The following is a 57,671-nucleotide window of genomic DNA, read 5'->3' as shown; positions in this document are numbered from 1 at the left end:
TTATAAAGATAAACTAGTGGGTATGTCTTTTGATAATTTAGTTTTAAATGAAGTAAATTTTCATGATATGATGAAGGAAAAAAAGTCCATAGTACTAGAAGCTAATGTAGGTAAATTTGTTTTACAAACCAAATATGCAGTTATAAAAAAATTAAATAATGTATATGGAATAATCATGCTTATAAAGGATTTAACAGATATAAAAGAAAAGGAAAAGGAGCTTATTTTAAAAGCTGTTGCAATTAGAGAAATACATCACAGAGTTAAAAATAATCTTCAGACAATAGCAAGTATACTCAGACTTCAGTCCAGAAGAATAGATAATGCTGAGGCTAAAAGAGCCTTTGATGAGAGTATAAATAGAATTTTGAGTATAGCTACAACTCATGAGGTTTTATCTCAGAAGGGTATAGATGATGCGGATATAAAAACAATATTGTCTAAAATAAAAGATAATGCCATTAGAAATTCAATACAATGTAATAAAAAAATAAGTATAGAACTCGGTGGAGATAATTTAAAGATAAATTCAGATAAAGCCACATCTATTGCAATAGTTGTCAATGAATTTATAGAGAATTCACTTAAACACGCTTTTGATGATAAAGATGAAGGAGATATTCAGATAACTATAAACACCGGCCAGACCTATTCAAGTATTTCAGTTAGTGATAGTGGAAGAGGATTTGACATGAAGCTTTTAGAAAATGAAACCTTAGGACTCAATATTGTAAGGAGTATAGTAAAAGATAAATTGAATGGGAATATAAATATTCAATCAAATGAAAATGGTACAAAATCTGTATTTTATTTTAAAAATTAATAATAATACGCAGCAAAATTATTAATTTTTAACAAAAATGCTCTTTACATTGATAAATTATTATGATACACTATGAAGCATGGAAGTAATGCAACGGAGCGTTATTTTTGAAAGTTAATGTTAAAAATCTGTCTTTTTATTTATTAAAAATTTAATAAAAATGTTGCTGAGCAATGGAGCTTAGATATATGAACAAGTATATCTAGGCTCATTTTTATTTTACTGAGATTATCAAAAAAAGGAGGGAAGTGTATAGGTTGAAGGAGGAAATATTAAGTGTTGGAATAGATATTGGGACTACTACAACTCAGTTAATATTCAGTAAGATAACTGTAAATAATATAGCTGGCCCTTTTTCTATACCAAATGTAAAAATAACAGATAAAAAAATTATCTATAAAAGTAAAATATATTTTACGCCATTATTTTCTTCAGGAAAAATAAATTTGGAGGAAATTAAAAAAATAATAGATAATGAATACAAAAAGGCATGTATAGCTAAGGAAGATGTAGCTACAGGTGCTATCATAATTACTGGAGAAACTGCAAGAAAAGAAAATGCTGAGCAGGTTTTAAGTGCACTTTCAGAATTTTCAGGAGATTTTGTTGTAGCTACAGCTGGAGTTGATCTAGAATCTATATTAGCAGGCTATGGATCAGGAGCAGCAGAATTTTCTAAAAATACTGCATCGAAGGTTATTAATTTTGATATAGGGGGTGGAACTACAAATACAGTTTTATTTGAAGCTGGTGAAGTTGTAGATGCTTTTGCCCTTGATATTGGAGGAAGATTAATAAAATTTGATAAGGATTGTAAAATAACCTACATATCTGAAAAAATTTTAGCACTTATAAAAAATTTAAAGTTAAATTTAAAAATTGGTTATGTTCCACAGATCCATCAGTTAAAAATACTCACCAATGTCTTTGCAGATATACTGGTTAAGATTGCAAAGAATGAAGAATTAAATAAAGACATAGAGGAACTTTTTATAGGACATAAGAATAAAAAGTTGAAAGCTGAGAATTTTATGCTTTCTGGTGGAGTCTCTGAATTTGTATATAGTGATAAAATCATAAATCAGTGGAAACAGATTGTGCAATATGGTGATATTGGACCCCTTTTAGGATGTTCTATAAGAGATAATTTTAAGAAAAATAGATTTAAAATAAGTGAGCCTAAGGAAAAAATAAGAGCTACTGTAATTGGCGTAGGAAGTTACTCTATGGACATAAGCGGGAGTACAGTAGTTTTTGATAATGAAATATTGCAAATGAAGAATATACCAATTATCAAGTTGTCAGAAGACAGCAGAGGAATTATTAATGATGATATTATAAATAAAATTAATTTATATGAAGGTTTAAATGTAGCACTTGCCTTTAAAGGTCCCAAGTCACCATCCTATGAGGATATAAAAATCATTGCTGAAAGTATTTTAGATGCAGTAAAAAATAGAAATAATCCAGTTATTATTATAATAGAAAATGATTTTGCCAAGGCCCTTGGGCAAAGAATTAAAAATATTTTGAAAGATTCTAAAAAATTAATTTGCATAGATGGAATTAAAGTAGAAAATGGAGATTATGTGGATATAGGTAAACCCATATCCAGTGTAGTCCCTGTTGTTATAAAGACATTAATATTTAAAAATTAAAATAATTATTTTTAGGAGGAATTATTATGGTTAATAAATTAAAAAAAACTTTATCACCTTTTCAACTTTGGGCGATTATAGTGGGAATGGTTATATCGGGAATGTATTTTGGATGGAATAATGCAATGTCATTTACAAGTCCCGTTGGTTTTATAATTGCCACATTGATAGTAACTGTATTTTATGGAAGCTTTATGTTTAGCTATGCAGAACTGGCTACTGCAATGCCAAAGGCAGACGGCTCTTCGGAGTTTGCGGCGAGGACAATGGGTAGATTTGGAGGATTTTTTGCAGGATTTTCATGTATAATGGAATTTTTGTTTGCCACTCCAGCTATAGCAATATCCATTGGTGCCTATGTTAATTTTATTATACCGTCTATACCAGTAACTTTAGCAGGACTTGTTTTTTATGCCATATTTGTTGCCATAAATTGTTTTGGAGTAAAGACAGCAGCTATAATTGAAACTGTTGTTACAGTTATAGCAATTATAGGACTTATAATCTTTTCTGGTGCTAGTATTGGACATGTAGATTTTACGAGAATATTTGGGGGAGATATATACAAAGGCGGTTTTTCAGGAATTTTCAATGCTATTCCCTTTGCAATATGGTTTTATCTTGCTGCTGAAGGAGGCGCAATGTCTGCAGAAGAATGTAAAAATCCTAAAAAGGACATACCAAAGGGATTTATATTTGCAGTACTTACCCTTATGATTCTAGCTTTAATCACTTTTGTTTGTACAGCTGGAGTACTTGATAATAAAACTTTAGGGGTTACAAATTCACCTCTTCCAGATACTTTGAATGTTATATTTGGAAAGGGAAACATATTATCTAAATTGATGAGCTTTATAGGACTATTTGGTCTTATAGCAAGTCTTCATGGAATTATTATAGGATATTCAAGACAGATATTTGCAATGTCAAGATCAAGATATTTACCTGAATTTCTATCAAAGGTCAATTCAAAGGGTGCACCTGTGGCAGCCATAATAATACCAAGTCTTATAGGAATGGTTTTTGTGCTTTTAAACAATACTGCAACAATAATAGTAATATCAAGTTTTGGTGCCATTGCTCTTCATGCAATAAGTATGGTTGCATTTTTTCTTTTAAGAAAGAAAGAACCGGATATGGAGAGGCCTTATAAAGTGTCGATAGCATTACCTCTTATAGCATTAATACTTAATTGCATATTTTTAGTGACTACAATATATTCTAATACTTCAACAATATCCTGGGTAATTGTAGCTTTCGTAGCAGCTTTTATCTACTACTTTATATATTCAAAGTTAACGGCATCAGTATCAGTTCAGGAGGAACAGGAAAAGGCAATTTAATATAATTAAGTTAGACAGGTGATTTTTATGAATTTAAAGACAACATTATTTAGTACAGTTTATGAATTTAAAGATATAAAAGACTTGCTTGCCAAGGCTAATGAGGAGAAATCAGGAGATGTACTGGCAGGAATTGCTGCTAGGAGTACTGCTGAAAGAGTGGCAGCAAAAATTGTGTTAGCAGATATTACTTTGGAGGAACTTAGAAATAATCCTGTAGTGCCTTATGAAAAAGATGAAGTTACAAAAGTAATTCAGGATTCTGTTGATGAGAAGCAGTATGACAAAATCAAATCTCTTACAGTAGGAGAATTTAGAGATTTGATACTTTCAAAGAGTGAAGATGAAATAAAATCTATAAGAGATGGATTGACTTCAGAAATTATAGCAGCAGTAACTAAGCTTATGACTAATATGGATTTGGTATACGGAGCACAAAAATTTTGTAATACTGCTACCTGTAATACTACTATAGGTAAAAGGGGGACTTTATCAGCAAGACTTCAGCCTAATAATCCCACAGATGATATAGATGGAATAATGGCTTCTGTAATGGAAGGAATAAGTTATGGAGTTGGAGATGCTGTGATTGGTCTTAATCCTGTAGTAGATACTATAGAAAGTGTTTCTAAAATACTAAATAAATTTAATGAGTTTACAACTAAATGGAAAATACCAACACAAAATTGTGTACTTGCCCATATAACAACCCAGATGGAAGCTCTTAAAAAGGGTGTACCAATAGATATTATGTTTCAAAGTCTGGCAGGTTCTGAAATTTCAAATAGAGCCTTTGGAATAAATGTAAACTTATTGGATGAAGCTTATGAACTTATGAAATTAAATAAAAGTTCTAAAGGAGATAATTTTATGTATTTCGAAACAGGGCAGGGGTCAGAACTCTCTTCAGAAGGGCATAATGGTGCTGATCAGCTTGTGATGGAAGCAAGATGCTATGGACTTGCCAAAAGGTATAATCCCTTTCTTGTTAATACAGTTGTTGGATTCATTGGACCGGAATATTTATACGATGGAAGGCAGGTTATAAGGGCAGGACTTGAAGATCATTTCATGGGAAAGCTAACAGGGTTATCTATGGGGGTTGATACCTGTTATACAAATCATATGAAGGCAGATCAAAATGATCTGGAGAATTTAGCTATGCTTCTTTCCATGGCAAATTGTAATTATTTTATGGGAATTCCCTGTGGTGATGATGTAATGCTTATGTATCAATCTTCAAGTTATCATGATATAGCAACTTTAAGGGAAATAACTGAAAAAAGAGCTATAGATAAATTTGAAAAGAGAATGGAAGAGTTAGGAATAATGGAAGAGGGAAGGCTTACAGAAAGAGCTGGAGATCCTTCTATATTTAGATAGTGTGGTGAGTTAATTGAAAAATGACATAATAAGTATAGATAACCCTTTGGATAGGGAAATGTGCATGAGAATTAAGGAAACTACTCCAGCAAGAGTATGTGTTGGAAAAGCTGGAACCAGACTTAAAACAGATACATTACTGAAATTCAGGGCAGATCATGCCGTAGCTATGGATGCCGTTTGGTCAGCTGTAGATGAAAAATCAATTGATGAACTTAATTTTTTGAAAATACAAACTGTAGTAACGGATAAAGAAGAATATATAACAAGGCCTGATTTTGGAAGGAAATTTTCTAAAGATACTATTGAATATATCAAAAAAAATTGTATACATTCTCCAGAGGTGCAGATTATAGCAGGAGATGGACTCAGCTCTACTGCTATTAATGCAAATTTAAGAGATATATATTCAATTATTTTAGATGGATTAGAAGCTAAAGGCTATAAAGTTGGTACACCTATATTTATAAAATTTGCCAGAGTTGCAACCATGGATAGGATAGGTGAAGCGTTAAATGCAAAGATTACTATAATACTTATAGGAGAAAGACCTGGACTTGCTACTGGTGAAAGTATGAGTTGCTATATGGCCTATGAATCCAGTACCAAAAAGCCGGAATCACAGAGAACTGTAATATCCAATATTCATAGAAATGGTATGCCGCCGGTGGAAGCTGGAGCACAAATAGTAGATTTAATACAAGTAATGCTGAAAGAAAAGAAAAGTGGAGTTGATTTGAAGATATAAAATAATTTCTAGGAGTACAAATGGGAATAACTCCTTTTAACCTTGGGGAAAGTAAAAGGGAAAGGAGTTGATTTTATGCCTACAAAATCAGAGAGAAAGTCTAGAAATGACAACAAAACTCAAAATCCAAAGACAGCGAATCCAATAACCATGGATACAGACACAAATATGAGAAAACCCGTTAGAGGGTTGCCAAACAAGTAGAATTTATTTGATTTCTATTATATGAATTGTTATTAATGTGAAGAAAAAATAAATTTATTAAACAGGACAGAGCAATTTTTATGTGCTCTGTCCTGTTTAGTGTTACTTGTGCAATTTAAGCTTATTGAGATCAAATTCAGAGTAATCTGACTAACCTATTGATTTTTTACAAAAATATTTAAAAAAACTGTTGATAAGCAAATAAAAAATAAAGATAATACATATAGAGGAAAAATTAATAAAATTTATCAAAGAGAAAAATAGTTATATAAAATAAAAGGAGAAAAGAAATGAATAATAGAACTAAAAAATGCCCTTATTGTACTAAAGATATTCCTATAGATACTAAAATTTGTCCTCGCTGTGGAATGAAACAGAAAAGAAGTTTTAATTTTAGTAACTTTAGAATTATTTTATCTATAATACCTATAGGTATATCTGTATTTTTTGCTTTACACAACATGGGGGTTTTTAAAGGAAAATCGGAAAACATCAGTAGTAATAGCTATAATTATGATAATAATAAAAATTATGATAATAACGATAAAGTTGAAAATAGAAAATATACTATGGAAAAATTTATGGAAATAAAAATGGGAATGACCTATGATAAGGTACAGAAGATACTTGGTGAGGGAGAAGAAGAATCCTCTTCGGGACATTTTAGTAATGAAGCAGCTGATTATAAATGGGAAAATTCTGATGAAACAGGTATATATATAAGTTTTTTAAATAATAAAGTAATAGATAAATCGCAGGTTGATTTGGAGTCAAAAAATGCAAAGGTAACAAAAAACATGTACGATAGATTAAAGACTAATATGACTTATAGTGAAGTTAAATCAATACTTGGTAAAGGTGAATTAAGCTATGAATCTATGGAAGAAGATTACAGTGCTGAAACTTATATATGGACAAATGAAGATGAAAGTTATTTGAATGTTAACTTTATAGATGGAAAATTGGAATCCAAAAAGCAGTATGATTTAAAATAGGAATTAAATAATAGAATTTACTTCACTAACCAAGGGAAAGGGAAAAATAAATTTTATCTTTGATGGATATGATATTTGTCATAATGAGAAAGAGATAATTGATAAAATAGGATATAATAAAAATGCCGATATTGACTATACATCTGCTTCTATTTTCTGTTCGAAAGGAGAGGCTTTTTTAATAAAGGGAGATGAGGCGGAAAGCTATATGCATTGTTTGTAGATGGCATTTTTTACTAGTTTCAAATAATGATTAAATTAAAATATTTTACTATTTAAACAAAATAGGAAGGGTGAATAAATTTGGCTGAAAAAACTATTGTAGAAAAATTAAAATTAGATAAGTATAATTCTATTGCGATAATTAATTTACCAGAGCTGAAAAATGAATATTTTCATAGTTTACAAAAATATGATTCCACTTTTAATAAGGATAAATATGATCTGATTTTTGCTTTTGTATTCAATATTAATGGCTTAAAAGAAATTATTGATGAAGTCATTAATGAAAATAGATTAAATAGTAATGGATATTTATATATTGCATATCCTAAAAAGGGCAATAAAATATACTCAGATTTTATTCATAGAGATGAAATTCTTCCTAGTTTAAATGTAGATGACAAGGGAGATGGATATATTGGAGATAGTAATGTAAAGTTTGCGCGAATGGTAAGCTTAGATGAAACATTTACTATTGTGGGGGTAAAAGAGGCTGGTTCTAGCAAAAGAAAGACTTCAACTGCCAGCAGCCAATATGTAGATGACTATATTAAATATATACCTGAAATTGAAGATTATCTTTCTGGTGATACCATTTTGTCTGAGTTTTATAAAAATTTAACTTCTGGATATAAAAAAGATTGGGCAAGATATGTCTATAGTGCTAAACAGGAAGCAACCAGAAAAAAGCGTTTGTCTGAAATGGAAATGATACTCAGTAAAGGATTTAAGACAAAAGAACTTTATCGAAAATGGCTTTCAGCTAATAGCTAGAGGCAATATTCAATCTCTTATTTTCTTAAGCTATGATGATAATATACTGCGCAGGTAATAAAAGCAGCTAAAATTTTTGCAATAAGATCTGTAGCAGTATCTTGAAATCCACCTGTTATCATATTAGTTTTAAATAAACAATCTGCTGTAAATTCAAACATCTCCCATAATGTACCCAAGGCTATTGAAAAGCTAAATGAAAATACTCCATTGAAAAGAATAAGCCGCTGCTTTGTAATTCCCTGCTTCTTTTTTATAATTCCCTGTATTATATATAAGGCTATTATAACTGCGTACATACCGAATATGCTGTGAAGAAATATATCCCACCACCAAAATATATCATAGAATCTCTTGATTTCACCTAAATATTGTGCAGAAAAAATAAATAACAAACTTACCAAGTTAAAGCTGGGAGGTAGCATTATATTCTTTATATTAGAGATATATGTAATTATAAAAGGAAGTATAAGACAGACTGCAGCCAGCAGAGATAGGTATAAAATCTTCCATTGCCTTGATAAAATAGCAGTTATAACTGTGGTGGTAAGAATTAGTTCAAATAATGCGGCTATTACAATTACTGATTTATTATTATTTTTATTAAGCATAAAAATATTATCCTTTCTATGGATTTATAGTTATTAACCATTAGTATATACATGATAAATTTATTGTTGTTTATAGTAATTATTTTCTGTATATTTGAAATTTATATGCATTATCTGTGGAATACATATGATAATATAAAAGAAAAAAGAAAATTAATAATTTGAAGAGCTACATGATTAGCTTTTCATTATTAATTGATGAAATTTCATATTGCATAATTTTAAATTTCAAATTCTATATACAGTATACATTTGAAATCAAAGACCCCATATATAGATGTATGAGTGAAAATAAATTAATTATGCAATTTAATAGGTTAACAATAATGATATAAATATTTATGAAGGTATAAAATTTTTTTATAGAATGCAGGAGGTATTAAAAATGCAGCAGTATTTTCTTGGATTTGATGCTGGTACTCAAAGTGTTAAGGTTGCCATATATGATGAACATATGAATTGTGTAGCTGAAGCAGCCAATAAAACCACTTTAAAATATCCCCATACTGGCTGGGTGGAAATGGATGCAGAGGAATATCTATATCTTACTAAAAAGGGAATGAAGGAATGTGCACTTCAGTTACGAAATAAAAAAATACCTTTAAACTCAGTTAAATCTATTATGGGTGACGGCATTATATGCGGTATAGTTGGGATTGATGAGAGTGGAGAAGCTATTACACCATATATAAATTATTTGGATTCTAGAACTGAGGAAGATGTTAAAGTCATTAACAATTTAAATCTATCCCTATGGCAGAAAGAAACGGGAAATGCTGAGGCAAGCTGCATGTTTCCAGCTATGCATGCAAGATGGATTTTAGCTAATGATGAAAATTTTAAAAAATCAGGCAAAAAGTTTGTACATAATGCTGCCTATATTTTGTCAAGACTTGCAGGATTAAATAGTGAGGATGCTTTTATTGATTGGGGAACTATGTCTGGCTGGGGACTTGGATATCGTGTTTATGATAAAGAATGGTCATATGAGCAACTTGAAATCTTAGGTATAGATAAAGGTTATATGCCTAAAATTGTGAAACCTTGGGATATAATTGGAGGTTTATCAATAGAGTCTGCCAGAGAAACTGGTTTTCCAGAAGGTATTCCTATTTGTGCTGGTGCTGGCGACACTATGCAGTCTATGCTTGGTAATGGAGTAATTGATGCAAATAGAGCAGTAGATGTGGCTGGGACTTGTGCCATGTTTTGTGTTTCTACCAGTGGGATCGTACCGGAACTCAGCAGAAGAGGAAGTGGACTTATTTTTAACTCTGGAACTCTTGAAAATACATACTTTTACTGGGGATTTGTAAGGACTGGAGGATTATCTTTAAGATGGTTTAAGGATAACCTTTGCAAGAAATCAGAGGATGATAACTATTATGAAAGATTAAGCAGAGAAGCGAGAAAAGTTTCTCCAGGATGTAATGGCGTATTTTTTCTGCCTTATTTAACAGATACCCATGGAGAGTATTCAAATCTTAAGGGAAGTTTTATAAATATGACTTTAGATACAGACCAATATGTTTTGTGGAGGGCTATTTTGGAATCGATTGCCTATGAGTATTTGGAGATTACTGATGTCTATAGAGGTGCAGGTATTGATATTAATACTATTACCATAGCAGAAGGCGGAAGTAAAGATGATCTGTGGAATCAGATTAAAGCGGATATAATAGGCACTGAAGTTATGACACTTCAGGTGTCGAGGGGAGCTGTAATGACAAATTGTATTGTAGGTTCTTATGCGGTAGGTAATATTAAAGATTTAAAAAAGTCATTAATCGGTATTGTGAAAATTCATAATGAATACATGCCTAATCTATATAATACTGAATTTTACAGACAGCAGCGTAAATTTCAAAAAGATATTTTAAAGACAATGAAATAATATTTTACAGTTTAATTAATTTGTCTTGTGATTTAACTGAGTAACATTGCTTTTATTTAAATACCATGCTACAATAAATCTGTAAAGTACAAATCTAATAAATAAATGAAAGGGTAAAGGTATTTGCAGCCATGAGAATGTAATTCACTTATAAGGATCATTTAATAAATAATTAAAACTTTAAATTTACAGATTAAGTTTTTGTGTTTAATTTTATTAAAACCTATGAGTGGATAGTTTATCATTGCTTTTATAATATCTTTATTACTGGCTAAAAGTATTTATTTTTACTTGCGGTTTGCTGCAGGTTTATTTGTGTATTCCATTGTGTAAATACACTTTTAATTGTACTTTTATAGTAATATTTATCCTGCGTACCCCATGTATCTTAAAAATAATATAAGGGCGTAAGGTTTGCAGGAATTAATCTAGCTTTAGCAAATATGTTATTTTGGCTAAATGAGATTAATTGATATTTAAGGATGCTATCCTCTCTAGGTTTAAGGAGGGGATTTTTTGTTGTTAATGGAATGTAAAAGTATAAAAAAGTATTTTGGAGACAGGTTAATACTTGATATAAAAGATCTTAAGATATATTCTGAGGATAGAATTGGTCTTGTAGGTATTAATGGTGAAGGTAAAACTACACTTATAAATATACTTGCTGGAATAGACAATGAATACGAAGGAACCGTTAAAAGCTATGGTAAATTCAGCTTAATAGGACAGCTTGATAAAGAGATTCAGGGAAGTATAGATAGTGAGGCTGCCAAAGCCTTTGGTGCTAATATAAAATGGGATAGTAATTTAAGCGGAGGGGAAAAGACTAGATTTAAGCTTGCTAAGGGATTTTATGAAAACAGTAATATGATAATAGCTGATGAGCCTACCAGTAATTTAGATATTGAAGGTATAGAAATTCTTGAAGAAAAATTTAGAAAGTATAGAGGAGCTTTTATAATTGTATCTCATGATAGAGAATTTCTTGATAGATTGTGCAACAAGATAATTGATTTAAATAAGGGAAAAATTAAAGAATATAGAGGTAACTACAGAAGTTATAGAGAACAGAAAGATCAGGAATATAACAGAGAAGTCTTTGAATATGAACAATATATAAAGGAGAAAGGTAGAATTGAGGGAGCTATTGAAAATGTGAAAAGGAAGGGGGACTCTATAAAAAGGACTCCAAAACGTATGGGAAATTCCGAGGCAAGACTTCATAGAATGGGTGGACAGAAGGCAAAAGCCAATCTTAATAAAACCACAAAGAATATGGAGAAAAGATTAGAGCATATAAATATAAAGGGAAAACCTCCTGAGACAAAAAGGATAAAACTAGATGTACCAGAAGAAAATAAACTTCATAGTAATATAGTTATCTGTGGAAATAACATAAATAAAGCCTTCAAAAATAAAATTATATTTAAAGATGCAGAATTTACTATATATAATAATTCTAAAAATGCTCTTATAGGACCCAATGGATGCGGAAAAAGTACTCTTTTAAAGATGATTATAAATGGAGAGGTTTCAATAAAAAAATCAAAAGCTCTTAAAATAGGGTATTATAGTCAGAGTCTTGATATTGTAGAGGAGGAACTGAGTATACTTGAAAATGTAACTAAAAATAGCATATATGATGAAAACTTTGTTAGAATTACCTTGGCAAGGCTTTTATTTAAAGATAAAGATGTATATAAAAAGGTTAAAGTTCTAAGCGGAGGAGAAAGGGTTAAAGTTTGTTTTGCAAAGCTTATACTTAGTGATATAAATTTACTTATACTGGATGAACCCACTAATTATTTGGATGTAGATTCTCTTGAAATTGTTGAAAAGGTACTAAAGGACTATTCTGGCACTATCCTATTGGTTTCTCATGACAGAAGATTTATAAATGCCATAGCAGATAATATTCTATACATTGAAAATCATGAGATTGAAGCTTCAAGGGGAACCTATGAAGAATATATGGAGAAAAAGAATAATCCTGTAATTCACAGAGAAGAAGAGATAAAAAAACAAGTACTCGTGCTTGAAAATCGTCTTTCAGAAGTTATAGGTAAGCTTTCTGCTCCTTCTAAAAAGGATGATGTTAAAGCTCTTGATAAGGAATATTACAAAATATTAAAAGATTTAAAGGATTTAAAATTAAAATTTAAAAATATATAGCTGAAGTAAAGGGTGCGTAATTGCACCCTTTACTCCTTTTACAAAAGATAAAACTATAATTATTTGTATAATAATTTATCCTATACAGTGCTAATTATTTTAAATTTGAAATAAGCTAAAAGTTAAAATGATAATAAAATATTGTTAAAAACATGTTGACAGATAATAATGAAAATGTTATCATAAGCTCATAAAATGAATAAAGGGATTGTAACTGTTAGGCAGGCAAAACCCAAGTTAAGATAAATTTGTATTTATTTTAATTTGGGTGTTTTATTATGTGAATAATAAATTTGCTAGTTATTATTGATATATTTAAATAATTCTATTAAGTTATATTTATAATAGATAATAGCATTTTATCCGATGACTACCATCCGTAATACTTCCAACGCACTTTGCACAGTGGGAAATAACGGATGCTACGTACCTGGATAACGATTTACCCTAAAGGACAACGATTTCTAAGTATCGAAAATACCGATACTAAGAACTCTGTTAGTAAGTTTCAGATGGGAAAAGATTCCACCTGAAACAAAGAACTCTGTTTATATCACATAACGTTGGGGTGATTACTATGATAATTAAAAAAATATTGAATAACAATGTAGTTACAACTTTAGATAAGAATACAAAGCTTGAAAAAGTGGTTATGGGAAGAGGAATTGCTTTTCAAAAGAAGACAGGAGATATTATTTCTAATTCAAAAATTGAAAAAGTCTTTATTCTGGAAAATACAATTGAAAATGAAAAGTTTCAAAAGTTAATAAATGAAATTCCCTTGGAATATGTAAAATTATCTGAAGCTATAATAAGCTACGGTAAAGAAAAATTAAATACGGAATTTTATGATCATATTTATATAGCACTTACAGATCATATAGCCTTTGCCATTAAAAGATTTAAGGAAGGGATTAATCTTAAAAATCATTTACTTTGGGAAATTCAAAGGATTCATAAAAAAGAATATGAAGTTGGTCTATGGGCGATTAAACTGATTGAAAAAGAACTCGATATCAAAATGAATATAGATGAAGCTGGTTATATTGCATTGCATTTAATTGATGCTTCTCTTAATGAAAGCATGGATAATACCATGAATATAACTACAATTGTTCAGCAAATATTGAATATAATAAAATACTTTTTTACCATAGAATTTAATGAAGAAGATATTTCCTATGATAGGTTGATAACACATTTGAAGTATTTTGCTCAAAGGGTAATTTCAAATAAAACTTTATCTCAGGATCAGGACGAATTTTTAGAAATAGTAAGGGAAAATTATAAACAACCTCATAATTGTGCATTGAAAATAAAGAAATTTGTTGAAAAAAATTATCATTATAAAATAAATGATGGTGAAGTAGTCTATCTTACTCTCCATATACAGAGAGTTATTTCTAGTATAGAGCACAATTAAAAGATAAAATTTAATATCTGGGATTGTTACTGGTTATGCAGGCAAAACCTAAATTGAAGTATATACAATAGGTATACTTTTCAATTTAGGTTTTTTTATTTTATAAATTTAAAGTATTGATTATGTCGGAATTTTTAATAAGCATAAATTTTGTAAGAGAAATAAATTAAAACTATAAAAAAAGATAACATTATTTTTAGTAAAAATAGTATTCTGGCATAGAAAATATACAAGGAGGATTAAATAATGGATTATAGCAAAGTAGCTAAAGAGATCTTAAAGTATTTAGGGGGTGAAGGCAACGTAGCAAGTGCAGCACATTGTGCCACAAGATTGAGAGTTATTTTAAAAGATGAAAAAAAGGCAGACGTAAAAAAGATTGAAAAAATTGATGCAGTTAAAGGGGTATTTAATAGCTCAGGGCAACTTCAAATTATAATTGGTCAGGGAACAGTAAATAAAGTTTATAATGCATTTACAGAGGGAACTTCCATTCAGCAAGCCAGCTTAAGTGATACTAAAAAAGCAGGAGCAAAAAATATGAATGTCTTTGCAAAATTTGCAAGAATGCTGTCAAATATATTTGTTCCAATTATTCCGGCAATAGTTGCCAGTGGCCTTTTGATGGGATTACTAGGTATGTTTCAGACTTTTCATTGGATAGATGATAAAAGTGGAATATATATATTGTTAAATATGTTTTCAAATGCAGCCTTTGTATTTTTACCAGTTTTAATTGCTTTTAGTGCCGCTAGAGAATTTGATACCAATCCATTTTTGGCAGCAGCATTGGGAGCTATAATGATACATCCAGATCTGCAAAATGCATGGACCCTTGGTGAGGGAATTAAAACAACTATTTCTGTGTTTGGACTTAATGTTGGCATGGTAGGTTATCAGGGAACAGTTCTTCCAATATTGATTGCAGTTTGGGTAATGAGTCGTATAGAAAAGATTTTAAGAAAGATTATTCCAGATGTACTGGATATTTTACTTACACCATTTTTTACATTAATGATTAGTGCATTTTTTTCATTATTAGTAATAGGGCCTGCAGGAAGATTACTTGGAGATGGAATTTCTTTTGGGCTTCAAACATTATATAATACAGCAGGAGTATTTGCAGGAATATTGTTTGGAGGCTGTTATTCATTAATTGTTATTACTGGGATACAGCATAGTTTTCATGCCATAGAGGCGGCTCTGATTGCAAATCCTGAGATTCATAAAAACTTTCTGCTTCCAATTTGGTCAATGGCCAATGTAGCTCAAGGTGGTGCTGCTCTTGCAGTCTACTTTAAGACAAAAAATAAGAAGATAAAAGCAATTGCTTCTCCAGCTGCTCTATCAGCTTTGCTTGGAATAACTGAACCGGCAATCTTTGGAGTTAATTTAAGATTTGTAAGACCTTTTGTAGCAGCAGCTATAGGCGGTGCTATAGGCGGCGGTTATATTGTATTAACTAAAGTTGCAATGAATGGTATTGGGGTAACTGGTATACCAGGAACGGCAATTGTACAGCAGGGTTCTATAATTCACTACTTAATAGGTTTGGTTTTAGCCTTTGCAGGTGCTTTTATCATCGCATTTATTATTGGCATAAAAGAAGAAGAGAATGAAAATACTGAAGAAGTTGAAGAATTAGATGATTTGGAAATTAATGAGGCAGATGCAAGTGTTCTTTGTAATTTAGTATCACCCAGTAATGGAAATGCAATGTCCCTTAAAAAGGTACCAGATAAGACTTTTGCTGAAGAATTATTGGGAAAGGGTATAGCAGTGGATCCGGAAGATGGTGTTGTAGTTGCACCTGTAGATGGAAGTATAACACTGATGTTTGATACAAAACATGCTGTTGCTATTAAAACCAGTGATGGAGTTGAAGTGCTTATTCACATAGGTATAGACACTGTTAAGATGAATGGTAAAGGGTTTAATGCATTAGTTAAAACTGGTGATGTGGTTAAGAAAGGGCAGAAATTAGTGGAATTCGATCTGGATTTAGTAAAGGAGGAAGCTGAATCTCCAATAATTATGATTATTGTCACAAATTCTGATTCAATGAAATTTGTTAAATCACTGAAATATGGTAAAGTAAAACAAGGTGATGGATTAGCGGTAGTCGGGGTAGAATAAACTTACAGAGCTGCTTGGTGAGTTAATATAAAATGAATTAAAAATAATAGAAATTTGATGGTGATGGTTATATGAATAAAAATGAAGAATTAATGAAATTGGCATATAAGGCAATTTCAGATGGGAAAGAAAGAGTTAATAGTGATTATCACAGATTGAAGTACCATTTAATGCCTCCAGTAGGTTTTATGAATGATCCCAATGGATTTATTAACATAAATGGAGAGTATCATCTCTTTTATCAGCTTAATCCTCTTTTCCCTAAAGGTAAAAAAGTATATTGGGGACATGTAAAGAGTATTGATCTGGTTAATTGGCAGCAGCTTCCCATAGCACTTTCACCAGGGGATTGGTATGACAAAGATGGATGCTATTCAGGCAGTGCAGTTGATTACAATGGTAAATTTACTTTGATATATACTGGGAATGTCAAAAATAGCTGTGGAAATAGAGAAACCTATCAGTGCATTGCACAAACTGAGGATAATATAAACTTTATAAAAAGCAGTGATAATCCAGTTATAAACAATCAGCCAGAGGGATATACGAGACATTTTAGAGACCCTAAAGTTTGGAAACATGATGGAGTATGGTATATGGTAATAGGAGCTCAAACAGTAAAAGAACAGGGGACTGCAATACTTTATAGTTCTTATAACTTATTTGATTGGAATTTGATAGGGGAAGTAGCAGGATCAAATATAGAAGATTTGAGCTTTTTAGGCTATATGTGGGAATGTCCTAACTTACTAAACATAAAGGGAAAGGATGTATTGATCTTTTGTCCTCAGGGAGTTGAAAAGCAGGGTGATCTGTATAATAATATATATCAATGTGGCTATCTTGTAGGAAATTTGGACTACAAAACTGGAAAATTAAATTATAAAAATTTTATGGAATTAGATAGAGGATTTGAATTCTATGCTCCTCAGTTCATGGAGGATGATAGAGGAAGAAAGCTTTTGATAGGATGGATAGGACTGCCGGATGAAGATGAAGCTCCTACCGTTAAAAATGGCTGGCTTCACTGCCTTTCAATGGTAAGAGAACTAGATATGAAAGATGATAGAATAATTCAAAAACCAGCAGAGGAAATGAAACTTTTAAGAAAAAATGAGATATCCTATAGAAATGTTGAAATAAAAAATGAACAGGTTGATTTTAATAACATAAATGGTGATAGTTATGAATTATTATGTGACTTTTCCTGGAGTGCTGTTTCAGAATTTGGGATAAAGCTGAGATGCAATGAAACTTTAAGTGAAGAAACTGTAATTTATTATGATGTCAAAAGTGAAAAATTAATTTTGGATAGAGATAAAAGTGGATTAAGCTTAAAGGGAGTTAGAAAATGTGATGTTAAAAATCATGGTAATTTAAAGCTTCACATATTTATGGATACCTCTTCCATTGAGATCTTTGTAAATGATGGGGAAGAAGTTTTTACAGCCAGAATATATCCTAATAGGGATAGCAGAGATATAATTTTTTATTCAAAAAATGGTGATGTAAAGTTTGATGTTAAGTACTGGGAACTATGATAATCTATAATAAAAATCTCATAATATTTTCTACGCTGTGAGTATTAAAATTTATAGTTTTTAAAATCACAAGTTATATTTACATAATATTGCTTGTGATTTTTTATATTTTTGTTCGGAACATATGTTTGTATATTTTTTATTGTCAATAATATAGTTAGGCTATGATAAGGATTATGAAGATGGTAAAATAGTACTAAAGCAAATAGGTTAAAAGGAAGTAGGGGAAACAAATGAGAATTTTACATACAGCGGATTGGCATCTAGGTAAAAATTTAGAGGGCTGCAGTCGCATGGATGAGCAGGATGCCTTTCTCAATGACTTTGTTGAAATAGTAAAATCTAATGACATCGACTTAATAATTATTGCAGGAGATATTTATGATAATGCTAATCCCCCTGCAAGAGCAGAGAGAATGTTTTATAACACATTAAAAAAATTATCTGCTAAGGGTGAAAGATTAACTTTGGTGATATCAGGTAATCATGATAACCCTGATAGACTTATAGCAGCAGGACCTTTAGCAAGAGATCATGGAATTATAATGGTGGGTACTCCAAAATCTGTTGTTCCAACAGGAGAATATGGCAGTCATAAGGTTGTTAATTCTGGAGAAGGCTTTATTGAAGTTGGGATAAAAGGGGAAAGGGCTGTAATTTTAACAGTTCCTTACCCCAGCGAAAAGAGATTAAATGAAGTATTGTATGGGGCAATGGACGAGGAAAAGGAAAAATTGGATTCTTACAGTGACAGAGTAAAAACTTTATTTGAAAGTTTAAGTGAAAATTATAGAGAAGATACTGTAAATATAGCAGTATCTCATCTATTTGCCATGGGAAGTGAAGAAGCAGGCTCCGAGAGAAGTATTCAGCTGGGAGGTAGTTTTATTGTAGATGGAAGCTGTTTTCCTGAAAAAGCTCAGTATATTGCACTAGGACACGTACATAAGCCTCAGATAGTACCTGGCACGGATAGAAGAGCAAGATATGCTGGGTCCCCCATACATTACAATAAGAAAGAAATCAATTTTACGAAAAAATGTTTTATTATAGATGTAAAAGCGGGAGAAAACTGCCATATTGAAGAGATTGAATTTAAAGTATATAAACCTATAGAGCTCTGGAAATGTAAAAGCATTGAGGAAGCCATTGAGAAATGTATAGAAAATAAAGATAGAAATTGCTGGGTTTATCTTGAGATAACAACGGACAGATATATAAGAGAAGATGAAATAAAGTTGATGAAAAATAATAAAAAAGATATTTTGGAAATCATGCCTAAAATATTAGAGGGAAATAATGATGAGTTGAATATAAATAGTTTTTCAGAAAAATCTTTTGAAGACATTTTTAGGGAATTCTACTTTAAGGAAAGAAAAGTTGAACCACAGCCGGAAGTGGTAGATTTATTGTTATCTATTATAAGGGAAGGGGAAGAGGAAAATGAGACCAATTAAACTTAAGATAAAGGGGCTTAATAGCTTTATAGACAGTCAAGATATTGATTTTCAAAAATTGACGGATAAAGGTTTATTTGGAATATTTGGTCCTACAGGTAGTGGTAAATCTACAATACTGGATGGCATTACTTTAGCATTATACGGAGAAGTTGCAAGAAAGAGTTCAAATTATATGAATACCAATTGCAGCAGTCTGAACGTCAGTTTTGAATTTCAAATTTCCTCAGTAGAAATAAAAAGATATAGAGTAGATAGAGAGTTTAGAAGAGATCCTAAAACAGGAAATGTAAGGACTAGATCAGCTAAAATAATAAGTATAGAAAATAATGAGAAAATAATTCTAGAAGAAGGAGCTAAAAGTGTAACAGGCAAATGTGAAGAGATAATTGGATTGACATTGGAAGATTTTACTAGAACCGTGGTGCTTCCTCAGGGAAAATTCAGTGAATTTTTAAAGCTTGAAGGAAAAGATAGAAGAAATATGCTGGAAAGATTATTTAATCTTCAGAAATATGGAGATAATCTTTCAATAAAGTTAAATGGCAAGATTAAAAGAGAAAGAGAAAAGGTGAATCTTTTAGATGGAGAATTAAAGGGATATGAAAATGTAAATAATGAAATACTTCAGGACAAGACAAATACACTGATTGAAAAAAAGGAGCATTATGATAGAGCTCAAGAAGAATTAAAGATTTGTGAAAAGAAGTATGATGAGGAAAAGGAATTATGGAATCTTCAGGAAGAGTTAAAGGAACAATTACATAGAAAAGCTGAACTTAAAGAGAGGGAAGAGGATATAAATAAGGACTCAAAAAAGATATCTTTAGCTGAAAGTGCTTTAAAGTTAAAGCCCTATGTAGATAGTTACGAGGATACATTAAAGCAGATTGCCAATATAAATAATAATCTTATACAGCTAGGTAATAAGATGAAAGTTACAGAAGAAAATAAAAAAAAGGCAGAAGCTCAATTGGAAAAAGCTAAAAGAAGGAAAGAAAAAGATCTGCCAGATTTAACTATAAGGCAGCAGAAAGTTATAGATGCCATAGAGGAAAAAAGGTTACTTGATGTATTAAATAGGGAAAAGATTATTCTGGAAGAAAATATAAATGATGTAGAAAAAAGGGGTAAGAGCACAAATATAAAAATAGAGAAAAATAGAGTAATTATTGATAATATCAACAGCAGTATTATGGAAAGAGAAAATAAAGTAGAAACTTTAATAGTACATGAAGAACATAAGCGAAAAATTGATGAAGGTATATTGATTTTAAATACACTTCAAAATTTGTCAAAACAGAAAGAAGATTTATCAGCCTCTAAAAAATCTGTACTGTTAAGTTTAGAAAAAGCTAAACTTAAGGGTAAAAATTTGCTTAAAAAAATTAAAGACAACAAAGATCTGCTGAATAATAGTAATGAGGATTTAAATAATCTTCTACAGAATTGTCCTGGGGATGAAAATACATTGTTAAATCTTCAGTCACAATTAAACACTGCCACAGAAAAATGGAATAAATACAAAGAGTATAATACCAAGTTAAATAACGGTACTAAAAATATTGAAGTTTTTAAAAAGGATCTGGATAAAAGAGAAAGTGAAAGAGTATTTTTGGAAGAGGAAATAAAAAAAATAAAGACTTCCATAAAAAAAGCAGAAACTGAAAATATAGCTCATAATTTGAGAAACACATTGTTAGAGGGGAAGCCTTGCCCAGTATGCGGGTCAAAGCATCATTCTATAGAAAATATAAAAATATTAGAAATTAATAATGTAGATGAACTGAATTTGGATTTAGACAATAGAGATAAAAAATATACACTATTGATGCAGGAAATAATAAAATTGCAGACAAATATTAAAGCTGAGGATAAGAACATAGAAGAATGTAATTTAAAAATTAGAGAATTGGGAGATGGATTTAAAAGTATTTCAGTAGATGAACTTAAAACTAAGTTTGATATTTTAAAACAGCATATAAGTAAATTCAATGAAAAAAAAGTAAGTTTGGATAAAAAAATTAAATCTTTAATTGAAGAAAAGGGTATTTTAGAGGTTGAATACAGCAGAGAAAGTACAAAGGAAATTGAAAATGGGCAGCAATTAAAAAAAATAGATAATAATTTAGTGTCTTTAGAGGATGAATTAAATAAAAATAACAGACAACTGGAACTTCTAAAAAAGGATACGTCTATTGAAGATTTTAAATCGGAGAGAGATAAAATTTCAAGGAAAGAAAAAGAAAAGACTCTTTTAGAAAAGGAAATAAAGGAGTTAAGAAAAAGGCTGGATAATGAGCTCTTAATAAAGGAAGATTTAAATAAAGATATAAGTGAACTTAGAGAAGAATTCAAGGAAAATAGAACTATCCTCATTGAAAAAAATAAAAATATAGAGGAAAAAAAGAAGGCTATAAAAAGTAAGGCAGGTAATATTGAAGATTTGGAGGAAATCCATTTAGAAATATGTAAAGCCATAAAATTAATAAATGAAGAATATGAAAAATCAGAAGAAAATAAAAATGCAATAGAACTCCTTTATAATGAATGTAATAATGATATGATTTCTGCCAAAAGCAAGCTATTAAGCCTTAAGGAAAGAAGTGTAAAAGATAGGGATAAGCTTCAAAGTGCACTTGGTGAAGAGGGGATAGAAAGTATAGATAAGGTCAAAGACAATTTTATGTCTAGAGAGGAAATTGACAAATTAAAGCTTCTAGTAGAAGAATATAAAAATATTGTTACTAAACTTACAGGAAATATAGAGAATATTAAAAAGAAAATTAATAACAGAATATTGTCTGAAGAACAGTGGCTTGAAATCCAGAATTCAAAAAATAATATTCAAAAGACGCTAAAGAGTTTAGAGGAAGATAAAATAAGATTAGAAACGGAAGTTACTACACTAAAGGAAAGTTTTTTAAAAAAGAAAAAGCTTTTAGTGGATAGAGAGGAGCTGGAACACAAATTAGCCCTTTTAGATGATCTTGATAAATTGTTTAAAGGTAAGAAGTTTGTGGAATTTGTTGCAGCAAATCAGCTTAAATATGTGTCCATTGAAGCTTGTAAATGGCTGAAGGAGATAACTTCAGGTAATTATGGACTTGAAGTTGATGACAATGGTAAATTTATTATACGAGATTATAAAAATGGAGGAGCAGAGAGAGATGCTTCTACACTATCTGGAGGAGAGACTTTTGTAACTTCTCTGGCCCTGGCTCTAGCACTATCAGCCCAAATACAGCTTAAAGGTACAGCACCTTTAGAGTTATTCTTTTTAGATGAAGGTTTTGGAACTCTTGACGATAATCTTTTGGAAGTAGTTATGGATTCTTTAGAGAGGATTCATAATGACAGATTGTCTATAGGTATAATAAGTCATGTGGAATCTATAAAGAATAGAGTGCCGGTAAAGCTTATAGTAACTGCTGCACAGGCAGGAATGGGCGGAAGTAAGGTCAGGATAGAGAGAAGTTAGATTTTAGAACTGGGAATGCATGGCTTACTTGGCGTTGAACTCCCACTTGAATAAGGGGGAGACTTACGCCAAGGTAGTCAGGTTAAATTTAAAATAGTAATGAAAGTAGCTGTCTTACAATTCGTATGTATACATTACAGGCAACTTTTTATCTATTAATTTATCTTATAAAAAGCTGATTTTTTTAATTATATTAATATTGACTTATGTGGTCAATGGCGTTATAATTTCATTGACCGATGTGGTCATCGATTTTGGTATGAGGAGGAGATAGTTTGATTTCGAAGTTTATGAGCCTTGGACAAAAAAAACGAGAAGCTATTATAAATGCAGCATTAGATGAATTTGCACAAAAGGGATATATGTTACGTGTCAAATTATTTAATCCTTAAAAAGTCAAATTATTTCAGCCTAAAATTAGTAATAATGTGGTAAAAAATCAGTTTAAATAATCTTACTAATGGCAAATTAAGTCTCAAAAATCAAATTAAATAACCCTTTCTCCACAATATCCACAATGTATAAAATTCTAAAATTGGTCAATAAATATAGGCATAGAAAAACACTGCTCAGAATAAGCAGTGTAAAAAATTTTAAATTGTAAGATCAATTTCACTCTGAGATTTATAAACTGTATCTGAATTAATAGAAGTAAGTCTTTCATTAGCACCAGAGATAAGGCACATTCTCGTTAGAGAATTTAGTGGTCTTATAGCTCCATTAGTGCTTGAATAAATGAGTTCAAAAGCATCATCAGTAAAAATTGGTTCTGAACAGCCTGCGGCTTTTAGCATAGAAGTTATGTAGGGCTTACATTCATCATGCGTTAGCCCTTTTAAGCAATAATTCATTATGATTCGTTGACGTAGTGCTTCATGGACCTGCCTGCTGAGTTGAAGTAAAAAATTAGGTTGACCTGAAAGAATTAACATAGCATAATTCTTTGAGTCCATATGAAAATTAAATATTATTCTTAAATCATCAAGAATGGAATTGCTTAAAAATTGACATTCATCAATTATAATAACTGGAATTACATTTTTACTGTGGCTATAAGTGTATATAGACTCTTGTATTTGCTTAAACATAGTTACTTTTTTCTGAGCATGAATTATTCCAAGACCATCGCATAATGCTCTATAGAAGTCCATAACAGTTAAAGTGGAAATAGGAATGTATACGCACTTATATAAATTTGGATTTAGTGAATCTACAAAATTGCGGAGCAAGAAAGACTTACTAACTCCAGGCTCTCCAGTAATAACGCCAATCCCTAAAACAGATTTTAAAAATTCTAATCTATTCATTGCTTTAGAGAAATCCTCAGATTTAAAACTGTATTTTAAGTCAAGATTTTTATCAAAAGGATCAAAAGTTAAGCCATAAAAAGCTTTATACATAATATCAACCTCCGGTTAGTTAGCTTCAAAGGCAGAAAAATCAACAGAATTAGTATTGTTAGTTCTTCTGATTTTTGAATTATCAATTTTTTTAACAGGGAAAATAGTATCTTCAAGTTTACCATCCTGTGAAAAAATATAAGCTTTATCAATAGATGATGGATCATAGCGTATATTTATTTTGTCACCAACATATTTTAGTGGTACTTCAAATATTTTTGTACCTATAGATACTGTGGAGTCATTTTTTACAGTACGGAGTACTTTATATAAAAATAAATAGTCTAGTTCAGTTTTAGAATCAATAAATCTTATATTTTCAACATTAGACATGTACTTATCAATTGGTTTTTTGTTTATTGAGGAATGTATAGTGTTGTTATAACTGTTAACATAACCCGACAGGGATTCATTTAAAAGGTCTATAGATTTAAAATCATTCCAATTAATTGAATTCATCCATTGTTTTTGCATAGTTTGGAACCATCTTTCAATTTTGCCCTTAGATTGAGGGGAATATGGTCTTGCAAAACTTAAAATACTACCAAGAGCTGCACAAATCAAATGAAATTGCTCACTTTTATATATCTTTCCATTATCAACGAAAACTTTTTTAGGAATTCCCTTTGATGCTACCGCATCTTTAAATACAGACATAAGAGATAAAAGATCATCTTTAAAAAATGCTTTGCATCCTACAATGACTCTACTGGAATCATCTAAAAAAGCTATAATATAAGTCTTGAATTTTTTATCTTCTATAGTAAGGTAAGGACCTACAGATACGTCAGATTGCCAGCATTCATTGGAAAACTCAAATTCAAAGGCTCTTCTATCATCAGGTACAAGCTTTTTAGAACCTATCTTAGCCTTATTTATAAATCTAGTTACTGTTGACAGGGAAATACTAGTTTCACTTTCAAAACCTTTAGCTATAACTTCATGATATATGTACTTGGCAGTTTTTTTAGGTGAATTTAATTTACTGTTTATAATAAATTCTTTGGTTTCATTTGAAATTTTTCTGGAAGTACCTTTATCAGCTCTTGATTTTGGATATAAGCCATCAATACCATATTTCCTATATTGAACTAGCCATCCTTTGATTGTTGCAGGAGAATACTCTTTTTTCTTGCCGTTAGGCAGTGTATAAGACTTTGCTGCAATTTCTGCTAAATAATCTTTTACAGAAGTCTGAGTAAATGTATTGGTTATAATGGGTGCAATCAGAGAATAACGAAATAATGCTATCTTTTGATTAAATTCTTTTAATATCATTGATTATCAACCTCCTATTTTTATTAATAATTATGACTTAAAATCGATATTTAAACCGTTAAAGGTTGTGTGGAATTATACAAAAATTTTAGATAGAACAAGAGAAATGAGGACAAGATTGATATAAAAAGACATTAAAAAAGTGTGAAGTATTTAATTTGATAAAAAAGATAGATCTAATTTGTACCTATTAAATTATCATTTACAAAAGAAATACTTAGGCATGTGTAAAAAATAATCCAAGTTAAAATCGTGCCTTAAACGGCAAAAGATAATAATTTTTTTTATGATATCAATAGGTAATTTGCTATTTATGTTAGAATTATAGAATTTATACTGTGCAAAAAATAAACGAATACTCGATAATGAGCTTACTAGCCTATTTTTCCAAAATGATAGATCTGTTGTATTAAGAGATGAGTAGTTAATATTAAGAGATTTTATAAGAGTTAATATTTTACTAAAGGAATAACCTAGTTTTAGCATCATAATAATAGAAGTTAGAATAACTTCATAAGCATATTGCCTATAAGGAATAATAAAACTGGGTATAAGAGAATAGGTTTTACCACAGGATTGACATTTACAACGCAGGATGACTATCTTGTATGCACCTTTAAGGGTAATTAAGTTTCTATAATAAAATCCATGTCTGTACAGCTTACCTTCAAATCCACATGCTTCGCATCCATATTTACTTGGAAATTGATTAAACTTACAAAGTTTATTGTATTTTTTTATTCCGTAAGGCATTTTTACTATATTTATCATTATTATTTCTTCTCATAATTAAAAAATTTTCTCCTTACTAATTATCGTCAGATTAAATAATCTTATTCTTTTTGAGTCAGATTATTTAATCTGACCTATAAATTAAGTCTATAATAATTTGACTTTTTTGAATGTTTTTTAGCTTAAGTAAAATGCCTAATAACAGATATAAAAATGCTTCCACAAATGAGATTGTTAAAAAGGCTAATATTTCTAAAGGATTGCTTTTTCATTATTTTAGCAGTAAAAAAAAGTTATTTCTGTTTCTCTATGAATATTCTAAGGATATATTTTTAAATGAATTTTATAACAAAGTTAATTATGATGAAACTGATATCATAAAAAGATGGAAGCAAATTGTGACTTTAGAGATGGAACTAATTCAAAAGTATCCTGTATTGTATGATTTTATGTTGACTTCATCAGCAGATGATAGCAAAGAAGTAAAGCAGGAACTTGAAAATCAAATGAAAAGTATTTTAGAAGACAGCTATATCAGGTTGTTTAGTAATATTGATACTTCAAAATTTAAAGATGGAGTGGATGCAAAACGTATTTCGCAAATTATATTCTGGGTTGCTCAGGGTTTCAGTAATCGTGAGTTAGAATATCTAAAACGGGATCCAGTTTATTATAAATCTCATATTAATATGGATGATATAGTAAAGGAATTTGAGTTATATCTAGAGATGTTAAAAGATGCTTTTTATAAATGAAATTTATTTAAATAAATCTGTAGGGGGGTAATGTAATGAGTGTTATCGAAATTAAAAATCTGACTAAGACTTATGGCAAGTCTAGAGGTATTGTGGATGTAAATCTGAAGGTTGAACAGGGAGAAATTTTTGGATTTATAGGACCAAATGGAGCTGGAAAATCTACTACTATTCGAACTCTTCTAGGGTTGATTTATCCTGAAGCAGGAAGTGCAACTATTTTTGGAAAGGGCTGTATAGAACATCCAGAAATAAGAAGAGAGGTAGGGTATCTGCCCTCAGAAGTATTTTACTACGATGGAATGAAGGTAATAGATTTACTTGAATATTCTGCCAGTTTTTATAAAAAAGATTGTACAAAGCGAATCCATGAGCTGGCAGGAATTATGAATCTTGATCTTAAAAAGAAGATAGAGGACCTTTCCTTTGGTAATAAGAAAAAAGTGGGAATAGTTCAGGGACTTCTACATGAGCCAAAGCTTATAATACTGGATGAGCCAACAGGTGGTCTTGATCCCCTAATGCAGCAAAAGTTTTTTGAACTTATAGAGGCTGAAAGTGAAAAAGGAGCTACAGTATTCTTTTCCTCACATATTCTCAGTGAAGTGCAGCGTATGTGCAGCCGTGTGGCCTTTATAAAAGACGGAAGAATTATCAAGGTTGAGAAGATGAGTACTTTAAAGGAGAATAATTATAAGAGAATTAGCATCGAAGCAAAATCTGATATTCCAAAAGAATATTTTAAAATTGGTGGAGTGAGTAGCCTTGAAGTTAAAAATAATAATGTTAATTTTATATTTAAGGGTGATGTAAACTTAGTAATGAAAAAAATTGCTGAAATAGAACTTCGCAATATATCAATTGAAGAGCCTGATCTTGAGGAAATTTTCATGCATTACTACGAGAAGGAGGACTGAAGCATATGAATATGTATCTGCATGAGATTAAGTCTATGAGAAAATCAACAATTATATGGATTTGTGCTATGTTAGCTATTGCTATTATTTATTTTGCTTTATATCCTGGAATTGTGGAGGATGCTGCAGATTTTAAGAAACTCATTGGCAGCTATCCTGCAGCCGTGAGAGCGGCTATGGGAATTTCTATTGACAATATAACTTCTATATTAGGTTTTTATTCAATGATATTTTCATTTATAACACTCTGTGGAGCTATTCAGGCTATGAATATTGGCGTTTCTATTATTTCAAAGGAAGCGCGAGAAAGAACTGCAGATTTTCTATTGGTTAAACCCGTTTCACGTATTTCCATAGTCACTGCTAAGCTTATGGCTGCAATAACTATGCTTTTAGCTACCAATGTGATCTATTATGCAGGAGCTTATATACTTGCATCCATTGTGAAAACATCACATTACAGCATTAAGGTATTTTTTATGATCAATCTTGCGCTATTTTTTATTCAACTTATTTTCCTGGCTATTGGTATGGTTATTTCAGTATTTTTTACAAAATTAAAATCAGTATTTCCAATTTCTTTAGGAACAGTTTTTGGATTTTTCATTATAGGGGCACTTATAGATAATGATAAAAATGATGGTATTCGATTTATCTCACCTTTTAGATATTTTGATTTATCCTATATTATTAAAAATTCAAGCTATGAGGCAGCTTATTTAATTGTTAGTGCAATTATTGTTATAGCAGCCGTTGCTGCAACTTATTTAATTTATACTAAAAAGGATATCCATGCTGTAAGCTAAGATGCTTTCAGATTTTGATTAAAAGGAGGTCTATTATGAATATTTTCTTAAGGGAACTAAAAGCTAATAGAAAAGCTCTGATTATATGGAGTGTATGCATGTTTTTGCTGGTTGCAAGCGGCATGGGTAAATATACGGTTTATTCTTCTAGTGGTCAGAATAATGAACTTTTTAATAATCTACCTTACTCACTTAAAGCACTGCTGGGATTTGGTTCTTTTGATGTTACTACTATGAGCGGCTATTTTGCAGTATTGTTTCTTTACATTGAGCTTGTAGCGGCTATTCATGCCGTACTACTGGGCTCCAATATAATTGCAAAAGAGGAGCGAGATAAGACTACAGAATTTTTAATAACTAAACCAGTATCACGAACAACCATAATAACTTCAAAGTTCCTAGCGGCTCTAGTTAATATTTTTATTCTGAATATTGTTTCACTTTTATCATCTATCGTTATGGTTGATGCTTATAACAATGGAAAAGATATTTCAGGTGAAATATTTATGTTTATTTTGAGTATGTTCATTGTTCAACTTATTTTCTTGTCTATTGGTATGCTATTGGCGGCATTCATCAGAAAATCCAAGGTTTCTGGTTCAATTTCTGTAAGTGTGCTGTTAATATCCTTTATAATATCAAAAATAACGGATTTAACTGATAGGTTGAATGTGCTTAACATACTTTCTCCTTTTAAATATTTCAGCTACAAAGATTTAGTGGCGGGTAAAGGGCTTAACTTTGGCGTATTTCTTCTATCCATTGTACTGATTGGAATTTTTTCCTTTTCAACATATTTCTTTTACAGGAAGAGGGATTTGAATGTATGATTCAGATGGGGTAAAAGAATACCCACCTGAATTAAGAACTTGCTTCAATTAACTAGAACTTAATGAAAGTATAATACTACATTAACATTATAATAATATAATCTTATTAAAGTCTTAAGTTAATAGGGTGTGATAAAACAATGAAGGAATATCCAATTATAGCATCTGTGACTGATTTATCCAAAGTTGATAGTGTTATAAGAAGTAAAATCCAAAGAGTCAACCTTGTAACAGGAGATATATGTATTTTAAAAGAGTTAATAACAAAATTACATGAAGCTGAAAAAAAAGTTTTTGTTCATTTGGAGATGATAAGTGGTGTTGGAAGGGATTCCAGTGCTATTAAATATTTATCTAAAAATTTTAACATTGATGGTATAATATCTACAAAAGCTAATAATATAGCAGCAGCAAAAGCCTTAGGATTATCAGCAACACTTAGAGTTTTTGCTATAGACACTACTGCTTTAGAGTCAGCTATTAAGGTAATTAATAAGACAAAGCCAGATCAAGTAGAATTAATGCCAGGTTTAATGCCAAGTGTTATAAAACGTGTAAAAAGTAAGATAAAACAACCTATCATTGCTGGAGGACTCATACGTACTTCAGAAGAAGTGAGACAAGCCATTGCTGGTGGAGCTGACTATGTTTCTACTGCAGGCACAACGTTATGGTAATTAAATAAATTTAGGGTAGAGATTTAGAGTAAACCCTTTGCGATATTATAAATAATTGAGATGTTACGGGCTTAATTATTTTCAATATTGCAATGGGTTTTTTTGATGTCTATTCAAAGATAAATTGAGAAATTAACACACCAACTATTAATGCTTATAAATCAGTATGGGAACTTCTTACAACTATTTACTGTAATATAAATACTTAAAAGAAATTTTATGGTTAATTTCGGTGGAATATAAAATATTAAGTAAAGTTATAATGTGTAAATCATGGTAAATAAAAGTTATTTTTAAGTTAATACTTGGTTAATAATATTGTTTTGAGTAATTAAGTGAACTAAAATTGGACTTGTTTAAAGATTAATTTAATATAAAGAAAGGAAGTGTAATATTTTGTTGTATAAATTGAAGCAAAAGACACCTGTAGCATCAAAGAATATTTATATGACTAACAGTAAAAAGGTACACAAAAAAGTATCTAAATCTGTAGAACCTTATATTTATCTAGTCCCCTGCGTGATATTATCTATTATGTTTGGATATTATCCGTTTATAAGAACTGTCCTTTACAGTTTTTCATTGGTGGACTTCAATGGAAATATCCTGGAATTTATAGGGTTTAGTAACTACAAGGATATTCTAACAGATAAAAATTTTTACATTGTACTAAAAAATACTCTCTATCATGTAGCAATGGCAGTACCAGCAGGTATTATCATAAGTTATTCACTTGCTCTTCTGGCAAATAAAAAACGTAAATTTTCTTCTGTTTACGAAACTATGTTTTCCTTTCCAATGGCAGTTTCAATGTCTGCAGTTTCCATTATTTTTAAGACTATGTTAAATCCTAGAATGGGTCTTATAAACTATATTTTTGGATTAGACTTAAAGTGGTTTAATGATCCTGATACTGCAATGATCTCTATAACTATCGTATCTGTATGGATGGGAATAGGCTTTGACTTTTTATTATTTTTAGCTGCTTTAAGAAATGTGCCAAAAGAATTGGTAGAAGCTGCTGAAATAGATGGTGCAAGCTTTTTATATAAATTAAAAAATATATATATTCCTATGACTTCTCCTACTTTATTTTTCGTACTCTGTACTAATGCTGTAGGTGCTATGATGATGTCAGGACCTTCAATGGTTATTACCAATGGTGGGCCTAAGGGTTCCACTAAAACTATAATCTATCACTTATATGAGACTGGTATAACCTCAGCAAATTATTCCTATGCTTCAACTATTGGTGTTATTGTGTTTCTTATGACTTTCTTACTTTTATTATTCTGTTTTAGATATGAAAAGAAAGGGGTATATTATCAATGATTAAAAGTTTTGGTTTGAAGACACAAAAAAAGATGAATAATTTATTATCGGTTATTTGTATATTAATAGGACTTGTTATTATTTTTCCAATTATCTATTGTATTATGCTTTCATTTATGCCTGAAAGTGAAATTATCAGTTATCCGCCTAAATTTATACCTAATAAATTTATTATCAGTAACTACATAACAGCTCTCCAGCAGAGTCCTCTAACAAGATTTATAATTAATTCCTTTGTAATAGCTTTTGTAGGTTCTATTATACGTCTTGCAATAGCAAGCCTTGCAGCGTATCCATTGGCACTTTTTAATTTCAAAGGGAAAAGATTTATGTTTATATTTATATTATGTACTATGATGTTACCTGGTGACGCTATGCTTATTACAAATTATCTTACTATTTCAAATTTAGGACTTGTGAATACTTATCCAGGCGTTATGTTAGTTTATCTTCTTTCAGCAACTTATGTATTTATGCTGAGACAGTATTTTAAAACAATAAGTAATTCTCTGAAAGAGGCCTCTGAAATAGATGGATGTGGTAATTTTCTTTTTTTTATAAAAATTCTGCTTCCTCTGTCAAAGCCTATACTGGCATCCTTATTTATATCTTCTTTTGTTGGCCTTTGGAATATTTATCTGTGGCCGCTGCTCTTAACCAATACACCAGAAATGAGAACCGTACAGGTAGGTATCACTATGTTGAATTTTGCTGAGGCATCTTCTTATGGTCCGCTTATGGCAGGTACCGTATTGATATTAATACCAACTATATTTGTATTTGTATTTTTCCAAAAGAAACTTGTAAGTGGAATTACATCAGGGTCAATAGTTAATTAAAAAAATATATTTTTATAAGGAGTGAATATTAAAATGAAAAAGAAATTAAAAGTAATAATTGCTAGTGCATTATTGGGAATGACATTGGCAGGATGTACTACCCCTCAGGCAAATGCCTCATCAGGAAGTAATAATGGTAAAACTGAGATAGTATTATGGCATGCTATGGGAGGAAAAGGTGGTAGTGTTCTTAAAGAAGTTGTTGATAACTTTAACAATACAACTGGTAAAGAAAAAAATATCTTCGTTAAGGCGGTTCACCAAGGAACCTATCAGGATACAGATACTAAGTTAAAAGCTGTATTGCAAGCTAATAATGTAAAAAATATGCCAGATCTTGTGCAGTCAGCTGCTTTAGGTGTTTTTACATTAAAAGAATATAAGGATACATTATGGATAGATGATTTAGAAAAAAAATATCCGGATTTTGATTTATCAAATATTGAGCCCAATGCATTGGCTGCGGCTTCCTATAAAGGTAGACATTTAGGTATGCCTTTTTCAAATTCTACAATGCTTATGTACTATAACAAAGATCAGTATAAAGAAGCCGGTCTTGATCCTGAAAAACCAGCGGCTACTTTAGATGAATTAGCTGATCATGTTGCTAAATTAACTAAAAAACAGGGTAAAGAAGTAGTAAGATATGGTATGGTACATCAGTTGAATTTTTATGCGCCTATGAGCTGGATAGGTATGCAAAAGGGTGGTTCTTATTTAGTAGATAATGAAAATGGACGTAGTGCTACTCCTACAAAGGTTGTATTTGGAGAAAATGGAACAATGAAAGAGGTACTTACAAAATGGCAGAAAATTTATAAAACAGGTGGATTAGATTATACAGGAACAGATGCCAGCAAAAGATTTGCAGCAGGAGAAACTAGTATTTTCTTGGGTTCTACCGCAAGTCTGCCTTCTATAGTAGAAGGTATAGGTGGAAAGTTTCAATTAGGCACAGCATTTTTGCCAAAGGTACATCCAGAAGATAATGCAGGAGTTGCTACTGGTGGTTCATCACTTTATGCATTGAACAAACATGATGAAAATAAAGAAAAAGCAATAGTAGAATTTTTAAAATATATGAGTTCTCCTGAGACACAGTTTAAATGGCATACAGGCACAGGCTATTTCCCAGTTAACAAAAAAACTTATGACCTTCCTGAGATGCAGGAACATCTTAAGAAGAATCCATTATTTAAAACTGCTATTGATCAACTTCATCAGTCAAGTCCTAAAGTACAGGAAATGTGGATGCCTTCTTTCCAAGAATTCGAAACATTCCAGACAGATACTGTTACTTCCATGCTGGATGGTGAGATAGATGTAGATACTGCAATTAAGAATGTGGTAGAAAAAGGCGATGAACTTATTAATAATTACAGAAGGGCGAATAGCAAATAGTGAAATTTTCAAGTATTATTGCCAACGTAACCTGAAAGAAATAGTAATTTAAATTGGGGGAATAAAAATGAGACTTTCAACATCAACTAATATTCACTATATGAGAGAAAATAAGGAATATATTTTATTCATAGACAGTATGCGTATTTGTAGTGAAGTAGGATATAAAGTTATGGATATAAATTTCTGTGACGCAGTGAGGGAGCATTGTGAAGTTTTTGGTGACAACTGGAAAGATGAAGTTGAAAAAATAGCAGAACAAGCAGAAAAACTTGGAATAGAATTTTCACAATGTCATCTTCCCTTTTATAATGTTATTGATAGTAAGTTTGAAGATAGGGAGCTTTATGAAAAAATGATTTCTAGATGTATTGAGGCTTCAGGATTACTTGGAGTAAAATGGGGAATTCTTCATGCAGGCACAGCTATATGGGATAACAGATCTATAAAGGTTGCAAAAGAAAAAAATATTGAGTATTTTAAACCTAAACTTGAAATAGCTTCAAAACATAACTTGGGTATAGCTATAGAGAATATGGCAGACTTTTTAATAGATGGCCGTCCACGCCGACGCTATACAGCAGAGGTTGAGGAGTTATGTGATTTAGTTGATTCGCTAAATTCCGATAATGTTGGAGTATGTTGGGACTTTGGACATGCAAATCTTACAGGATGTGATCAGATACAATCTCTTAAATTTGTTGGCAATCGTCTTAAAGCTACTCACGTGGCAGATAACAGGGGAATGTATGATAACCATATAGCTCCATTTCATGGTAATATTGAATGGAAACCTATAATGAAAACATTGAAGGAAATAGATTATGCAGGAGATTTTACCTATGAAATTCATAATGAAACTATGAAACTTCCAGATGCACTAAGAGAAGCATCACTTGAATATACTTTTAAAATAGGGAAATATTTATTATCCCTAGCAGAATAATTAAACAGGGGCTTTCTTACTAAAAAGTTCGATAGCCCCTGTTTTTTGTATATAAAATGAATCATGTTTCTGTGTAAAGGAGAATCAAGCAGCATAAGGATTTTATATTGCGTGCTATTATCAGTTTAACTAGAATTATGCGTTTACAATTTAGTTTTCATTGATAAAATCATAAGAAAATTTTAAAGTAAAGTGTTATAATAAAACTAGATATTTAAATCACTAACGTTACCGCACGAGTAGAGAACTTAAAATTACTACATACAATCTGCTTTAATTAAAGAAGTAGAAAATTATAAAACTCTTACGGATGCTAGCGATTCAAACATTAAAATTGGCTTATAAAAGCTATGAGGAGTGATTTATTATGGAACAAATAGTTTTAAATGTAGAGCACAGAACAAATAAGACAAAGAAATTTAGAGAAGAAGGATTTGTGCCTGGTGTAATCTATGGAGGAAAGTCTGGAAAATCAGAATCTATAAAAATTCAGGAGGCACCTTTGAAGAAAATTCTTTCCAGCCATGGAATGAGTGCCAAGCTGTGGATTAAAAATGGAGATGAAAAGAAATTTGGATTTATAAAAGAAATTCAAAGAACACCTGTTACTAATAAAATTGTACATGTAGATGTACAGTTCGTATCAAAGAATCAGGATGTTAAGCTTAAAATTCCTGTTGTATTTAAAGGTGAAGAGGCATTAAGAGGAAAGCAGCTTCAACTTGTTGTTAATAAATTAGAAGCAGAAGTTATAGGAAAGCTGGATTTGGTTCCAGAGGTAATACATGTAGATGTATCTGAAAAAGCTGCAGGAGATAACATTACTTTTAAGGATTTCAACTTAGATGAAAGTATAAAAACTCATGATAATATAGATGAAGTATATGCTTCTATAAGTAATTTAGTAGTTGAAGAGGAAAGTGAAGAAACTGAGGAAAATGCAGAAGCAAATACTGAAGAATAATTAAAATATTTCAAAGAGGTGTTTCTTATAGATATAATAGCATCTCTTTGATTCTTCTTATGGATATGTGTCATAAGTAATATAACTAGAAGCAATGATAAGCGGTAGTGATGAATTCATAGCTGAACTGTCTAAAAAAGTATATGATAGTTTAAAATAATTATAATTTATAATAAAATAAAGAAACTATGAAAGACTGTATTAACTTCAACAATGCATAGTTTCTTTTTTGTTTTCAAGTTATATATAATAAGTTAAATTATAGAGTTAAGCTATTAAATTTGGAAATTGTAGTATTTAATTCACCTTCAAAAAATCCAACTGTATAGTCTAACACTTCATTTTCAAAGGCTTTACTGGTAAAAGTATGATTTGATCCAGAAATACTGTGAAGTACTCCTTTAGTACCATAAAGTTCTAGATATTTTTCAGAGGTACTAATGGGAACAGATGTATCATTAGTTCCGTGTATCAGCAATACATTTTTATCATAAGAGCTGGATTTTTTAAATATATCAGTATTCAATAAATCGTCTATAAAATCGATACCTATAAGATATCCATCTAGATCATAACATCCAATTTTTCGTACTTTTTCAATATCTTTTTCACTTTTTCCCTGAACAGCTATTTCAGCCATGTTTCCGGCAGGAGCCCATAGGCAAAGAGTTTTAACCGTTTCTTTATATTCTGAGGCAAGCATACTGGCTACAGCACCACCCATGCTGAAACCTAAGATTCCTATTTTATCTTCATCAACAAAATCAAGAGATTTAGCATATTGAAGAATCAATCTGGAATCTTCAAGTTCTTTTGAAAGGGTCATATTGACAAAATCTCCATCACTTTCACCACTTCCTATAAAATCAAATCTAATAGAAGCGATTCCTTTATCTGCTAATATTCTAGAGAGTCTTACAAACATAAAATGTGAACCTAGCTTATCACCGGTAAAACCATGAAACATACATACTATTGGGAGTTTTCCATTAAAATTTTCTGGTTTATGAAGCATTCCTCTTAAGGTTAAATCTTCATTTTTAATTTCTATTGATTTTTGCACTAAAATACCTCCATATATGTTTATCATAGTATATATTATAACACTTTCAGGTTTAAAGTAACCATTTTTATAAGTTAAGATTTGGATATATATGTTAAATAATTATAGCATTATATTATCCTAATTTATGCCATCTTGTTTCCATTACAGGGGGTGAATATACTTTCATCTTCTGGATTAACTCTAATGGATTATCTGAAATACAAAATAGGTTCATATTTGACTCTTTCATGAATCCCTCAGTACAGGTGTTTTTTAGCATATTAACTAGAGGATCAAAGAAATGGGATATATTCAATAGGCCAATAGGTTTTTTATGAATTCCAATTCTAGCCCAGCTAAGCATTTCAAATAATTCTTCAAAAGTGCCAAGTCCCCCTGGAAGGGCAATAAAACCATCAGAAAGATCAGACATAGTCTGTTTTCTCTCGTGCATTGTGTCAACTTCAATAAGTTTAGTTAAATTTTCACTGGCTGTTTCTACTGTAAAAAGTCCCCTTGGCATAACGCCTATAACTTTTCCTTGATTTTTTAAAACTTCATTGGATACCTCTCCCATGAGACCTATTTTTGAGCCGCCATAGACTAATTCGATTTTGTTACTAGCTAGTGTTTTACCTAATAATCTAGAAATTTTACTGTATTCTGGACGAGCACCAAGACTGGACCCGCAATAAACACATATTCTTTTCATAGAACTACCTCCTGAAATTAAGTTTTAGTCATATTTTTAACATATTACCTGCAAAAGTTTTTATTTAAGAACTTATATTTTATTTATTTAACATGAAATATTTTAATAAATATATTAATTATGCTTTTATTTAATTTATAGCATTTTTTATTGAAACTTTTCAAGTGAAAAATTTATTTTATATACTATAAATTGGATGTATTGACTATATAAATTTGAAGATAAAAACTCATATAGATATATAATACTACATACAAATTAAGGGATTATTAAGTGGTAAAACTTTTTGATAAGTAGAAAATTCATTCTGATAAGTAAAATATTATCATTAAGTTTGAAATATTTATTCATAATTATTTATATTATTGAAATTTAAAAATATTGATATATTATGGTGAAAAATTTTTATAAAAGTCAGTTTTTTATGTAGTAATTAGCTTTTGTTATTTTAAATTATATAATATTATTTAAAATACTGATTTAGAGGTAATTTGAAGAGAAGATTAAAACTGATAAATTTAGTAAACTTAAGATAAGTTTACTGATATTTATCAGTTTGCTTTTTACATTAAAATTAGGTTTACTGTGTATTTATTATATTATTCTCCATAAGAACAGCAGTAATCGGTAACTTCTTTTACTACTAACTTAAAGCTTGAATTAGCAGGTACTTCAAAAGATTGTCCAGCAGTAAAATTTATCCATTCATTATTTCCCGGAAGAAGTACATCAAGATTTCCTGCCATAATTTCCATTAATTCTTTATCTCCAGTTCCAAATTCATATTCTCCAGACATCATAATTCCTAAAGTCTTTTTTTCTCCATTAGCAAATAATATAGTCCTGCTTGTTACATTACCATTAAAATATATATTAGCTTTTTTTATGATTGTTATGTTTTCAAAGTTCTCCATTGTCTGCCTCCTGATCTTATTAAATATTAGTACTTTATCATTATATATGTTTGTGATGAATTATTACAGATATATTTTATATTAAAATTTATTGTTTAGTATTATAAAAATTAGATAACATTTTTTTCTTTAGATACTCATCTTATATAGGTAATTATAAAATTTAACAAATATCTATTCAAGAATACCTTTACATGATATAATTAATTTAATAATTCAGGGGATGGCACCCATAATAAAAAACAAAGGATTATAAACTATTATAACAAGGGGATGATACCCATGATAAAAAACATTAGTGTTATAGATAGTAAAGGCTACTCTATAGGGGAGACTTTTTTTAAAAGAGCTAGACAGTTGGTTAAAAAAGGACGAGCTAATTGGATAGGAAAAAATACTATAAAGTTAATTGTTAGTAATACCTATTATGAGGAGGTAAAATCTATGTCTACTGAAAATAATAAAATTTTAAATATAGATTTATTAAAGGATTTTATTGGAAAAATAATTGAGGAAAATTCTGTAGCAGAAAAGGCTATAGATGAAATCAGCAAGTTATCTAATGAAGATTTAAAAGCAGCTAAAATCCTTCAGGTAGTAGAAAGTCATGATAAAGCTAAGGTTGAAATTGCACAGGCTTTTGCAGATAAGTTAAGTGAAAAGATTTTAGTTAAGTAATACAAATTAATTATATAGTGGCTATCCTATAATGTATGCATTATAGGATAGCTTTTTAGTTATATGTTTTTATAGCTACAAGCTTTAAAAACTCTAGCAATTCTTTCAGCAGTTCTTTCAATTAATATACTGCTGTTTTCAATGGCATTGTCAAGGGTCATAGGTCCGTCAACTATGGAGAAAATGCTGTCAAAGCCTTTTAGGTACAGGGTTTCGGCATCCTTCCCTATTCCTCCTGCAATTGCTATAACGGGAATGTCATATTTTTTAGCTATTTTTGCTACACCAAAAGGGGCCTTTCCAAAAGCAGTTTGGAAATCTATCATTCCTTCACCGGTAAATACTAAATCTGCGTCTTTAATTTTTTGTTCAAGGTCTGTTAATTCTATTACTATATCTATACCTCTTTTCATAGATGCATTTAAAAAGGCCATTATTCCAGCTCCAAGGCCTCCAGCAGCCCCTGCACCGGGAGTATTTATTATATCAATAGACAAGTCCCTTTTTATAATTTCAGCATAGTGAGATAAATTTTTATCTAAAAATTCAATCATAGATGAATCCGCACCCTTTTGTGGACCAAATACATGGGAGGCACCCTTGGGACCACAGAGAGGATTGTCTACATCGCAGGCTGCGGTGATATTACAATCTTTTATTCTTGGATCTATATTAGATATGTCAATGGAATTTAACTTGCCTACAGCACCTCCGCCTTCTCCAATATTATTACCTTCTTTATCTAGAAATTTTACACCTAAGGCTTTAGCTGCTCCAACACCGCCATCATTAGTAGCACTGCCTCCCAGACCAATTATTATATTTTTGCAGTCTTTATCAAGGGCATCTTTTATTAGCTGTCCTGTACCGTAGCTTGTAGTTATCAAAGGATTTTTTTCTTCTTTAGGAATGAGAGGAAGACCAGAGGCAGCTGCCATCTCAATTATGGCAGTTTTGGCATCTCCAAGAATACCATAGAAAGCTGTAACATCTTTCCCAAGGGGACCTTTAACAATTACATTAACTATTTTTCCATTGGTGCTATCAACTAAAGACTGCACTGTACCCTCGCCGCCATCTGCCATGGGTATTTTTTCAATAGTTAAATTATTAAATATTCTGCGAATACCTTTTTCTATGTTGTTTGCTACTTCCAGAGCACTCAAACTTCCTTTATAGGAGTCTGGTGCAATTACTATTTTCATACTTTTCCTTCCCTTCATGAGTAATATATCTTTAATTTTATTATAACAGCAGTTATTTTTAATTTTATAAAAATTATTACATATTATTTTTTTATAATCAAATAAACGTTTACAAATATTATATAACTTTAAAATAATATATACAAATAGATATAGTATATAAACTTAGATAAACTGTATTGACATTTTATGTAAGTTTTTTACAGTGTATTAATTTATATAATGGTGATATAATAATTTAGCGAAAGTAATATTAAATATTTGACGAATTATATGTTTTATTATTAAAAAAATGTTGACAAAGTTTAAAATAAATATATAATAAACATATAGGAATACTAAGTTAAATTTTATGAATTAAATATAATTTACCAGAATACTAGGTATTAAGTTCTACATAGGAGGAAAAATGATGAACAAATTAAAAAAATTTGCATTGATTGCATTGACTGCAGTAGTAGCATTAGGTACAGCAGCTTGTGGTTCAACAAGTAATAGCAGCTCAAATTCTTCTTCAAAGGAAACTAAAAATATTACTATAGGAGTTTGTCCGGGACCTTATGGGGATATGGTTAAAAAGGCTATAGCGCCAGCTCTTGAAAAAAAGGGATATAAGGTAAGTACTAAAGAGTTCAGTGATTATGTTCAGCCTAATAAAGCACTAGCCAATAAAGAGATAGATGCTAATTTATTTCAGCATGCTGCGTATCTGCAAAAGTTTTCTAAGGATAACAATTTAGATTTATCGGCAGTTATAAGTGTGCCAACAGCTGGTATGGGTATATTTTCAAATACCATAAAATCGTTAGATAAATTGCCTGATGGAGCAAAGGTTGCAATACCCAATGATCCTTCAAATTTAGCAAGAGCGTTAATATTACTAAAAAATCAAGGATTTATTGGAATTAAAGCAAACATAGATGAAACTAAAGCAACTCAAAATGATGTAACGGAAAACAAGAAAAACTTAAAATTGACACCAATTGAAGCTGCTCAGGAGCCAAGAAGTTTAGATAGCGTAGATATCGCACTTATTACAGGAAACTATGCTATTTCAGCAGGAATGGATTTTTCAAAAGCTTTGGCAGTAGAAAAATTAGCAGAAAATTATAAGAATGTAGTAGCAGTTAGAACAGAGGATTTAAATAAGGAACTGGGAAAAGACTTAAAAGAAGCAGTAGAATCAGCAGAATTTAAAAATGCTATTGAAGATGCAAATGGAGAATTTAAATCCTTTGATAAACCGGAATGGTACATAAATAAATATGGTAATAAATAAAATATAAGTAGTTGTTATTTAATGGGAGTGTTGCACTCCCATTAAGTCTATTTAAAATAATTTACATTAACTTGTTAATTTTAGAAATTTAGAGAAATTTACTTTCAAATAAAGTTTTAGGGGGTGCAATTTTTGATAGAGTTAAAAGACATAAGTGTAATATTCAATATAAAGGGCAATAGGGTAGAAGCAGTAAAAGATGTTAATTTAAGCATAAACAAAGGAGAAGTTTTTGGAATAGTAGGTCTTAGTGGAGCGGGAAAAAGTACTTTGGTGAGGACTATAAATTTACTGCAAAAACCTACAACAGGAAAAGTTATAATTAATGGGATGAATATCACTGATTTAAGTGGTGAAGCTTTGAGAAAACAAAGATTAAAGATTGGAATGATATTTCAGCACTTTAATTTAATAAGTGGTAAAACTGTGTACAAAAATGTGGAATTTGTTTTAAAGGCAAATAATTATCCTAAGGACAAGAGAAAGGAAAAAGTAGAGGAATTATTAAAATTAGTATCTTTAGAAGATAAAGCTAATGTATATCCTGCCAATCTAAGCGGTGGACAAAAGCAGAGAGTTGGTATTGCAAGGGCCTTGGCAAATAACCCAGAAATATTATTGTGTGATGAAGCCACTTCAGCTTTAGATCTTGAAAATACTGAAGAAATTTTAAATCTTCTTAAAAAGATAAATAAAGAATATGGAATAACTATTGTATTTATCACACATGAAATGGAAGTGGCAAAAAGACTATTTAATAGGGTAGCCGTAATGAGTGCAGGCAGAGTAGTAGAAATAAATGATACTTACTCCATATTTGCTCATCCAGAGGACAAGATAAGCAAGTCTTTAATAAATAAAAATTTAAATATAGAGCTGCCAACAGGAATAGAAAAGTTGATTTCTATTGGGGAACTTGTAAAACTTCACTTTAAAGGGAAGAAAAGTGTTGAACCTTTAATATCAGAGGTTTCTAAAAAGTTTAAAGTCTATATAAGCATAATTCATGGAAAAATTGATTATATAGACAATAAACCTCTTGGAATACTTCTTATAAACATTACTGGTAATAAAGAAGATATAGACAGTGCAAAAAAATATTTAAAAGAAAATGTAGCTGAATTTGAAGAAAACTATCATTTGAAAAGTGAGGTGAATACAATTGAATAATACTTTGGATATACTACGAGATGAATTGGGAAAAGCTATAGCAGAATCCCTTAATATGATATGTATAGCAATAATATTATCTATTGTAGTAGGAGGATTAATAGGATTAATTTTGTACTTAACTTCAAATCCATTATTCTTTAAAAACAAAATTATTAATTCTATTGCAGGAATAATTGTAAATATAATTCGTTCACTGCCTTTTGTAATCCTATTGGTACTCTTGATACCGATAACTAAGCATTTAGTTGGGACAAGTATAGGGCCAAAGGCAGCAGCAGTACCTCTTTCTATTGCTTCAATAGCCTTCTTTGCAAGACTTGCAGAAGGAGCCTTTAGTGAAGTGGACAAAGGTGTTTTAGAAGCAGCTATTGCATCAGGTGCAAAGCTGAGATTAATACTAAAGGATGTACTTATAGTAGAAGCACTCCCAAGCCTTATAAGGGCTGTAACTGTAACTTTAGTAAGTCTTATTGGTTTTTCTGCTATGGCAGGAATTGTAGGCGGCGGCGGTATAGGAGATTTGGCTATACGATATGGATACTATAGATATGAAACAGGAGTCATGATAGCCACTGTTGTGTTATTGATAATAATAGTTCAGGCTATACAATTTATAGGAGATATATTCGCCAGCGTATCTTCAAAGAGATGATTTTAACTTATTTAAATTTAGTTAAATTATAACTGGACAGTATCATTGATTAATGAAATTTAAAAGTGAAGAGAAGGGATAATTTTGAACTATAATGATTTATTTAACATAATAGAAGATAAAGAAAGAGTAAAGCTTGGCAGTGAAATAGGGGATAAATACTTGAGTGATGCTTTAAATAGAGATAAAGGAAAAGCTGAGGCATTAGTTTTTGCTGTAAATACGGAAGAAGTAAGTAAAGTTATGAAACTGGCTTATGAAAATAATATACCAGTTACGCCAAGAGGGGCTGGTACTGGACTGGTAGGTGCAACTGTGCCCCATAAATCTGGAATAATACTGGATTTATCTTTAATGAATAACATTTTAGAAATGGATGAAAATACTTTTACTGTAACTGTAGAACCAGGATTACATTTGGTACAGCTCCAAAAGTTTGTGGAAGATAGGGGATTTTTTTATCCTCCTGATCCTGGAGAAAAGAATGCATCCATAGGTGGAAATATAAGCACTAATGCTGGTGGAATGAGGGCAGTGAAATACGGTGTTACAAGAAATTATGTTATGGGTCTTGAAGTAGTTCTAGCTGATGGAAGTGTGCTGAATCTTGGTGGAAAAGTAATTAAAAATAGTTCTGGTCTTGATATGAAAGATTTGATTATAGGTTCAGAAGGTACCCTTGGAATTATAACCAAAGCTATTTTAAAAATCATACCAAAACCACAAAGAACTGTAAGTGCACTTATATCCTTTAATTCCTTAAAAGAGGGAATAGATACTGTTATTAAAATAATTAAAAAGAATGCCAATCCTACAGCTATTGAATTTATGGAAAAGGATGTTATTGAAAATGCAGAGAGATTTTTAGAACTTAAATTTCCATGCAGTACAGGGAATGCATATATATTGTTGACTTTTGATGGAGATGAAGAATTTGAAATAGAAAATAATTGTAAAAAAGTAGAAGAGGCAGCCCTTAAAAATAATGCTCTTGAATTTATATTACTGAGAGAAAAAGAAGATATAGAAAGAACCTGGAGAATAAGAGGAGCCCTTGTTACAGCAGTAGAAGCTGTTTCTGAACAAGAGCCTATAGATATCGTAGTGCCTATAGATAGGTCAGCAGATTTTATAGCTTACACAAAAGAAGCTGAAAGGGAATTTGGTATTAAAATAAGTAGTTTTGGACATGCAGGTGACGGTAATGTACACTTATGTGTCATAAGAAATGGTATGGAAGAAAAATTGTGGAATGAAAAGTCTAAACTTCTGCTTGAAGCTCTTTATAAAAAAGGCCATCAATTAAAAGGACTTCCTTCTGGAGAGCATGGTATAGGACTTCATAAAAGACCATACTTTATGGAAATTACAGATAAAATAAATATAGAGTATATGAGAAGAATAAAGAGAGTCTTTGATGAAAAGGGAATTTTAAATCCAGGAAAATCCTATTCTTAGATTTTTAGTCATCACTGTATTATAGTTTTTGGTGAAAAAATTATAATACAGTGATGACTTATTTATTTTTTATGGGATTTAAAAGATCATTATTTAAAAGCACATTAATGCGAGTAAAAATATATTGATAAAAAACAATTTATTTAATATAATAAACTTAAATTTCGTCGACGTCGACTGAGTTGAAAGTTTTTTGAAAGAAGTGATTGTAGTGATTATGAAAAGTGAAACTGCTCCTGAAACAAATTTTAAATTGAGTAATACTTTGGTTTTAATTATGGCTATAGCCTGTGGAGTTACTGTGGCAAATTTATACTATATACAGCCGCTGCTTTCGGAAATAGCTAGGGCCTTTAGTGTTAATGAAGTGAGTATAGGATCTGTTGCTATGCTTACTCAGATAGGATATGCAGTTGGAATGTTATTTTTATTGCCTTTAGCGGATATAAGGGAAAAAAGACTTATGATTGTCATATTATTAATTTGTGCCTCATGCGCACTTATACTTATGGGATCAGCTTTTAATATCACATTGGTTGCTGTTGCATCTTTTGCTGTGGGATTTACCTCTGTAGTTCCTCAACTGGTGGTACCCCTTTCGGCAGAACTTGCAGAACCAGAGGTAAGAGGAAAGATAATTGGTACAGTGTTCAGCGGATTATTAATAGGAATACTTTTATCTCGTACTTTTAGTGGAGTTATAGGGGGAAATTTTGGATGGAGAATAGTTTATTTCATGGCAGCTGCTATAATGCTTATTATGGCAATTGTTATGAGAGTAGCACTGCCAGTTTGCAGGCCAACTTCAAATTTAAAATATGGTGAATTGATAAAATCCATAGGGGGATTGATAAAGACTTATCCTGTTTTAAGAGAAGCTGCTTTTAATGGAGCCATGATGTTTGCTGCCTTCAGTATAATTTGGACATCACTTACATTTTTACTTGAGAACCATTATAATATGGGAGCAGAAGTGGCAGGATTATTTGGCTTAGTTGGAATTGCAGGGGCTTTGGCTTCACCTATGGTAGGCAGAATAGCAGATAAAAAAAGTCCTAAATTTACTATTGGGATAGCTATAATAATAACAATAATAGGCTATATATTTTTTCTACTCTTTGGTTTTAAAATATGGGGATTGATTATTGGAATTATATTAGTTGATTTAGGAGTACAATCCTGTCAAGTATCAAATCAGGCCAGAATACAGGCCTTAAATGGTAGAGCTCGTAATAGAATTAATACGGTATTTATGGTATCCTATTTTATAGGAGGAGCCTTTGGTTCCTTTTTCAGCTCCTACAGCTATATGCACTTTGGGTGGATTGGAGTTTGTATATTAGGTTTGATTACTCAAGCAGCAGCACTTATAAGTTATAAAGTGAGTGGAAGAAAATAAAAAGGAGACAATGTAATAGAATGAATGAATTCACAATTAAAAAAAATAAATCCTATTATGAACAAGCCTATCATAGTATTAAGAAAATGATTTTTGATGGCATTTTTGAAAATGGTGAATTTATTTGTGAAACAAAAATAGCTCAGCAGTTTAATACCAGCAGGAGTCCTGTAAGAGAGGCCATAAGAACTCTTGAGATGGAAGGTTTATTAATAAAGGAAGGCAGAAAATTTAAAGTATATGAGCCAACAAAAGAAGACATGCAGCAGATTTTTGAATGCAAACAGGGACTGGAGTTCATGACGGTGAAACTTGCTACAGAAAGAGCTTCTGATAAGGAATTAAATGAAATTCAGCAGGCCCTAAAGGAAGTTGAAGATAAAATAAAAGAAACTGATTATCAATTAAGTAATGATGTAATTTTAATGAATATAAAGTTTCATGATCTAATACTAAAATACAGTAAAAATACTCGTATCAAAAATCAACTGGATAATCTAAAATCTTTAGTCTATTTCTATAGAATTATAACTTTAAGTGAAAAAGATAGATTCAGAGAGATTTATGAACAGCATGTTGAAATTTTTAATTTTATGAAGAAAAGAGATGCAAAGAGGTCCGCTGAGATGATGTTTTATCATATACAGTGTGATATGGATCATGTTAAGATGCTCATAGAGAAATAATTAAAACTTAAGGTTTTTATTGAAAAAAACAGATAGTACTAATTGAAATTTTCATTATGTTTATTTAAAGGCATGTAGATTTACATGCCTTTAAATACAAAATTAACCATATAAAACTTGTCTGTTAAAAATTTATCGAAGAGAAAATTTTACGTAAGAGAGTTATATTTATCAGGATCATATTTCAATAGTATTTCAGTTAAATGTTCTGTATGCTCTTTTTCATCACTAGCTATTGTATAGAATACCTGCCTGTCCCGTTGATTGAACTCTACTAGATGCTGTTCATATAAAATTACAGCTTCCAATTCACCTTTTATATCTTGTCTTATGTTATTTAAAATAATCTGTGTATCATAGTCAGGTTTATAGGTTTGCATAGGTGTTTTTGTAGCTAAAGATTCCCCTTTATGCAGATTATATTTTTCATATTCCACTGGGTCATATTTACGAAGTAAAGTGAGCAGCATACCATAGTGATTTTTTTCATCCTGCATTATATTTCTCCAAACATCATTAATATCTTCCATATTTGAGTTGGCAATATGCTCAGCATATCCATTTATGGCAATAATCTCTCCTATCAGTGCCTCACGTATTTTATTCGTGAAAAAGTAAGGGTATCCTTGTGGTTGACCGTTTTGAACGGTATAACTCATGGTAATACCTCCAAATTTATTGAGTACAATAATATAATATTTATTAATTGGAAATAATATGAATACATATAATATAATAAATATTACTTATTTGAGGTTTGTATCCTGACTAAATTATCTATCTAGTAACTGTGTTGATGTAATATTTTGACTATTTATCAAAAGTGACAACATAGGAACTTATATTTTTATTTTTATTAAGTATAGTATTTTTATAGTCTTGAAAATTTTTTAAATCGTCTATGCTATAGGGTTTGTTATCATCATGTTTTATAGTTATGGGTCTTTCTGAGTTAAAAGATAATGAGTCCCCTAAGCTGCTCCATAGTACATTAGTTATATATGGACATTTTATTATTTCTTTCGAGTCACCAGTTTTTATATCAATAATTTTAAGAGTACTTTGAATATTATTAAGATCAAATGCAGTATTAGGAGTAGTGTTTTTAGAATTATCTTGATCTATATAGGCAGCTTTAGTTCCATCTGGTGATAGTACAAAATTGTCTGAGAAGGCATAGTTGTTAGTAGATATATTTCTTTTCATTTGTCCATTTGAATCTAGTATAATAGTTTCAAAAGTTCTATTGTATATTCCAGGTGAGATTTCACCATGATCAATGTGGTGATCCATTGCAATTGTATTACCTTGTTTTGAAGCACGTAATGAATTAGTGCTATAAAACAGGGGTTTGATTTCTTTAGTTTTTATGTCCATAGATTTTAAACTTATATTTACAGGCTTATTTTCTTCTTTGGTGTAATATATTTTTCCTTCCACAGTATTACCTAAATCTTTTATATCCTGACCAACTGTCCAGGCTCCAATATTTCCAGTTACATCATAATCACCAGATGCATATATCTTTCCATCTACTCCAATTATCTGCCAGCCAGTAAAAAAGCTTGCCCAAACTTTATCATTACTTATCCACTTAAATTCTCCATTAGAGTGATCTGGAATTAAAGTATTAACTTTTCCTGTAAATAGATTCAAAATTTTTAGTCCGCGATATAATTTACCTCTTTGTTGGGCTTTTTTTGTTTCTTCAGGAGTGCTCTTTGAAAGAAAAGCTGGTTCCATATAGAGAGCATATTTTTTATCAGGCGATAAACCATAAAAAAGTGATATGTTTACATCTTTGAAGTCCTTTTTAGCTTTTGTATTCAGATTGTAAATACTGCAATATTGACTTGTGTCAGAAATAACAGCAGTTTCTCTAGGCATATCTTTATACGTCAAAGTTAATACTTCATTGTCGTTTATTAATCCTGTAATATTTGTCCTATCATATTTATCTATCTGAAAACCTGAATTATTTACTTTTTTAGCTGGTTTATAATTGGTGAGTTTTATATTGCTTTCAGTTTTGCTGTAGTTTATGTATTTTAATATATCAGTGTTTTTTGAAACTATAAAACCAGCGGTTACTATAATTACAGCTGATAGAATAATTGAAATTATCTTTTTTCTTCCCATTTTTACCTCCTGCTATAAGTAGCTTTTTGTAAATAAATTTTAATTTATTGAAAGATTACCTTTTAAGAATAGCAAATTTGTTTCACAAAATTATAAATATATGTCACAATTTTGTAAACTTAAAATTTATTCATGAATTTTATTTATTGGTATTTTGCAGGCAATTTGGTTCAGATAAATTATTATGATAATCATATATAGGCAGCTTAATGGAAAAAGTAGTACCTTTACCTAAAGTTGAATTTACACTTATAGTTCCCTGAAGTTTTTTAACCATATTTTCTACCAATGCAAGGCCAAGTCCCGCTCCGCCGACTTTACTGCTCCTATGAATTGCTGCTCTGTAAAAGGGCTCAAATATTTTTGATAAATGTTCTTGTGACATGCCTATGCCAGTATCTTCAACATCTATTTTAAGTAATTTATCTTGCTGATGGCAGACGATATTTATATTTCCTCCAGGCGTATTATATTTTACAGCATTATCTATTAAATTTATGATTATATGTCTTAAACTTTCAGAATCTGATAAAATATTTAAATTATCTACATGATAATTTAAAGCCAATTTGTTTTTCTTTACTTTGCCAGACATTCTCGAACAAATTTGTTCTATTAAATCCTTTATATTTATAATATTTTTTTCTATTTCAAAGTCATATTTATCTAAAGAAGAAAGCTTTAAAATTTTATCTACCATATTGGTAAGTCTATCACATTCTTTAGATATGCTCTCGGTACCATTACTAATTAGAGTCAGATCATTGCTGTACATATTCATAACATCTGCATAAGCTTTTATAGAGGTTATGGGAGTTTTGAATTCATGACTTACATTTCCTATAAAATCCTTTTGTTGTCTATCCATTTGTTTTAATTTTTTTACAGCCTTGCTTAATGTGTCTTTTTCAGTTTCAAGATCTTTTATGCTCTTTTCAATAGTATTGCTCATATATATAAGACCCTTGCTGAGTTCTCCTAGTTCATCTTTCCTGACAAGTTCTTTTACAGCATAAAAGTTTTTCGTTTGAATATTTTTAATTGAATTTTTCATTATATATATGGCTTTAGTAAAATTGGATAAATATAAATAACCTAATATTATTCCAATAATTAGCGAAAGTGAACCTGTATAGTAGAATAAAAATTTAATATTATTATAGAACTTATTACTTTCTTCAGTGGAATACTGGAGCTCAAGAATTGCTGCTGTATTGTTTTTGTATTTAATAGGTGAATAAAAATATATTATATTTTTATCATATTTATAGGAGATTTTATCCTGTAAGGCATTTTTAATCATTATATTTTTCTGAGGATTTTCATTTAGTTTTCCCTCCGGTTTAAATCCAGAAAGAAGATTTCCCTTTGTATCATATATATTTGCAGGAATAGTTCTCAGCCAGGGCTTATTAAATATAGTAGCTCTTACTAGTTCAAATTTCTCATTAGTATTGGCATTATTTAAACTGAAGTTTTCATCTAAATATTGTTCAAACATGTCTTTTTGATTCAATAGAATACCTTCAGCTTCCTTATTTTGATATATTTTTATGCCATTAAGTACTAAAAAGCTCAATAGTGCTATAACAAAAAGTAGAAGTACAGAAATGAAGAACACAAGTTTAAATCTAATCCCTATTTTCATTTAGTTTGATCACTCCTCTATAACCTGTACCATGAACTGTTTGTATTAAACTCTGATAATGAATACCTAACTTTTTTCTTATTCTTTGAATGTGAGTATCTACAGTTCGTGTGCCTCCAAAATAATCTGTTTTCCAAACTAAATCTAAAAGCTGGTTTCTAGAATAGACTATATTTGGATTTGAAAGTAGAAGATAAAGTAAATCAAATTCAATGGAGGTTAATTCAATAGATTTATTATCTATGATAACAGTTCTTTCACTTAAATTTAATATAAAATTTTTTATGCTTATTATATTTTTTTCTTCATTTATATTTTTATTTAATCTTCTTGATAGTGATTTAACCCTTGCAATTACTTCACGAATGTCAAAGGGTTTTGTTAAATAGTCATCTGCACCTAATTCTAGCCCAAGAAGCTTGTCTATAATATCGCTTTTAGCTGTAAGCATTATAATACCTATATTTTTATCTGTTAATTTTTTACAAACATCGTATCCATTAATTTCAGGTAACATCAAATCTAAAATCAATATATGAGGATTAAAACTATCAATTTTACGTAGAGCCTCTTTACCAGCACAGGCTGTATCAATCATATATCCTTCACGTTTTAGGGAATAAGCAAGTACATCCAGTATATTTTTCTCATCATCAACTATGAGTATTTTGTCCTGCAAAATTAACACCTACCTAATTTATCAAAATATAGTAATTATATTAACATATAATTATACGGTAATTCAAATAGCTTGTATGATAAAGGCAGATTATAATGGATACTATCGAATAAATGGACTTAGAAATATAAGATTTATTGCTGTTTATATAGTTTATATAATAAAAAAGATTGTCTTAGTTAAGATATAACTTTATAAGACAATCTTCTATTAATAAATTTTATTAATAATAGTTTTACTTACTTATTTCAAATAAACCTGTGCCAGCTTATCAAATTGGGGAAGGGATCTTTCTATTTTATCGTAGGAGATACAATAAGAAAGTCTAAAATGCTCAGGACAGCCAAAAGTAGAACCAGGTACTATAAGAAGGTTAAACTTTTTAGCTTCTTTTGCAAATTCTCTATCATCCGGTATCAGGGATTTAGGGAATAGGTAAAAAGCTCCATCTGGTTTAACACAGGAGAATCCTATTTTAATAAGATGATTATAAAGAAGATCTCTATTTTTCTTGTATATATTTATATCTACTTCTGAATCTAAGCACTTTCCAATAACTCTTTGAAATAGTGAAGGAGCATTTACAAATCCTAGTATTCTGTTGGCAACATTTAGGGCTTGAATTACATTATTGAAGTCCTCTATTTCACTATGACAAACTATATATCCTATTCTTTCTCCAGGAAGTGAGAGAGATTTACTAAATGAGTAAGCTATAAAGGAGTTCTTGTAATACTTTAATATGTATGGAACTTTTACACCATCATAGACTATTTCTCTATAAGGTTCATCAGAGATTAAATATATGCTGCTGCCTAATTCCCTTTGTTTTTCTTCTAAAATTTCTGATAGATTCTTGATTGTATCTTCGGAATAGACTACACCAGTAGGGTTATTAGGAGAATTTATTATTACTGCCTTAGTTTTAGCGGTAATGCTATCTTTAAAGGATTCTAAATCTGGTTGAAAAGTATCAATGTTACTAGGGGATATTACAAGCTTTCCATTAAAATTACGTACATAGTTTGCATATTCACCAAAGAAAGGAGAAAAGGAAATAACTTCATCGCCAGGATCTAATAATGTTTTTAGTAAAATATTTAATCCGCCGGCAGCTCCACAGGTCATTACTATATTATCTTCATTTAAATTTATATTATGTTTCTTACATATATTATCTGCAATAGAAGCTCTTACATCTAAATAACCGGAATTAGACATATATCCATGTACTAGATTGGGAGATTCTTCTGATATAACCTCTACCACAGCCTTTTTTATGCTATCTGGTGGTTCTACATTTGGATTACCCAGGCTAAAATCAAAAACATTTTCCTCGCCATAAATTTTAGACAACTTTTTACCTTCTTCAAACATTGCTCTTATAACCGAACTGTTTGCCACATAATCCATCATAATTTTTGATATCATTCATAAGACCTCACTTTTTAGAAATTAGTATTAAGGCATATATAAATCAATAGATTTTCTATTTATTTATATATGCCTAATCTTAACACATTTATATTAAAAATTAAATTTTTTATTTATAATTTAATCAATTAATTCTATTTCATATTATATATTTTTTAGATATTAAAAATACAAATTTATAACTTAGTGATATTATTTATAAAAATTTCTTGATTTTGAATTAGTCTTATAGTAAGGCATATAGTCGTTTGTTGTGTTATAGTTTTAAATATGTGAATATTAGGTGAATTATTTATATAAGGTTCAATATCTTCTTTAATATTTAATTCCTTAAAATTAGCATCTACAATTTCACAGTATATTGGAGCAACTTCATTGTATGATTCAGAAAGTATTTTTTTTTTAGTACCAGACTTTGATATAGTTACTAAGGTGCTCAAACTCCTTTTTTGAATTTCAGGATTGACAATATAATCAACATCAGTTACACAGTTAAAAGGAACATAGATGGTTTTATTTTTTATTTTCCCTTCAATTTTATCACCATTTTTATATATAGGCTCGGAATAGGTAATACTTTTTCTAATGGAACCTCTTAAAAATAATTTTTTGGATTTTGAAATTAAAATATATTTTTTTAGGAATACTTTTCTTGTTATATGTTTTATGGCAGTAGCATAAGAGTCTAAGGTTACTTTATTTTCAACATTTATATATACTTTTGTGGAAGATATAATTATAGGTACTTTTATGGGAATAAGTGATGTATCCATATGTTTTATATAATTTTTCAAGATATACACACTCCAAATTTTAATTACTATTTATAATATGTATATAAATAAACATTGGGAACATTATTAAGAGCCAGTAAATTTTACTGGCTCTATTATTAATAATTTTTATTCATAATCTGGATCAATTTCAGCGTCTGTTTCATCATATTCTTCTACATCATAGGAGTTGTGATATGGTTTTACTTGTTGTTTTTGAAGCAATTTTACACGAATTCTTATAACTGCTTTATCTACAAATTTATCAAATAGTTCTTCATTAGTAAAGCCATCTATTGGTTTGCCTTTTATATTGATATCAGCATCTATAACATCTGTTTCTTCGATTTCTGCATGAACTGGCTCATTAAGAATTTCTAAGGTTCTTCTGTCAGCTTCCTTTATGCTTTTTCCTAGAGCTTTTTTGTCAAAATATCTGGTAGTTTCATTTGCTGGACTTGGTTTAATGATAGGATGATTTACAAAGTCTTTAATTACTACAGAAGTTAAAAATTTAACTCTTGCAGTGGTGTCATTAATTTCTCCTCCTATGGCAGATTTACCGGTAGAAGTTAATGAAGCATATTCTATATTTTTTCTTAGATATCCTTGAAGGAAAACTATTCCTTCAACAACTTTTCCTTTACGATAATCAAATTTTGTTGGAACAAATCTAGCTTCATTAAGGAAAACTTCTTTATCTATTCTCTTTATCTCATAAGCTGGTTTAGCAAGATGAATAATTGATTCTGAATTTACATAAGCATCAAATTCAGCAACCACTACATCAACTTTAAAATTACCTGCCTTACGAACGGGTTTAATAACGCTAGGTGGAAGGGTATCAGCTTTTATAACATTTGGAGCTTTATTTGGAGCCTTCCCTGATTCTTTACCAGAAATATAATTTTTATCTGTCATCTTGTTCTCTCCTTTTTTATAATATGGATATTAATAATGTTTTGATTATATCCACATTACATAATATTCAGAAATGAGAAAAGTGTACTAGCTTTATTGTAAAATTATTAAATTATTTATTATTATTTACTTAAAAAATGGCTGTCCCACAATGAATATATATTCATTGAGAGACAGTATTTAGTTATTCTACTATTAAAATATAATTTTTCATAACTAAATAAGGACATTTTTAAGTTTAATAAAGATATATTCCTTTTAAGATAGTCTTATTATTAAATAGTTTTATTCATCATCTGAATCAATTTCATTATCTGTTTTATTATCTTCTGGGACATCATAATCTTTCTGGTATTGTTTTATCTGTTGCTTTTGAAGCAATTTTACACGAATTCTTATAACTGCTTTATCTACAAATTTATCAAATATTTCTTCATGAATAAATCCTTCTATTGGTTTACCTTTTATATTGATATCAGCATCTATAACATCTGTTTCTTCAATTTCTGCATGAACTGGCTCATTAAGAATTTCTAAAGTTCTTCTGTCAGCTTCCTTTGTGCTTTTTCCTAGAGCTTTTTTATCAAAATATCTGGTAGTTTCATCTGCTGGACTTGGTTTAATGATAGGATAATTTACAAAGTCTTTAATTACTACAGAAGTTAAAAATTTAACTCTGGCAGTAGTGTCATTAATTTCTCCTCCTATGGCAGATTTACCGGTAGAAGTTAATGAAGCATATTCTATATTTTTTCTTAGATATCCTTGAAGGAAAACTATTCCTTCAACAACTTTTCCTTTATGATAATCAAATTTTGTTGGAACAAATCTAGCTTCATTAAGGAAAACTTCTTTATCTATTCTCTTTATCTCATAAGCTGGTTTAGCAAGATGAATAATTGATTCTGAATTTATATAAGCATCAAATTCAGCAACCACTACATCAACTTTAAAATTACCTGCCTTACGAACGGGTTTAATAACGCTAGGTGGAAGGGTATCAGCTTTTATAACATTTGGAGCTTTATTTGGAGCCTTCCCTGATTCTTTACCAGAAATATAATTTTTATCTGTCATCTTGTTCTCTCCTTTTTTATAATAGGGATATTAGTGATGCTTCAGTTGTATCCCTATTACATGATATTCAGAGATAAGAAGAATGTACTAGTATAATATAGGTTTATTTGATTATTTTTTAGAATCCTTAATTAGCATACCCCATTTTTTTAATTCTAAAAATATTGGCTCTAGAGCCTTACCTTTACAGGTTAAACTGTATTCTACATGAGGTGGAATTTCAGGATAAACAGTTCTTGTAACAATTTCTTTCTTCTCTAATTCTTTTAGTCTTAGGGATAGAGTTTTAGGACTTATACCTTCAAGAGATTTTAAAAAGTCTCCAAAACGGACAGTTTTATCAATCAATAAATCTCTAATGATTAAGGATGTCCACTTACTTCCAATAATATTTATAGCGAGTTCTATAGGGCAATTATCAGAATAACTGCCTCTTTCAAGTTTTATTTCTGACATAAATAAAATTCTCCTTAAACTTACTATTCACAATAATACTTACTTTTGTGAAATAATGTGAAAAAAATACTACTACTTTTCAAATAATATTATAAGAAATATAATATTATTAATCAAATAAATTAAATATAGTTGTAATTAAAAAATTATTTATTCACTGGATAATATTAAATACAGTTTATTACAGCTTATATATTAAAATAATTATAGGAGGAATTGGTGTGAAAACTTTTGAGAAATACAAATTAAAGAATTTAAATCTTGTAAATAGAATTGTAATGCCTCCCATGGATATGTATTCAGCAGATCAGTCCGGCATAGCTAACGAATTACATTATAATCATTATACTACAAGAGCTATAGGAGGGGTAGGACTTATAATAGTGGAATCTACTGCAGTTACGCCAAATGGAAGAATAAGTGATAACGATCTGGGCTTGTGGACTGATGAACAAATAGAAAATTTGAAAAAAATAGTGGATAGTGTTAAAAAGTATGGTTCTAACATAGCTATTCAATTAAATCATGGAGGTAGAAAATATGTTGGAAGTTCAGGAGAAGTTTTAGCTCCTAGTGAAATTGCTTTTGATGAAAAAAGCAAGATACCTAAGGAGTTGAGTAAATATGAGATTAGTGAAATTGTTGAGGCTTTTAAACAGGCGGCCGTAAGAGCAGATAAAGCTGGTTTTGATGCTATAGAGATACATGGAGCACATGGATATCTTATAGATGAATTTTTATCACCTCTTTCCAATGTAAGGAAGGATGAATATGGTGGGAATACTGAAAATAGAGCTAGATTTCTCAAAGAAATATTAGAGGCAGTGACAGAGGTTTGGCCTAAGGAAAAAGTAATATCTCTAAGAGTTTCAGCACAAGATTACAAAGAAGGTGGAATGACTGTAGATGAAATGATTAAAATTATCAATATAATTAAGAGATATATTGATATAATTCATGTAAGCTCAGGAGGATTGTTGCCAGTTCCCGTAAAGGACTATCCTGGATACCAGGTTAAATTAGCTGAAGAAATTAAAAATCATTGCAATATACCTACTATATCAGTTGGATTAATAAAAGATACAGATATGGTGGAAGAAATATTGTCAAATGGAAGGTCAGATTTAGTTGCCCTTGGAAGAGAATTGCTTAGAAATCCTTATTGGGTATTAAATGCAGCAAGAGATAAAAATATAGATATAAAATTTCCAAAGCAATATCTGCGTGCTTTTAAATAGGCTGATTAAGTATGTGAAGAAGTTCTAATAAGTTTATATTGAAGTAGAATGTGTAATTTTTAATTAAAAATAACTATATTATAATAATTTTCATTGTTATAATAATTATTAATATGAGTATTATATGGAGGTATTAAAATGGATTTTTTACAGTTAGCTAAAACTCGTTACTCAGTGCGTAAATATAAAGATAAAAAAGTTGAAGATGAAAAACTTCAAAAAATACTTGAAGCTGGAAGAGTTGCTCCTACTGGAGCTAATACACAGCCCCAAAAACTAATAGTAATAACAAAAGAAGAAGGACTTAAAAAACTTAAAAAGGGTGCTAATATCTATGGAGCTCCAGTGGCTGTAATCGTGTGT

Annotated in this window: 51 protein-coding genes and 1 pseudogene (2 of these 52 only partly in view); 35 read left to right on the top strand and 17 right to left on the bottom strand. The window is 30.2% G+C overall.

Going from position 1 to position 57,671, the window contains the following annotated elements:
* The 9 genes and pseudogenes from CLPA_RS14570 to CLPA_RS14540 form a co-directional block, all read left to right on the top strand.
* Nucleotides 1-823: the 3' portion of a histidine kinase N-terminal domain-containing protein gene (locus tag CLPA_RS14570; RefSeq protein WP_003445282.1), read on the top strand. Its footprint begins 593 nt before the window's first position; 823 of the gene's 1,416 nt are visible here — the last part of the coding sequence; its start codon lies off the left edge, out of view; the stop codon is at nt 821-823.
* Between the two features lie 257 nt (nt 824-1,080).
* Nucleotides 1,081-2,481 (top strand): ethanolamine ammonia-lyase reactivating factor EutA, encoded by a 1,401-nt coding sequence (locus CLPA_RS14565; protein WP_003445280.1) that lies wholly within the window; start codon nt 1,081-1,083, stop codon nt 2,479-2,481.
* A gap of 26 nt (nt 2,482-2,507) precedes the next feature.
* The gene (gene eat, locus CLPA_RS14560; protein ID WP_003445278.1) at nt 2,508-3,824 is read left to right on the top strand and encodes an ethanolamine permease; all 1,317 of its coding nucleotides are present in this window, start codon (nt 2,508-2,510) and stop codon (nt 3,822-3,824) included.
* Nucleotides 3,825-3,851: 27 nt separating this feature from the next.
* Nucleotides 3,852-5,207, top strand: coding sequence for an ethanolamine ammonia-lyase subunit EutB (locus CLPA_RS14555; RefSeq protein WP_003445277.1), 1,356 nt, complete (start codon nt 3,852-3,854; stop codon nt 5,205-5,207).
* Nucleotides 5,208-5,232: 25 nt separating this feature from the next.
* Nucleotides 5,233-5,955: an ethanolamine ammonia-lyase subunit EutC gene (gene eutC, locus CLPA_RS14550; RefSeq protein WP_257786252.1), complete on the top strand. Its 723-nt coding sequence runs from the start codon at nt 5,233-5,235 to the stop codon at nt 5,953-5,955.
* Between the two features lie 75 nt (nt 5,956-6,030).
* Complete coding sequence (locus CLPA_RS21925; protein WP_257786221.1) at nt 6,031-6,159, top strand: hypothetical protein; 129 nt, start codon at nt 6,031-6,033, stop codon at nt 6,157-6,159.
* A gap of 290 nt (nt 6,160-6,449) precedes the next feature.
* Nucleotides 6,450-7,154 carry a DUF3862 domain-containing protein gene (locus CLPA_RS14545; protein ID WP_003445273.1) on the top strand — a complete coding sequence of 235 codons (705 nt, stop codon included), beginning with the start codon at nt 6,450-6,452 and terminating at the stop codon, nt 7,152-7,154.
* Between the two features lie 10 nt (nt 7,155-7,164).
* Nucleotides 7,165-7,377: pseudogene (locus CLPA_RS21750) on the top strand (elongation factor G); the annotation flags it as partial.
* Between the two features lie 80 nt (nt 7,378-7,457).
* On the top strand, nt 7,458-8,150 hold the full coding sequence (locus tag CLPA_RS14540) for a YdeI/OmpD-associated family protein (protein WP_003445271.1): 693 nt from the start codon (nt 7,458-7,460) through the stop codon (nt 8,148-8,150).
* A gap of 17 nt (nt 8,151-8,167) precedes the next feature.
* On the opposite strand, the gene CLPA_RS14535 is transcribed toward CLPA_RS14540, so the two are convergent.
* Nucleotides 8,168-8,761, bottom strand: a complete 594-nt coding sequence (locus CLPA_RS14535; RefSeq protein ID WP_003445268.1) for a DUF2238 domain-containing protein — start codon at nt 8,759-8,761, stop codon at nt 8,168-8,170.
* A gap of 385 nt (nt 8,762-9,146) precedes the next feature.
* Here CLPA_RS14535 and CLPA_RS14530 point away from each other — a divergent pair, with 385 nt between their 5' ends.
* The 7 genes from CLPA_RS14530 (at nt 9,147) to CLPA_RS14500 (ending at nt 22,865) form a co-directional block, all read left to right on the top strand.
* Complete coding sequence (locus CLPA_RS14530; protein WP_003445266.1) at nt 9,147-10,655, top strand: FGGY-family carbohydrate kinase; 1,509 nt, start codon at nt 9,147-9,149, stop codon at nt 10,653-10,655.
* Between the two features lie 525 nt (nt 10,656-11,180).
* A complete protein-coding gene (abc-f, locus tag CLPA_RS14525) occupies nt 11,181-12,827 on the top strand; it encodes a ribosomal protection-like ABC-F family protein (protein WP_418219445.1) in 1,647 nt (548 codons plus the stop codon).
* 577 nt (nt 12,828-13,404) lie between these two features.
* Nucleotides 13,405-14,250, top strand: coding sequence for a BglG family transcription antiterminator LicT (gene licT, locus CLPA_RS14520; protein WP_003445263.1), 846 nt, complete (start codon nt 13,405-13,407; stop codon nt 14,248-14,250).
* A 246-nt stretch (nt 14,251-14,496) separates the two neighbouring features.
* Nucleotides 14,497-16,386 (top strand): sucrose-specific PTS transporter subunit IIBC, encoded by a 1,890-nt coding sequence (locus CLPA_RS14515; RefSeq protein ID WP_003445262.1) that lies wholly within the window; start codon nt 14,497-14,499, stop codon nt 16,384-16,386.
* A 71-nt stretch (nt 16,387-16,457) separates the two neighbouring features.
* Nucleotides 16,458-17,927: a glycoside hydrolase family 32 protein gene (locus CLPA_RS14510; RefSeq protein WP_003445260.1), complete on the top strand. Its 1,470-nt coding sequence runs from the start codon at nt 16,458-16,460 to the stop codon at nt 17,925-17,927.
* Nucleotides 17,928-18,160: 233 nt separating this feature from the next.
* Nucleotides 18,161-19,384, top strand: a complete 1,224-nt coding sequence (locus CLPA_RS14505; RefSeq protein WP_003445258.1) for an exonuclease SbcCD subunit D — start codon at nt 18,161-18,163, stop codon at nt 19,382-19,384.
* Nucleotides 19,371-22,865 carry an SbcC/MukB-like Walker B domain-containing protein gene (locus CLPA_RS14500; RefSeq protein ID WP_003445256.1) on the top strand — a complete coding sequence of 1,165 codons (3,495 nt, stop codon included), beginning with the start codon at nt 19,371-19,373 and terminating at the stop codon, nt 22,863-22,865. The genes CLPA_RS14505 and CLPA_RS14500 overlap by 14 nt, the downstream gene beginning before the upstream one ends.
* Nucleotides 22,866-23,458: 593 nt before the next feature.
* Here the strand turns inward: CLPA_RS14500 and CLPA_RS14495 are convergent.
* The 3 genes from CLPA_RS14495 to CLPA_RS22155 form a co-directional block, all read right to left on the bottom strand.
* Nucleotides 23,459-24,265, bottom strand: a complete 807-nt coding sequence (locus CLPA_RS14495) for an ExeA family protein (RefSeq protein WP_039263218.1) — start codon at nt 24,263-24,265, stop codon at nt 23,459-23,461.
* Nucleotides 24,266-24,280: 15 nt separating this feature from the next.
* A complete protein-coding gene (locus tag CLPA_RS14490) occupies nt 24,281-25,543 on the bottom strand; it encodes a DDE-type integrase/transposase/recombinase (RefSeq protein ID WP_236900340.1) in 1,263 nt (420 codons plus the stop codon).
* A gap of 198 nt (nt 25,544-25,741) precedes the next feature.
* Nucleotides 25,742-26,296: a DUF6431 domain-containing protein gene (locus CLPA_RS22155; RefSeq protein ID WP_076719224.1), complete on the bottom strand. Its 555-nt coding sequence runs from the start codon at nt 26,294-26,296 to the stop codon at nt 25,742-25,744.
* Nucleotides 26,297-26,466: 170 nt separating this feature from the next.
* Between CLPA_RS22155 and CLPA_RS14480 the strand changes: the two genes are divergently transcribed.
* The 10 genes from CLPA_RS14480 (at nt 26,467) to CLPA_RS14435 (ending at nt 35,742) form a co-directional block, all read left to right on the top strand.
* Nucleotides 26,467-27,030 carry a TetR/AcrR family transcriptional regulator gene (locus CLPA_RS14480; protein ID WP_236900348.1) on the top strand — a complete coding sequence of 188 codons (564 nt, stop codon included), beginning with the start codon at nt 26,467-26,469 and terminating at the stop codon, nt 27,028-27,030.
* Between the two features lie 35 nt (nt 27,031-27,065).
* Nucleotides 27,066-27,947: an ABC transporter ATP-binding protein gene (locus tag CLPA_RS14475; RefSeq protein WP_003443391.1), complete on the top strand. Its 882-nt coding sequence runs from the start codon at nt 27,066-27,068 to the stop codon at nt 27,945-27,947.
* A 5-nt stretch (nt 27,948-27,952) separates the two neighbouring features.
* Nucleotides 27,953-28,753, top strand: a complete 801-nt coding sequence (locus CLPA_RS14470; protein ID WP_003443388.1) for an ABC transporter permease subunit — start codon at nt 27,953-27,955, stop codon at nt 28,751-28,753.
* Between the two features lie 35 nt (nt 28,754-28,788).
* Nucleotides 28,789-29,583, top strand: coding sequence for an ABC transporter permease subunit (locus CLPA_RS14465; RefSeq protein ID WP_003443385.1), 795 nt, complete (start codon nt 28,789-28,791; stop codon nt 29,581-29,583).
* Between the two features lie 140 nt (nt 29,584-29,723).
* Complete coding sequence (locus CLPA_RS14460) at nt 29,724-30,260, top strand: glycerol-3-phosphate responsive antiterminator (RefSeq protein WP_003443382.1); 537 nt, start codon at nt 29,724-29,726, stop codon at nt 30,258-30,260.
* A 408-nt stretch (nt 30,261-30,668) separates the two neighbouring features.
* Nucleotides 30,669-31,592, top strand: a complete 924-nt coding sequence (locus CLPA_RS14455) for a carbohydrate ABC transporter permease (RefSeq protein ID WP_236900347.1) — start codon at nt 30,669-30,671, stop codon at nt 31,590-31,592.
* On the top strand, nt 31,589-32,431 hold the full coding sequence (locus tag CLPA_RS14450) for a carbohydrate ABC transporter permease (protein ID WP_003443376.1): 843 nt from the start codon (nt 31,589-31,591) through the stop codon (nt 32,429-32,431). Before CLPA_RS14455 ends, CLPA_RS14450 begins: the two co-directional genes overlap by 4 nt.
* A 33-nt stretch (nt 32,432-32,464) precedes the next feature.
* The gene (locus tag CLPA_RS14445) at nt 32,465-33,832 is read left to right on the top strand and encodes an ABC transporter substrate-binding protein (RefSeq protein ID WP_003443373.1); all 1,368 of its coding nucleotides are present in this window, start codon (nt 32,465-32,467) and stop codon (nt 33,830-33,832) included.
* A 67-nt stretch (nt 33,833-33,899) separates the two neighbouring features.
* The gene (locus CLPA_RS14440) at nt 33,900-34,778 is read left to right on the top strand and encodes a sugar phosphate isomerase/epimerase family protein (RefSeq protein ID WP_003443372.1); all 879 of its coding nucleotides are present in this window, start codon (nt 33,900-33,902) and stop codon (nt 34,776-34,778) included.
* Nucleotides 34,779-35,145: 367 nt separating this feature from the next.
* Complete coding sequence (locus CLPA_RS14435) at nt 35,146-35,742, top strand: 50S ribosomal protein L25 (protein WP_003443370.1); 597 nt, start codon at nt 35,146-35,148, stop codon at nt 35,740-35,742.
* Between the two features lie 259 nt (nt 35,743-36,001).
* Here CLPA_RS14435 and CLPA_RS14430 read toward each other — a convergent pair whose 3' ends face one another.
* The 3 genes from CLPA_RS14430 to ppnP all read right to left on the bottom strand — a co-directional run bounded on the left by CLPA_RS14430 (nt 36,002) and on the right by ppnP (nt 38,413).
* Nucleotides 36,002-36,805, bottom strand: a complete 804-nt coding sequence (locus CLPA_RS14430; protein ID WP_003443368.1) for an alpha/beta hydrolase — start codon at nt 36,803-36,805, stop codon at nt 36,002-36,004.
* A 115-nt stretch (nt 36,806-36,920) separates the two neighbouring features.
* On the bottom strand, nt 36,921-37,499 hold the full coding sequence (locus CLPA_RS14425) for an LOG family protein (RefSeq protein WP_003443366.1): 579 nt from the start codon (nt 37,497-37,499) through the stop codon (nt 36,921-36,923).
* A gap of 599 nt (nt 37,500-38,098) precedes the next feature.
* Entirely contained in the window at nt 38,099-38,413 is a 315-nt protein-coding gene (gene ppnP / locus CLPA_RS14420; protein ID WP_003443364.1) for a pyrimidine/purine nucleoside phosphorylase, read from the bottom strand.
* 282 nt (nt 38,414-38,695) lie between these two features.
* Between ppnP and CLPA_RS14415 the strand changes: the two genes are divergently transcribed.
* A complete protein-coding gene (locus tag CLPA_RS14415; protein ID WP_003443362.1) occupies nt 38,696-39,091 on the top strand; it encodes a hypothetical protein in 396 nt (131 codons plus the stop codon).
* Between the two features lie 59 nt (nt 39,092-39,150).
* On the opposite strand, the gene CLPA_RS14410 is transcribed toward CLPA_RS14415, so the two are convergent.
* Nucleotides 39,151-40,296 carry a glycerate kinase gene (locus CLPA_RS14410; protein WP_003443360.1) on the bottom strand — a complete coding sequence of 382 codons (1,146 nt, stop codon included), beginning with the start codon at nt 40,294-40,296 and terminating at the stop codon, nt 39,151-39,153.
* Nucleotides 40,297-40,708: 412 nt separating this feature from the next.
* Between CLPA_RS14410 and CLPA_RS14405 the strand changes: the two genes are divergently transcribed.
* From CLPA_RS14405 to CLPA_RS14380, 6 genes are all read left to right on the top strand, one after another.
* Complete coding sequence (locus CLPA_RS14405; protein ID WP_003443358.1) at nt 40,709-41,575, top strand: MetQ/NlpA family ABC transporter substrate-binding protein; 867 nt, start codon at nt 40,709-40,711, stop codon at nt 41,573-41,575.
* Between the two features lie 132 nt (nt 41,576-41,707).
* Complete coding sequence (locus tag CLPA_RS14400; RefSeq protein ID WP_003443355.1) at nt 41,708-42,745, top strand: methionine ABC transporter ATP-binding protein; 1,038 nt, start codon at nt 41,708-41,710, stop codon at nt 42,743-42,745.
* Nucleotides 42,738-43,400: a methionine ABC transporter permease gene (locus CLPA_RS14395; protein ID WP_034829916.1), complete on the top strand. Its 663-nt coding sequence runs from the start codon at nt 42,738-42,740 to the stop codon at nt 43,398-43,400. The genes CLPA_RS14400 and CLPA_RS14395 overlap by 8 nt, the downstream gene beginning before the upstream one ends.
* Nucleotides 43,401-43,484: 84 nt before the next feature.
* Entirely contained in the window at nt 43,485-44,858 is a 1,374-nt protein-coding gene (locus CLPA_RS14390) for an FAD-binding oxidoreductase (protein WP_003443348.1), read from the top strand.
* A gap of 217 nt (nt 44,859-45,075) precedes the next feature.
* Entirely contained in the window at nt 45,076-46,257 is a 1,182-nt protein-coding gene (locus tag CLPA_RS14385) for an MFS transporter (RefSeq protein ID WP_003443345.1), read from the top strand.
* A 20-nt stretch (nt 46,258-46,277) separates the two neighbouring features.
* Nucleotides 46,278-46,943, top strand: a complete 666-nt coding sequence (locus tag CLPA_RS14380) for a GntR family transcriptional regulator (protein ID WP_003443332.1) — start codon at nt 46,278-46,280, stop codon at nt 46,941-46,943.
* Nucleotides 46,944-47,092: 149 nt separating this feature from the next.
* Here CLPA_RS14380 and CLPA_RS14375 read toward each other — a convergent pair whose 3' ends face one another.
* The 9 genes from CLPA_RS14375 to CLPA_RS14335 form a co-directional block, all read right to left on the bottom strand.
* Nucleotides 47,093-47,602, bottom strand: coding sequence for a ferritin family protein (locus CLPA_RS14375; RefSeq protein ID WP_003443328.1), 510 nt, complete (start codon nt 47,600-47,602; stop codon nt 47,093-47,095).
* Nucleotides 47,603-47,753: 151 nt separating this feature from the next.
* Complete coding sequence (locus CLPA_RS14370) at nt 47,754-49,082, bottom strand: hypothetical protein (protein ID WP_003443323.1); 1,329 nt, start codon at nt 49,080-49,082, stop codon at nt 47,754-47,756.
* A gap of 139 nt (nt 49,083-49,221) precedes the next feature.
* Nucleotides 49,222-50,730 (bottom strand): sensor histidine kinase, encoded by a 1,509-nt coding sequence (locus tag CLPA_RS14365; protein WP_003443322.1) that lies wholly within the window; start codon nt 50,728-50,730, stop codon nt 49,222-49,224.
* Nucleotides 50,714-51,409: a response regulator transcription factor gene (locus tag CLPA_RS14360; protein ID WP_003443320.1), complete on the bottom strand. Its 696-nt coding sequence runs from the start codon at nt 51,407-51,409 to the stop codon at nt 50,714-50,716. The genes CLPA_RS14365 and CLPA_RS14360 overlap by 17 nt, the downstream gene beginning before the upstream one ends.
* 243 nt (nt 51,410-51,652) lie before the next feature.
* On the bottom strand, nt 51,653-52,840 hold the full coding sequence (locus CLPA_RS14355) for a pyridoxal phosphate-dependent aminotransferase (RefSeq protein ID WP_003443318.1): 1,188 nt from the start codon (nt 52,838-52,840) through the stop codon (nt 51,653-51,655).
* A 179-nt stretch (nt 52,841-53,019) separates the two neighbouring features.
* Nucleotides 53,020-53,616 carry a DUF7852 domain-containing protein gene (locus CLPA_RS14350; protein WP_158380943.1) on the bottom strand — a complete coding sequence of 199 codons (597 nt, stop codon included), beginning with the start codon at nt 53,614-53,616 and terminating at the stop codon, nt 53,020-53,022.
* A 129-nt stretch (nt 53,617-53,745) separates the two neighbouring features.
* Nucleotides 53,746-54,537: a CsxC family protein gene (locus CLPA_RS14345; RefSeq protein ID WP_003443312.1), complete on the bottom strand. Its 792-nt coding sequence runs from the start codon at nt 54,535-54,537 to the stop codon at nt 53,746-53,748.
* Between the two features lie 285 nt (nt 54,538-54,822).
* Complete coding sequence (locus CLPA_RS14340; RefSeq protein ID WP_003443299.1) at nt 54,823-55,614, bottom strand: CsxC family protein; 792 nt, start codon at nt 55,612-55,614, stop codon at nt 54,823-54,825.
* A 111-nt stretch (nt 55,615-55,725) separates the two neighbouring features.
* Complete coding sequence (locus tag CLPA_RS14335) at nt 55,726-56,070, bottom strand: winged helix-turn-helix transcriptional regulator (RefSeq protein ID WP_003443284.1); 345 nt, start codon at nt 56,068-56,070, stop codon at nt 55,726-55,728.
* Between the two features lie 221 nt (nt 56,071-56,291).
* Between CLPA_RS14335 and namA the strand changes: the two genes are divergently transcribed.
* Nucleotides 56,292-57,308: an NADPH dehydrogenase NamA gene (namA, locus tag CLPA_RS14330; RefSeq protein WP_003443282.1), complete on the top strand. Its 1,017-nt coding sequence runs from the start codon at nt 56,292-56,294 to the stop codon at nt 57,306-57,308.
* A 138-nt stretch (nt 57,309-57,446) separates the two neighbouring features.
* On the top strand, nt 57,447-57,671 hold the 5' portion of the coding sequence (locus CLPA_RS14325; RefSeq protein WP_003443280.1) for a nitroreductase family protein. 294 nt of this gene lie beyond the right edge of the window; only the first 225 of its 519 coding nucleotides appear in the window; it begins with the start codon at nt 57,447-57,449; its stop codon lies beyond the right edge, outside the window.

The organism is Clostridium pasteurianum DSM 525 = ATCC 6013 (genome assembly GCF_000807255.1).
Lineage (GTDB): Bacteria > Bacillota > Clostridia > Clostridiales > Clostridiaceae > Clostridium_I > Clostridium_I pasteurianum.
This window is presented reverse-complemented; position numbering and strand designations above follow the sequence as displayed.

Coding starts and splice junctions, on each gene's coding strand:
- eat (WP_003445278.1), top strand. CDS start 2,508: ATGGTTAATAAATTAAAAAAAACTTTATCACCTTTTCAACTTTGGGCG.
- CLPA_RS14555 (WP_003445277.1), top strand. CDS start 3,852: ATGAATTTAAAGACAACATTATTTAGTACAGTTTATGAATTTAAAGAT.
- CLPA_RS21925 (WP_257786221.1), top strand. CDS start 6,031: ATGCCTACAAAATCAGAGAGAAAGTCTAGAAATGACAACAAAACTCAA.
- CLPA_RS14545 (WP_003445273.1), top strand. CDS start 6,450: ATGAATAATAGAACTAAAAAATGCCCTTATTGTACTAAAGATATTCCT.
- CLPA_RS14535 (WP_003445268.1), bottom strand. CDS start 8,761: ATGCTTAATAAAAATAATAATAAATCAGTAATTGTAATAGCCGCATTA.
- CLPA_RS14530 (WP_003445266.1), top strand. CDS start 9,147: ATGCAGCAGTATTTTCTTGGATTTGATGCTGGTACTCAAAGTGTTAAG.
- abc-f (WP_418219445.1), top strand. CDS start 11,181: ATGGAATGTAAAAGTATAAAAAAGTATTTTGGAGACAGGTTAATACTT.
- licT (WP_003445263.1), top strand. CDS start 13,405: ATGATAATTAAAAAAATATTGAATAACAATGTAGTTACAACTTTAGAT.
- CLPA_RS14515 (WP_003445262.1), top strand. CDS start 14,497: ATGGATTATAGCAAAGTAGCTAAAGAGATCTTAAAGTATTTAGGGGGT.
- CLPA_RS14510 (WP_003445260.1), top strand. CDS start 16,458: ATGAATAAAAATGAAGAATTAATGAAATTGGCATATAAGGCAATTTCA.
- CLPA_RS14505 (WP_003445258.1), top strand. CDS start 18,161: ATGAGAATTTTACATACAGCGGATTGGCATCTAGGTAAAAATTTAGAG.
- CLPA_RS14500 (WP_003445256.1), top strand. CDS start 19,371: ATGAGACCAATTAAACTTAAGATAAAGGGGCTTAATAGCTTTATAGAC.
- CLPA_RS14495 (WP_039263218.1), bottom strand. CDS start 24,265: ATGTATAAAGCTTTTTATGGCTTAACTTTTGATCCTTTTGATAAAAAT.
- CLPA_RS14490 (WP_236900340.1), bottom strand. CDS start 25,543: ATGATATTAAAAGAATTTAATCAAAAGATAGCATTATTTCGTTATTCT.
- CLPA_RS22155 (WP_076719224.1), bottom strand. CDS start 26,296: ATGCCTTACGGAATAAAAAAATACAATAAACTTTGTAAGTTTAATCAA.
- CLPA_RS14480 (WP_236900348.1), top strand. CDS start 26,467: ATGCCTAATAACAGATATAAAAATGCTTCCACAAATGAGATTGTTAAA.
- CLPA_RS14475 (WP_003443391.1), top strand. CDS start 27,066: ATGAGTGTTATCGAAATTAAAAATCTGACTAAGACTTATGGCAAGTCT.
- CLPA_RS14470 (WP_003443388.1), top strand. CDS start 27,953: ATGAATATGTATCTGCATGAGATTAAGTCTATGAGAAAATCAACAATT.
- CLPA_RS14465 (WP_003443385.1), top strand. CDS start 28,789: ATGAATATTTTCTTAAGGGAACTAAAAGCTAATAGAAAAGCTCTGATT.
- CLPA_RS14460 (WP_003443382.1), top strand. CDS start 29,724: ATGAAGGAATATCCAATTATAGCATCTGTGACTGATTTATCCAAAGTT.
- CLPA_RS14450 (WP_003443376.1), top strand. CDS start 31,589: ATGATTAAAAGTTTTGGTTTGAAGACACAAAAAAAGATGAATAATTTA.
- CLPA_RS14445 (WP_003443373.1), top strand. CDS start 32,465: ATGAAAAAGAAATTAAAAGTAATAATTGCTAGTGCATTATTGGGAATG.
- CLPA_RS14440 (WP_003443372.1), top strand. CDS start 33,900: ATGAGACTTTCAACATCAACTAATATTCACTATATGAGAGAAAATAAG.
- CLPA_RS14435 (WP_003443370.1), top strand. CDS start 35,146: ATGGAACAAATAGTTTTAAATGTAGAGCACAGAACAAATAAGACAAAG.
- CLPA_RS14425 (WP_003443366.1), bottom strand. CDS start 37,499: ATGAAAAGAATATGTGTTTATTGCGGGTCCAGTCTTGGTGCTCGTCCA.
- ppnP (WP_003443364.1), bottom strand. CDS start 38,413: ATGGAGAACTTTGAAAACATAACAATCATAAAAAAAGCTAATATATAT.
- CLPA_RS14415 (WP_003443362.1), top strand. CDS start 38,696: ATGATAAAAAACATTAGTGTTATAGATAGTAAAGGCTACTCTATAGGG.
- CLPA_RS14410 (WP_003443360.1), bottom strand. CDS start 40,296: ATGAAAATAGTAATTGCACCAGACTCCTATAAAGGAAGTTTGAGTGCT.
- CLPA_RS14405 (WP_003443358.1), top strand. CDS start 40,709: ATGAACAAATTAAAAAAATTTGCATTGATTGCATTGACTGCAGTAGTA.
- CLPA_RS14385 (WP_003443345.1), top strand. CDS start 45,076: ATGAAAAGTGAAACTGCTCCTGAAACAAATTTTAAATTGAGTAATACT.
- CLPA_RS14380 (WP_003443332.1), top strand. CDS start 46,278: ATGAATGAATTCACAATTAAAAAAAATAAATCCTATTATGAACAAGCC.
- CLPA_RS14375 (WP_003443328.1), bottom strand. CDS start 47,602: ATGAGTTATACCGTTCAAAACGGTCAACCACAAGGATACCCTTACTTT.
- CLPA_RS14370 (WP_003443323.1), bottom strand. CDS start 49,082: ATGGGAAGAAAAAAGATAATTTCAATTATTCTATCAGCTGTAATTATA.
- CLPA_RS14365 (WP_003443322.1), bottom strand. CDS start 50,730: ATGAAAATAGGGATTAGATTTAAACTTGTGTTCTTCATTTCTGTACTT.
- CLPA_RS14355 (WP_003443318.1), bottom strand. CDS start 52,840: ATGATATCAAAAATTATGATGGATTATGTGGCAAACAGTTCGGTTATA.
- CLPA_RS14350 (WP_158380943.1), bottom strand. CDS start 53,616: ATGGATACATCACTTATTCCCATAAAAGTACCTATAATTATATCTTCC.
- CLPA_RS14345 (WP_003443312.1), bottom strand. CDS start 54,537: ATGACAGATAAAAATTATATTTCTGGTAAAGAATCAGGGAAGGCTCCA.
- CLPA_RS14340 (WP_003443299.1), bottom strand. CDS start 55,614: ATGACAGATAAAAATTATATTTCTGGTAAAGAATCAGGGAAGGCTCCA.
- CLPA_RS14335 (WP_003443284.1), bottom strand. CDS start 56,070: ATGTCAGAAATAAAACTTGAAAGAGGCAGTTATTCTGATAATTGCCCT.